The organism is Roseovarius sp. B08 (genome assembly GCF_051417955.1).
Lineage (GTDB): Bacteria > Pseudomonadota > Alphaproteobacteria > Rhodobacterales > Rhodobacteraceae > Roseovarius.
Genome location: NZ_JBPRLW010000001.1, coordinates 2,249,394 through 2,304,894, shown reverse-complemented (window position 1 = coordinate 2,304,894; position 55,501 = coordinate 2,249,394). Strand labels below are relative to the sequence as shown.

Annotated in this window: 57 protein-coding genes and 1 tRNA gene (2 of these 58 only partly in view); 35 read left to right on the top strand and 23 right to left on the bottom strand. The window is 61.6% G+C overall.

The genetic code is table 11. The annotated features are described in order from the left end of the window. Positions 1-2,345: the 5' portion of a DNA gyrase subunit A gene (gene gyrA, locus ACSQ76_RS11635; RefSeq protein WP_437158194.1), read on the bottom strand. It extends 385 nt beyond the left edge of the window; only the first 2,345 of its 2,730 coding nucleotides appear in the window; its start codon is at positions 2,343-2,345; its stop codon lies off the left edge, out of view. 232 nt (positions 2,346-2,577) lie between these two features. Between gyrA and ACSQ76_RS11630 the strand changes: the two genes are divergently transcribed. Both ACSQ76_RS11630 and ACSQ76_RS11625 read left to right on the top strand, forming a co-directional pair. After that, positions 2,578-2,859: an usg protein gene (locus ACSQ76_RS11630; RefSeq protein WP_306129869.1), complete on the top strand. Its 282-nt coding sequence runs from the start codon at positions 2,578-2,580 to the stop codon at positions 2,857-2,859. A gap of 164 nt (positions 2,860-3,023) precedes the next feature. After that, the gene (locus tag ACSQ76_RS11625; RefSeq protein WP_437156694.1) at positions 3,024-3,485 is read left to right on the top strand and encodes a BrnA antitoxin family protein; all 462 of its coding nucleotides are present in this window, start codon (positions 3,024-3,026) and stop codon (positions 3,483-3,485) included. Between the two features lie 36 nt (positions 3,486-3,521). On the opposite strand, the gene ACSQ76_RS11620 is transcribed toward ACSQ76_RS11625, so the two are convergent. From ACSQ76_RS11620 to hemB, 3 genes are all read right to left on the bottom strand, one after another. Beyond that, entirely contained in the window at positions 3,522-3,977 is a 456-nt protein-coding gene (locus tag ACSQ76_RS11620; protein ID WP_437156693.1) for a hypothetical protein, read from the bottom strand. A gap of 92 nt (positions 3,978-4,069) precedes the next feature. Then, positions 4,070-4,630, bottom strand: coding sequence for a YSC84-related protein (locus ACSQ76_RS11615; RefSeq protein ID WP_306129866.1), 561 nt, complete (start codon positions 4,628-4,630; stop codon positions 4,070-4,072). 136 nt (positions 4,631-4,766) lie between these two features. After that, positions 4,767-5,765 (bottom strand): porphobilinogen synthase, encoded by a 999-nt coding sequence (gene hemB / locus ACSQ76_RS11610; protein ID WP_437156692.1) that lies wholly within the window; start codon positions 5,763-5,765, stop codon positions 4,767-4,769. A 140-nt stretch (positions 5,766-5,905) separates the two neighbouring features. Here hemB and ACSQ76_RS11605 point away from each other — a divergent pair, with 140 nt between their 5' ends. Both ACSQ76_RS11605 and mfd read left to right on the top strand, forming a co-directional pair. After that, on the top strand, positions 5,906-6,433 hold the full coding sequence (locus ACSQ76_RS11605) for a component of SufBCD complex (protein ID WP_437158193.1): 528 nt from the start codon (positions 5,906-5,908) through the stop codon (positions 6,431-6,433). A 10-nt stretch (positions 6,434-6,443) separates the two neighbouring features. Next, positions 6,444-9,890, top strand: a complete 3,447-nt coding sequence (mfd, locus tag ACSQ76_RS11600) for a transcription-repair coupling factor (protein WP_437156691.1) — start codon at positions 6,444-6,446, stop codon at positions 9,888-9,890. An 11-nt stretch (positions 9,891-9,901) separates the two neighbouring features. On the opposite strand, the gene ACSQ76_RS11595 is transcribed toward mfd, so the two are convergent. The 4 genes from ACSQ76_RS11595 to ACSQ76_RS11580 all read right to left on the bottom strand — a co-directional run bounded on the left by ACSQ76_RS11595 (position 9,902) and on the right by ACSQ76_RS11580 (position 13,307). Next, positions 9,902-11,077, bottom strand: coding sequence for a DUF2254 domain-containing protein (locus ACSQ76_RS11595; RefSeq protein ID WP_437156690.1), 1,176 nt, complete (start codon positions 11,075-11,077; stop codon positions 9,902-9,904). Between the two features lie 214 nt (positions 11,078-11,291). Continuing rightward, a complete protein-coding gene (locus ACSQ76_RS11590; RefSeq protein WP_437156689.1) occupies positions 11,292-12,266 on the bottom strand; it encodes a quinone oxidoreductase family protein in 975 nt (324 codons plus the stop codon). Between the two features lie 117 nt (positions 12,267-12,383). Further along, positions 12,384-12,647, bottom strand: coding sequence for a hypothetical protein (locus tag ACSQ76_RS11585; RefSeq protein WP_437156688.1), 264 nt, complete (start codon positions 12,645-12,647; stop codon positions 12,384-12,386). Between the two features lie 6 nt (positions 12,648-12,653). Beyond that, positions 12,654-13,307, bottom strand: a complete 654-nt coding sequence (locus ACSQ76_RS11580) for an alpha/beta hydrolase (RefSeq protein ID WP_306129860.1) — start codon at positions 13,305-13,307, stop codon at positions 12,654-12,656. Between the two features lie 181 nt (positions 13,308-13,488). On the opposite strand from ACSQ76_RS11580, the gene ACSQ76_RS11575 reads away from it, so the two are divergent. The 15 genes from ACSQ76_RS11575 to ACSQ76_RS11505 all read left to right on the top strand — a co-directional run bounded on the left by ACSQ76_RS11575 (position 13,489) and on the right by ACSQ76_RS11505 (position 23,460). After that, positions 13,489-13,950 (top strand): Rrf2 family transcriptional regulator, encoded by a 462-nt coding sequence (locus tag ACSQ76_RS11575; RefSeq protein ID WP_306129859.1) that lies wholly within the window; start codon positions 13,489-13,491, stop codon positions 13,948-13,950. Between the two features lie 127 nt (positions 13,951-14,077). Then, a complete protein-coding gene (locus tag ACSQ76_RS11570; protein ID WP_437156687.1) occupies positions 14,078-15,139 on the top strand; it encodes a cysteine desulfurase family protein in 1,062 nt (353 codons plus the stop codon). Beyond that, on the top strand, positions 15,123-16,643 hold the full coding sequence (gene sufB / locus ACSQ76_RS11565) for a Fe-S cluster assembly protein SufB (protein ID WP_306129455.1): 1,521 nt from the start codon (positions 15,123-15,125) through the stop codon (positions 16,641-16,643). Before ACSQ76_RS11570 ends, sufB begins: the two co-directional genes overlap by 17 nt. Then, on the top strand, positions 16,640-16,957 hold the full coding sequence (locus tag ACSQ76_RS11560; protein ID WP_437156686.1) for a hypothetical protein: 318 nt from the start codon (positions 16,640-16,642) through the stop codon (positions 16,955-16,957). The genes sufB and ACSQ76_RS11560 overlap by 4 nt, the downstream gene beginning before the upstream one ends. 80 nt (positions 16,958-17,037) lie before the next feature. Continuing rightward, positions 17,038-17,373 (top strand): hypothetical protein, encoded by a 336-nt coding sequence (locus ACSQ76_RS11555; RefSeq protein ID WP_437156685.1) that lies wholly within the window; start codon positions 17,038-17,040, stop codon positions 17,371-17,373. Continuing rightward, on the top strand, positions 17,370-17,684 hold the full coding sequence (locus ACSQ76_RS11550) for a heavy metal-binding domain-containing protein (protein ID WP_437156684.1): 315 nt from the start codon (positions 17,370-17,372) through the stop codon (positions 17,682-17,684). Before ACSQ76_RS11555 ends, ACSQ76_RS11550 begins: the two co-directional genes overlap by 4 nt. Continuing rightward, positions 17,684-17,959, top strand: a complete 276-nt coding sequence (locus ACSQ76_RS11545) for a hypothetical protein (protein ID WP_437156683.1) — start codon at positions 17,684-17,686, stop codon at positions 17,957-17,959. The genes ACSQ76_RS11550 and ACSQ76_RS11545 overlap by 1 nt, the downstream gene beginning before the upstream one ends. After that, positions 17,956-18,558, top strand: a complete 603-nt coding sequence (locus ACSQ76_RS11540; protein ID WP_437156682.1) for a hypothetical protein — start codon at positions 17,956-17,958, stop codon at positions 18,556-18,558. Before ACSQ76_RS11545 ends, ACSQ76_RS11540 begins: the two co-directional genes overlap by 4 nt. Positions 18,559-18,588: 30 nt before the next feature. Continuing rightward, a complete protein-coding gene (gene sufC / locus ACSQ76_RS11535) occupies positions 18,589-19,344 on the top strand; it encodes a Fe-S cluster assembly ATPase SufC (protein ID WP_306129451.1) in 756 nt (251 codons plus the stop codon). Further along, the gene (sufD, locus tag ACSQ76_RS11530) at positions 19,345-20,631 is read left to right on the top strand and encodes a Fe-S cluster assembly protein SufD (RefSeq protein WP_437156681.1); all 1,287 of its coding nucleotides are present in this window, start codon (positions 19,345-19,347) and stop codon (positions 20,629-20,631) included. After that, positions 20,631-21,116 (top strand): YIP1 family protein, encoded by a 486-nt coding sequence (locus ACSQ76_RS11525; protein ID WP_306129449.1) that lies wholly within the window; start codon positions 20,631-20,633, stop codon positions 21,114-21,116. The genes sufD and ACSQ76_RS11525 overlap by 1 nt, the downstream gene beginning before the upstream one ends. Beyond that, positions 21,113-21,724 (top strand): YIP1 family protein, encoded by a 612-nt coding sequence (locus ACSQ76_RS11520; RefSeq protein WP_437156680.1) that lies wholly within the window; start codon positions 21,113-21,115, stop codon positions 21,722-21,724. The genes ACSQ76_RS11525 and ACSQ76_RS11520 overlap by 4 nt, the downstream gene beginning before the upstream one ends. A 1-nt stretch (position 21,725) precedes the next feature. Continuing rightward, positions 21,726-22,946 carry a cysteine desulfurase gene (locus ACSQ76_RS11515; RefSeq protein WP_437156679.1) on the top strand — a complete coding sequence of 407 codons (1,221 nt, stop codon included), beginning with the start codon at positions 21,726-21,728 and terminating at the stop codon, positions 22,944-22,946. A gap of 65 nt (positions 22,947-23,011) precedes the next feature. Next, entirely contained in the window at positions 23,012-23,302 is a 291-nt protein-coding gene (locus ACSQ76_RS11510; RefSeq protein ID WP_437156678.1) for a hypothetical protein, read from the top strand. 81 nt (positions 23,303-23,383) lie between these two features. Continuing rightward, positions 23,384-23,460, top strand: a tRNA-Arg gene (locus ACSQ76_RS11505). 66 nt (positions 23,461-23,526) lie between these two features. On the opposite strand, the gene ACSQ76_RS11500 is transcribed toward ACSQ76_RS11505, so the two are convergent. After that, entirely contained in the window at positions 23,527-24,315 is a 789-nt protein-coding gene (locus ACSQ76_RS11500) for a GMC family oxidoreductase (protein ID WP_437156677.1), read from the bottom strand. Further along, positions 24,233-24,823 (bottom strand): hypothetical protein, encoded by a 591-nt coding sequence (locus ACSQ76_RS11495; RefSeq protein WP_437156676.1) that lies wholly within the window; start codon positions 24,821-24,823, stop codon positions 24,233-24,235. Before ACSQ76_RS11495 ends, ACSQ76_RS11500 begins: the two co-directional genes overlap by 83 nt. Before the next feature lie 29 nt (positions 24,824-24,852). Here ACSQ76_RS11495 and ACSQ76_RS11490 point away from each other — a divergent pair, with 29 nt between their 5' ends. Both ACSQ76_RS11490 and ACSQ76_RS11485 read left to right on the top strand, forming a co-directional pair. Then, on the top strand, positions 24,853-26,508 hold the full coding sequence (locus ACSQ76_RS11490) for a hypothetical protein (RefSeq protein WP_437156675.1): 1,656 nt from the start codon (positions 24,853-24,855) through the stop codon (positions 26,506-26,508). A gap of 698 nt (positions 26,509-27,206) precedes the next feature. Beyond that, positions 27,207-27,878, top strand: a complete 672-nt coding sequence (locus ACSQ76_RS11485; protein ID WP_437156674.1) for a hypothetical protein — start codon at positions 27,207-27,209, stop codon at positions 27,876-27,878. A gap of 1,103 nt (positions 27,879-28,981) precedes the next feature. Here the strand turns inward: ACSQ76_RS11485 and ACSQ76_RS11480 are convergent. Next, positions 28,982-30,106 (bottom strand): oligosaccharide flippase family protein, encoded by a 1,125-nt coding sequence (locus ACSQ76_RS11480; RefSeq protein WP_437156673.1) that lies wholly within the window; start codon positions 30,104-30,106, stop codon positions 28,982-28,984. Beyond that, positions 30,052-30,474 carry an oligosaccharide flippase family protein gene (locus ACSQ76_RS11475; RefSeq protein WP_437156672.1) on the bottom strand — a complete coding sequence of 141 codons (423 nt, stop codon included), beginning with the start codon at positions 30,472-30,474 and terminating at the stop codon, positions 30,052-30,054. The genes ACSQ76_RS11480 and ACSQ76_RS11475 overlap by 55 nt, the downstream gene beginning before the upstream one ends. 286 nt (positions 30,475-30,760) lie before the next feature. On the opposite strand from ACSQ76_RS11475, the gene ACSQ76_RS11470 reads away from it, so the two are divergent. From ACSQ76_RS11470 to ACSQ76_RS11430, 9 genes are all read left to right on the top strand, one after another. Beyond that, a complete protein-coding gene (locus ACSQ76_RS11470; RefSeq protein ID WP_437156671.1) occupies positions 30,761-31,951 on the top strand; it encodes a polysaccharide biosynthesis/export family protein in 1,191 nt (396 codons plus the stop codon). Then, positions 31,948-32,889: a GumC family protein gene (locus tag ACSQ76_RS11465; RefSeq protein ID WP_437156670.1), complete on the top strand. Its 942-nt coding sequence runs from the start codon at positions 31,948-31,950 to the stop codon at positions 32,887-32,889. Before ACSQ76_RS11470 ends, ACSQ76_RS11465 begins: the two co-directional genes overlap by 4 nt. After that, complete coding sequence (locus ACSQ76_RS11460) at positions 32,858-34,162, top strand: GumC family protein (RefSeq protein ID WP_437158192.1); 1,305 nt, start codon at positions 32,858-32,860, stop codon at positions 34,160-34,162. The genes ACSQ76_RS11465 and ACSQ76_RS11460 overlap by 32 nt, the downstream gene beginning before the upstream one ends. 13 nt (positions 34,163-34,175) lie before the next feature. Then, on the top strand, positions 34,176-35,279 hold the full coding sequence (locus tag ACSQ76_RS11455) for a glycosyltransferase (protein WP_437156669.1): 1,104 nt from the start codon (positions 34,176-34,178) through the stop codon (positions 35,277-35,279). Positions 35,280-35,370: 91 nt separating this feature from the next. Then, entirely contained in the window at positions 35,371-36,810 is a 1,440-nt protein-coding gene (locus tag ACSQ76_RS11450; RefSeq protein WP_437156668.1) for a hypothetical protein, read from the top strand. 350 nt (positions 36,811-37,160) lie between these two features. Continuing rightward, complete coding sequence (locus ACSQ76_RS11445; RefSeq protein WP_371931322.1) at positions 37,161-37,778, top strand: sugar transferase; 618 nt, start codon at positions 37,161-37,163, stop codon at positions 37,776-37,778. A gap of 282 nt (positions 37,779-38,060) precedes the next feature. Beyond that, positions 38,061-38,939, top strand: a complete 879-nt coding sequence (locus ACSQ76_RS11440; protein WP_437156667.1) for a glycosyltransferase family 2 protein — start codon at positions 38,061-38,063, stop codon at positions 38,937-38,939. Between the two features lie 107 nt (positions 38,940-39,046). Continuing rightward, positions 39,047-40,219, top strand: coding sequence for a glycosyltransferase (locus ACSQ76_RS11435; RefSeq protein ID WP_437156666.1), 1,173 nt, complete (start codon positions 39,047-39,049; stop codon positions 40,217-40,219). A 342-nt stretch (positions 40,220-40,561) separates the two neighbouring features. Then, positions 40,562-42,142, top strand: a complete 1,581-nt coding sequence (locus ACSQ76_RS11430) for a glucosamine inositolphosphorylceramide transferase family protein (RefSeq protein WP_437158191.1) — start codon at positions 40,562-40,564, stop codon at positions 42,140-42,142. Positions 42,143-42,181: 39 nt separating this feature from the next. On the opposite strand, the gene ACSQ76_RS11425 is transcribed toward ACSQ76_RS11430, so the two are convergent. From ACSQ76_RS11425 to ACSQ76_RS11400, 6 genes are all read right to left on the bottom strand, one after another. Next, positions 42,182-42,604, bottom strand: coding sequence for a DCC1-like thiol-disulfide oxidoreductase family protein (locus ACSQ76_RS11425; RefSeq protein ID WP_306129434.1), 423 nt, complete (start codon positions 42,602-42,604; stop codon positions 42,182-42,184). After that, positions 42,592-44,052: a hypothetical protein gene (locus ACSQ76_RS11420; protein ID WP_437156665.1), complete on the bottom strand. Its 1,461-nt coding sequence runs from the start codon at positions 44,050-44,052 to the stop codon at positions 42,592-42,594. Before ACSQ76_RS11420 ends, ACSQ76_RS11425 begins: the two co-directional genes overlap by 13 nt. A gap of 219 nt (positions 44,053-44,271) precedes the next feature. Then, positions 44,272-44,922, bottom strand: coding sequence for a YdcF family protein (locus ACSQ76_RS11415; protein WP_437156664.1), 651 nt, complete (start codon positions 44,920-44,922; stop codon positions 44,272-44,274). A 63-nt stretch (positions 44,923-44,985) separates the two neighbouring features. After that, a complete protein-coding gene (locus ACSQ76_RS11410; RefSeq protein ID WP_437158190.1) occupies positions 44,986-45,999 on the bottom strand; it encodes an Ldh family oxidoreductase in 1,014 nt (337 codons plus the stop codon). Between the two features lie 29 nt (positions 46,000-46,028). Next, positions 46,029-47,099 (bottom strand): hypothetical protein, encoded by a 1,071-nt coding sequence (locus tag ACSQ76_RS11405; RefSeq protein WP_437156663.1) that lies wholly within the window; start codon positions 47,097-47,099, stop codon positions 46,029-46,031. A gap of 35 nt (positions 47,100-47,134) precedes the next feature. After that, positions 47,135-47,878 (bottom strand): RraA family protein, encoded by a 744-nt coding sequence (locus ACSQ76_RS11400; RefSeq protein WP_437156662.1) that lies wholly within the window; start codon positions 47,876-47,878, stop codon positions 47,135-47,137. Positions 47,879-48,024: 146 nt separating this feature from the next. Here ACSQ76_RS11400 and ACSQ76_RS11395 point away from each other — a divergent pair, with 146 nt between their 5' ends. Then, positions 48,025-49,215 (top strand): carboxylate--amine ligase, encoded by a 1,191-nt coding sequence (locus tag ACSQ76_RS11395; RefSeq protein ID WP_437156661.1) that lies wholly within the window; start codon positions 48,025-48,027, stop codon positions 49,213-49,215. A 106-nt stretch (positions 49,216-49,321) separates the two neighbouring features. Here ACSQ76_RS11395 and ACSQ76_RS11390 read toward each other — a convergent pair whose 3' ends face one another. Beyond that, positions 49,322-49,501: a hypothetical protein gene (locus tag ACSQ76_RS11390; RefSeq protein ID WP_437156660.1), complete on the bottom strand. Its 180-nt coding sequence runs from the start codon at positions 49,499-49,501 to the stop codon at positions 49,322-49,324. Positions 49,502-49,628: 127 nt separating this feature from the next. Here ACSQ76_RS11390 and ACSQ76_RS11385 point away from each other — a divergent pair, with 127 nt between their 5' ends. Together ACSQ76_RS11385 and ACSQ76_RS11380 are read left to right on the top strand one after the other, a co-directional pair. After that, positions 49,629-50,084: a type II toxin-antitoxin system RatA family toxin gene (locus ACSQ76_RS11385; protein WP_437156659.1), complete on the top strand. Its 456-nt coding sequence runs from the start codon at positions 49,629-49,631 to the stop codon at positions 50,082-50,084. After that, positions 50,071-51,369 (top strand): MmgE/PrpD family protein, encoded by a 1,299-nt coding sequence (locus ACSQ76_RS11380; protein ID WP_437156658.1) that lies wholly within the window; start codon positions 50,071-50,073, stop codon positions 51,367-51,369. The genes ACSQ76_RS11385 and ACSQ76_RS11380 overlap by 14 nt, the downstream gene beginning before the upstream one ends. A gap of 10 nt (positions 51,370-51,379) precedes the next feature. Here the strand turns inward: ACSQ76_RS11380 and ACSQ76_RS11375 are convergent, their stop codons facing one another. The 4 genes from ACSQ76_RS11375 to ACSQ76_RS11360 form a co-directional block, all read right to left on the bottom strand. Beyond that, entirely contained in the window at positions 51,380-51,811 is a 432-nt protein-coding gene (locus ACSQ76_RS11375) for a GFA family protein (protein ID WP_437156657.1), read from the bottom strand. A gap of 67 nt (positions 51,812-51,878) precedes the next feature. Beyond that, on the bottom strand, positions 51,879-52,346 hold the full coding sequence (locus ACSQ76_RS11370) for a CinA family protein (protein WP_437156656.1): 468 nt from the start codon (positions 52,344-52,346) through the stop codon (positions 51,879-51,881). Continuing rightward, a complete protein-coding gene (locus ACSQ76_RS11365) occupies positions 52,343-52,840 on the bottom strand; it encodes a phosphatidylglycerophosphatase A family protein (RefSeq protein WP_306129423.1) in 498 nt (165 codons plus the stop codon). Before ACSQ76_RS11365 ends, ACSQ76_RS11370 begins: the two co-directional genes overlap by 4 nt. Beyond that, positions 52,837-53,970 (bottom strand): bifunctional 2-C-methyl-D-erythritol 4-phosphate cytidylyltransferase/2-C-methyl-D-erythritol 2,4-cyclodiphosphate synthase, encoded by a 1,134-nt coding sequence (locus ACSQ76_RS11360; protein WP_437156655.1) that lies wholly within the window; start codon positions 53,968-53,970, stop codon positions 52,837-52,839. The genes ACSQ76_RS11365 and ACSQ76_RS11360 overlap by 4 nt, the downstream gene beginning before the upstream one ends. A gap of 167 nt (positions 53,971-54,137) precedes the next feature. Between ACSQ76_RS11360 and dusB the strand changes: the two genes are divergently transcribed. Then, the gene (dusB, locus tag ACSQ76_RS11355) at positions 54,138-55,130 is read left to right on the top strand and encodes a tRNA dihydrouridine synthase DusB (RefSeq protein ID WP_437156654.1); all 993 of its coding nucleotides are present in this window, start codon (positions 54,138-54,140) and stop codon (positions 55,128-55,130) included. Continuing rightward, positions 55,127-55,501, top strand: partial view of a two-component system sensor histidine kinase NtrB gene (locus ACSQ76_RS11350; RefSeq protein WP_437156653.1) — the start only. It continues 705 nt past the right edge of the window; only the first 375 of its 1,080 coding nucleotides appear in the window; the start codon lies at positions 55,127-55,129; its stop codon lies off the right edge, out of view. The genes dusB and ACSQ76_RS11350 overlap by 4 nt, the downstream gene beginning before the upstream one ends.

The following is a 55,501-nucleotide window of genomic DNA, read 5'->3' as shown; positions in this document are numbered from 1 at the left end:
TCCTCGAACCGTTCGGGGGGCAGGGGGGCGTCGGCATTGCCCTCGTCCTCGCCCGCACCCTCGTCATCCGCACCCGCCATCTGTCGACGCATCTTGAGATACGCGGCCCGCTCGTCCGGGCTGGCCTCGAAATGGCGGATGATCGACATCGAGACAAGCTGGTCGCCGTTCTGAAGCCTGATCCCCCGCACGCCGGTGGAATCGCGCCCCTTGAAGACGCGTACATCGGTGGTCCGGAACCGGATCGCCCGGCCCGAGTCGGTAACGAGCATCACGTCGTCGTCCTCGGAACAGATGCGCACGTTGACCAGCCGCGTGTCTTCGTCCGGCAGCTTCATCGCGATCTTGCCGTTCGATTTGACGTTGGTGAAGTCGCTCAACGCGTTGCGCCGCACGTCCCCGGCCGAGGTGGCAAAGAAAATCTGAAGGTTGTCCCACTCCTCCTCCGGCACATCGACCGGCATGATTGCCGCGATGCTGACACCCGTGGGAATGGGAAGGATATTGACGATCGCCTTGCCCTTCGATGTGCGTCCGCCCAAAGGCAGGCGCCAGGTCTTGAGCTTGTAGACCATCCCGTCGGTAGTGAAGAACAAAAGCTGGGTATGCGTGTTGGCCACGAACAGCGTGGTCACCACATCCTCTTCCTTGGTCTGCATGCCCGACAGACCCTTGCCGCCGCGCTTTTGCGCACGGAAATCGGCAAGTGCTGTGCGCTTGATATAGCCGCCGGATGTGACCGTCACGACCATGTCTTCGCGCTCGATCAGATCCTCGTCTTCCATGTCCCCGGACCAGTCGACGATCTCTGTTCGGCGGGGGACGGCAAATTGGTCCTTAACCTCCTGCAATTCGTCAGAGATGATCTGCATGATGCGCTCGCGACTGGCGAGGATGGCGAGATATTCCTTGATCTTGCCGGCCAGCTCCTGCAGCTCGTCCGTGACCTCTTTCACGCCCAGTTGCGTCAGGCGTTGCAGGCGCAGCTCCAGGATCGCGCGGGCCTGGGTTTCGGAAAGGTTGTAGGTGCCGTCGTCGTTGGCCTTGTGCGTCGGGTCGTCGATCAGCGCGATGTATTCAAGGATATCGCCCGCGGGCCAGCGCCGGGTCATCAGCTTTTCGCGCGCCTCGGCGGCGTCGGCGGAGGCGCGGATGGTCGCCACGACCTCATCGACGTTGCTGACCGCGACGGCGAGTCCGCACAGGACATGGCTGCGTTCGCGGGCCTTGCGCAGGTCATAGGCGGTGCGCCGCGCCACCACGTCCTCGCGGAACGAGATGAAGGCGCTGAGGAAGCCGTAGAGGGTCAACTGCTCGGGCCGTCCGCCATTCAGCGCCAGCATGTTGCAGCCGAAATGGGTCTGCATCGGGGTAAAGCGGAACAGCTGGTTCAGGACCACCTCGGCGGTCGCGTCGCGCTTCAGCTCGACCACCACGCGCACGCCGTGCCGGTCGGATTCGTCCTGCACGTGGGTGATGCCCTCGATGCGTTTCTCGCGCACGGTCTCGGCGATCTTTTCGATCATCGCCGACTTGTTCACCTGATAGGGAATCTCTTCGATAATAATGGCATAGCGGTCTTTCCTGACCTCCTCGATCCGGGTCTTGGCCCGCACGATCACGCTGCCGCGGCCCTCGATATAGGCCTTGCGCGCGCCCGAGCGGCCCAGCATGATGCCGCCCGTGGGAAAATCCGGTCCGGGTATGTACTCGATCAGTTGTTCGGAACTCAAATCGGGGTTTTCGATCAGGGCCAGCGTGGCGTCTATGACCTCGCCCAGGTTGTGCGGCGGGATGTTGGTGGCCATGCCGACGGCGATGCCGCCTGCGCCGTTGACCAGCATGTTGGGAAACCGCGCGGGAAGGACCGTGGGCTCGCTGTCCTTGCCGTCGTAGTTGTCCTGGAAATCGACGGTTTCCTTTTCGATATCCGCCAGCAGCGCGCCCGCCGGCTTGTCCATGCGGACCTCGGTGTAGCGCATGGCGGCGGGGTTGTCGCCGTCCATCGAACCGAAGTTGCCTTGACCGTCAAGTAGCGGTAAAGACATGGAAAAATCCTGCGCCATGCGCACAAGCGCGTCGTAGATCGCGCTGTCGCCGTGGGGGTGGTATTTACCCATGACATCGCCCACCGGGCGGGCGGATTTGCGGTAGGCCTTGTCATGCGAGTTGCCGGATTCGTGCATGGCGTAAAGGATGCGCCGGTGCACGGGTTTCAGGCCGTCGCGCAGGTCGGGAATGGCGCGGCTGACGATCACCGACATGGCGTAGTCCAGATAGGACGTCTTCATCTCGTCGATGATCGAGACCGACGGACCGTCATAGGCAGGGCGCTCGGGCGGCATTTCGTCTTCGTTTTCAGGGGTTTCCGGCGTGTCGTTCACGTGCTGTCCCGTCCTGTCGCAATTGTTCTATATCTTGTTGCGGAAACTATACCAGAGGCAGGATATGGGGTGCAATGCCTCGCGCCCCACACCTTTGGCAGCCAGCCGGGCAGGGTGATAACATACTGTTTTTATTGAAAACTAATAATTTCGTGCCACACTCTGAATCATAACAAAAAAGAGTGGTGCCGACATGGAAAACACGACGGAGCTATCTGAAACCGAGCTGATGCTGAAAGGCTATGGCCTGACGACCGCGGAATTCTACTATCACATGCCGGATTATGCGCATGTTATCAATACCTTCGTCTGGCAGGACTACGATATCGCGCCTGATCATCCCAAGCTTTTCAAGTTCATCGAGTTCTGGCAGGACGAGATCGAAGGGCCGCTGCATTCGGTGCAGTTCATCCACCGGAAAATGATCAGTCCCGGCGAGTGGCGGCAGGTCACAGGCGAATTCTATCTGAACTGAGCACGGTCGGTTAACCGATCGGTGCAACCGGCCGAAATCCCGGGGGTGACACGCGTGCACCCCGCGTGCACCCCCGTGCACCGCGCGGTGCCGGCAAACCGCGTTAACTTTCGGGCGGCAGGATGAGCGCATTCCGACCGTCATCCGATCGAAAGGACGCCCCGATGCGCCGCAGGCCGCCCGAGCAGAAATCCCGTGCCGCGTTGATGGACGAACTGCGGCAAATGCAGGAATCGCTGACCGAGCATTGGCTGGACCGATCCCTGCCCGAGGAGTGGCAGGGGCTGGAAAGCCGCGAGCCGATCCCGCGCCCCAAGACGCGGGTCACCATCCGGCTGGACAGCGACATGGTGAAATGGTTCCGCCGGCTTGGCCCCGGCTATGGCGCACGCATGAACCGGGTGCTGCGGCTTTACTGGCTGGCCCTGATCGAGGGGCGGGTCTATGCGCATTGGGACGAGAACGGCGCCGGGCCGCAATTTGCCGAGTACCTGGACCGGCAGATGGAGATCCTGCAGGAACAGCGCGCCCGACGCATGGGCGAGGGGGCGGAGAACCGCGACGAGGAAGACGACGACAATCCCCGGGCCGGGATCAGGTTCGATTTCGGCGACGGCGCGGACTGACACGCCGCGCCAGCGCCGGGACCGCCTGCGACCGGCTCAGTAGGGCGGGCAGCTGGAGGGCGGCGGGGGCATGTCGGGCAGGGCGCAGCCGCAATGGGATTTCAGCAGGGTGAAGCGTTTGCTGCGCAAGCCCATGCGCTGGAGCTGGCGATGCACGTGGCCCAGCCGGGGGCGCGCGCCGGTCGAGAGTTCGCGGTCCATCACCATCCGGCCTTCGAAATGTTTCTGGAAGGCCGTGTCGCCGGCACCGTCCGGAAGATGCCCCAGGGCCACGGCCTGTCGCTTGCTGCAATCGACCAGCACGTAGGTGGGTTCATAGCCTTGAGCGTCGGGATCGATCTGCGAGAACAGGACGGTGCTGCCGTTGGCGTGTTCGAGGGTGGCACGCTGCCCGTTCGAGACCTCGCAGACCGGCATGGGCAGGACGCAGGCGGTGGCATGGGCGGCAGAGCAGAGGGTGAAAAGGGCGGCAACTGCGGCGGTACGGGACATCGGGGGACCTCATTGCAAAAGGGCGCGTGAGGGGGTCACGCGCCCTTGTATGTCGGTTGACGTGCCCGAGGGGTTCAAACCCCGCGGGTCCCTCAGGGAATGATGCGCGTATACTTGGTGCCTTCCAGCGACGCGCCCACCAGCGCGCCGGCCTGGCCGAAGATCACCGCAAGCACCGGGGTGCTGGCCGTGGTCGTGTCGGCGCGCAGGTTCTCGCCCTTGTCCGAGAACACGTATTCGATATCCGCGCCCGCGACCCAGCCCGACGCGCGGCGGAACCCGGCCAGCGAGTCCTGGGTCATGAAGAACAGCACGTGGGCGAATTGCTGCGCCCCGATCTGGAGCCCGACGCTGCCCTTGGTGGCGGAATAGTAGTCGACCGTGGCACCACCCACGCGCAGGGCGCCGCGGCCGTAGCCGCCGCCGACGATGAAGCCGCCCTCGGTGATCAGCGGCATGACAAGCTGACCCACCGACTTGGCCGCGATGTCGCGGGTCTGGGGGTAGGTGGTGAAAAGGTAATTGAGCGTCGCGTTGACGCGGGCGTCGATCTTTTGCGAGCCTACGCTGCCCACCCCGTTGGCACATGCAGCCAGAAAGGGGGATGCGGCCAGGGCGCCGAGCGTGAAGCTTCGCCGGGAAAGGTTTTTCATGATACTGCCTGTTCGTTGCCTGATCCGTTGCCGGTCTTTTGATTTTGCCGGTCTATGGCCACACTATAGGGGGAAGGCAAGCGGTGTCACCACAGTTTGTGGTGTCCGGACGGATAAGCGGGAAGTTGCGCGGGTCTCAGCCCTGCAACATCCGCGCCACGGCGGGGGCGAAATAGGTCAGGATGCCGTCGCAACCGGCCCGTTTGAACGCCATCAGGCTTTCGACCATCGCGCGGTCGTGGTCGATCCACCCGTTCTGCGCGGCGGCCTGGATCATCGCGTACTCGCCCGACACCTGGTAGGCGTAGGTGGGCGCGCCGAATGCGTCCTTCACCCGGCGGCAGATATCCAGATAGGGCATGCCGGGCTTGACCATGACCATGTCGGCGCCCTCGGTCAGGTCGCGGGCGACGCAGCGCAGCGCCTCGTCGGAATTGGCCGGGTCCATCTGGTAGGTCTTCTTGTCGCCCTTGAGCGCGCCGGAGGCGCCGACCGCGTCGCGGAAGGGGCCGTAGAAGGCGCTGGCGTACTTGGCGGCATAGCTGAGCAGGAGGGTGTTCTTGTGGCCTTCGGCCTCGAGCGCGGCGCGCAGCGCGCCGATGCGGCCGTCCATCATGTCCGAGGGGCCGATGATGTCGACGCCCGCCTCGGCCTGGCTGAGGGCCTGTTTCACCAGTGCCTCGATGGTTTCGTCGTTGAGGATCTCGCCGTCGACAACAAAGCCGTCATGGCCGGTGTCGGAATAGGGGTCGAGCGCCACGTCGGTCATGATCGCGATGTCGGGCACCGCGTCCTTGATCGCGCGGGTGGCGCGGTTGGAAAGGTTTTCGGGGTTCCACGCCTCGGCGCAATCCGAGGTGCGGTTCTCGGCCGACGTGAAGGGGAAGAGGCAGATCGCGGGGATGCCAAGGGCGTGCGCCTCGCGGGCGGCCTCGACCACGCGGTCGACGCTGCGGCGCATGACGCCGGGCATGGAGGGCACGGGCTCTTCCTGGCCTGTCCCGTCGCGCACGAAGACCGGCCAGATGAGATCGGCCGGGGTCAGCGTGTTCTGCGCCACGAGCGACCGGATCGCCGGGGTGGCGCGGGTGCGGCGCAGGCGCGTGACGGGGAAGGGACCGTGGGTGGGACGCATTCTTGCCATCCTATTTCTTGACCGCCCTCTGAGTGGCATGGAAATTGTGCCATCTCAAGGGTAGGAATTGGCGCAGAGCGGCGCTATGAGGTGCCCGGGTGGAGCGCGGGCAAGCGCAGGGGCAGTACGAGGCACGGGCATTGGACCTGATCGAGACGATTTTCGAGCTGATCGACATGCGCAGCTTCAGCAACCTGTGGTTCTGGATCGTGCTGGCCGTGCTGTGGTCGTCGACCAGCCACTGGGTGCTGGGCGTGCCGTGGGACATGGTGCAGCGGGCCAGGAGGGGAGATGAGCAAGGTGTGGAGGACCTGCACGACATGGTGCGGATCAACTGCAACCGCATCCTGTACATCGCGCAGGAAACCGGGCTTTTGCTGGCCGGGTTCGGGTGCTTCGTGCTGACCACGCTGTGTCTTCTGGGGTTCGTCTATGGCAACGAGTTCAGCCAGGCGCTGTTCCTGCTGGGCTTTCCGATGACGCTGGTGGCGCTTCTGGCGACCTTTACGGCGCATCGCATCATCCGCGACGGGCTGACGGGCGAGGCGCTTTACAAGCGGATGCATCATCACCGGATCGTGACGCAGATGGTCGGCGTGCTGTCGATCCTGGTGACCGCGATGTGGGGCATGCTGGTCAACATGTCGACCAGCGTGCTGGGCATCTGAGGGGCTGCGCATGGCAGGTGGCACACGCATCGCGGTTGGTGGCGCGCCCGAGGGCTTTGACGCGCGGCTGATCCTGGACGAGGCCGCGCGCGCGGACGGTCCGGTGATCCATGTCGCGCGGGACGACAAGCGGATGGCGGCGATGGAGGAGGCGCTGCGCTTTTTCGCGCCCGAGATGCCGGTGATCCGCTTTCCCGGCTGGGATTGCCTGCCCTATGACCGGGTGTCGCCCAATGCCGACATTTCCGCCACGCGGATGGCGACGCTGGCCGGGCTGGTGCATGGCGGGCCGTCGCGGTTCATCCTGCTGACCACGCTGAATGCGGCGACGCAGCGCGTGCCCGCGCGCGACGTGCTGCGCGAGGCGGCGTTCTCGGCGCAGGTGGATTACCAGATCGACGAGGAAGCGTTGAAATCCTTCCTCGTGCGGATGGGCTTTACCCAGGCGCCCACGGTGATGGAGCCGGGCGATTATGCGGTGCGCGGGGGGATCATCGACATCTATCCGCCGGGCGAGAGCGGCCCGGTGCGGCTGGACCTCTTTGGCGATGTGCTGGACGGCGTGCGGCGGTTCGATCCGGCGACGCAGCGCACCACCGAAAAGCTGGACCGGATCGAGCTGGCGCCAGTCAGCGAGGTGATCCTGGACGATGCCGCGATTACGCGGTTCCGGCAGAATTACCGCATCGAGTTCGGCGCGGCGGGCAGTGACGACCCGCTTTACGAGGCCGTGAGCGCGGGGCGCAAGCAGGCCGGGATGGAGCATTGGCTGCCGCTCTTTCACGAGAGGCTGGAGACGCTGTTCGACTATATCCCCGGCGCACCCGTCAGTCTGGATGACCAGGTCGAGGCGGCGCGCGAGGCGCGGTGGGTGTCCATCGCCGACCAGTACGAGGCCCGCAAGCACGCCATGACCCAAAAGGGCCGCGAGGACAGCGTCTACAAGCCCATCGCGCCCGATCTTCTGTATCTGGATAACGATGCCTGGGGGGCCGCGTTGGGGGACCGTCGCGTGCTGGCCCTGTCGCCGCTGCCACAGGCGCCGGGGCCGGGGGTGATCGACGCGGGCGGGCGGATCGGACGCAATTTCGCACCCGAGCGTCAACAGGAAAAGATCAACCTTTTCAGCGTCCTGAAGGACCATGTTGACGCGCGCATGGCCGAGGGGCCGGTGCTGGTCGCGTCCTATTCCGAGGGTGCGCGGGAGCGGCTGGAAGGTCTGCTGGAAGACGAGGGCCTGCTGGGCGCGGTGACGGTGAAAAACGCCGGGGCCATTGGCAAGCGCGGGCTGCATCTGGCGGTCTGGGGGCTGGAGCACGGGTTTACCGCGCCCGGCCTGACGGTGATCGCCGAGCAGGATATCCTAGGCGACCGGCTGATCCGGTCCCCCAAGAAACGCCGGCGGGCCGAGAATTTCCTGACCGAGGCGCAGAGCCTGTCGCCCGGCGACCTGGTGGTGCATGTCGATCACGGGATCGGGCGCTACAAGGGGCTGGAAGTGGTCACGGCGGCGGGCGCGGCCCATGAATGCCTGCTGCTGGAATATGCCGAACAATCAAAACTTTACCTGCCGGTCGAGAACATCGAACTGCTGAGCCGCTATGGCCATGAAGAGGGCCTGCTGGACCGGCTGGGCGGCGGCGCGTGGCAGGCCAAGAAGGCCAAGCTGAAGGAACGCATCCGCGAGATGGCCGACCGCCTGATCCGGATTGCCGCCGAACGCGCGCTGCGCAAGGCGCCGGTGCTGGAGCCCGAGCACCACGCGTGGGAGGCGTTTTCGGCCCGGTTCCCGTATCAGGAGACGGACGACCAGCTGCGCGCGATCGAGGACGTGGTGGCGGACCTTGACAGCGGCACGCCGATGGACCGGCTGATCTGCGGCGACGTGGGCTTTGGCAAGACCGAAGTGGCGATGCGGGCCGCGTTCATCGCGGCCATGTCCGGCATGCAGGTGGCGGTGATCGCGCCGACGACCCTGCTGGCGCGGCAGCACTACCAGAGCTTTGCCGAGCGGTTCCGGGGTTTCCCCGTGACGGTGGCGCCCTTGTCGCGCTTCGTGCCCGCGAGCCAGGCCACCAGGACCCGCGCGGGGCTGGCGGACGGCACGGTGGATATCGTGGTGGGCACGCATGCCCTGCTGGCCAAGAACATCCGGTTCAAGAACCTTGGCCTGCTGGTGATCGACGAGGAACAGCGGTTCGGCGTGACGCACAAGGAACGGCTGAAATCCCTGCGCTCGGAAGTGCATGTGCTGACCCTGACAGCGACGCCGATCCCCCGGACACTTCAACTTTCGCTCTCAGGTGTCCGGGATCTCAGCATAATCGGCACGCCGCCCATCGACCGGCTGTCGATCCGCACTTACGTGAGCGAGTTCGACACGGTGACGATCCGCGAGGCACTGCTGCGCGAGCATTACCGGGGCGGACAGAGCTTCTACGTGGTGCCGCGGATCAGCGACATTGCCGAGATCGAGGCGTTCCTGCGCGAACAGGTGCCCGAGGTCAGTTTCGTGGTGGCGCATGGGCAGATGGCGGCGAAGGAACTGGATGAGCGCATGAACGCGTTCTACGACGGCAAGTACGACGTGCTGCTCGCCACGACGATTGTCGAGTCGGGGCTGGATATTCCGACGGCCAACACGATGGTGGTGCACCGCGCCGACATGTTCGGGCTCTCGCAGCTTTACCAGATCCGGGGGCGCGTGGGGCGCGCGAAGACGCGGGCCTATGCCTATCTGACGACCAAGCCCCGGATGCGCCTGACGCCTGCGGCCGAAAAGCGGTTGCGGGTGCTGGGCAGTCTGGATCAACTGGGCGCGGGGTTCACGCTGGCGTCTCAGGATCTGGACATTCGCGGGGCGGGGAACCTCTTGGGCGAGGAACAGTCGGGCCAGATGCGCGACGTGGGGTACGAGTTGTACCAGTCGATGCTGGAAGAGGCGATTGCCAAGATCAAGTCGGGCCAGTTGGAGGGGCTGTCAGAGGCGGACGAGCAATGGGCGCCGCAGATCAATCTGGGGGTGCCGGTGCTGATCCCCGAGGAGTATGTGCCGGACCTGGACGTGCGCTTGGGATTGTACCGTCGTCTCAGTGGCTTGACGACCAAAGTTGAACTGGAAGGCTTTGCCGCCGAGTTGATCGACCGGTTCGGCAAACTGCCCCGCGAGGTGAACACGCTGATGCTGGTGGTGCGGATCAAGGCGATGTGTAAGCGCGCCGGGATCGCGAAGCTGGATGGCGGGCCGCGCGGCGCGACGATCCAGTTCCACAACGACAAGTTCTCCAACCCGCAGGGGCTGGTGGAATTCATCAAGGATCAGAAGGGGCTGGCCAAGGTCAAGGACAACAAGATCGTGGTCAGGCGCAGCTGGAAGTCCGACGCCGACAAGATCAAGGGGGCCTTTGCCATTGCCCGCGATCTGGCGGAGAAGGTGAAGGAAGGCAAGACGGGCTGAGCGCGCGGCGCTTACTCGGACCGCTCCAGTTCGGCGACCAGCTTGTGGTAGTGCGCCTTGGTCAGCTCGTCGGTGTCGGTGTAGGGTTTCGAGGCCAGAAAACTGCGCCGGAAGAGCATGTCATACGTGATGCGCGGCCCGAGGGCGTGCTTGCCTGCACCGGTCTTGCCCAGCCCCTCGCCGTGGTGTTGCGCGGCGTCGAGGGCATTCTTCATCCAGTTGAGGCAATTGATCGCGGTGAAGGGATCGTTGACGCCGGGGGAGAGGGCCCGCGCCAGAACCTCGACCAGTTCGTCGACCAGAAACAGCACGTTCTGATGCTCGGTCTTGCTGGTGCCGAGCGCGTAGCAGTCGCGCAATTCCGCGATGTCCTCATCCGACAGCGCCGCGCGTGACCAGACCGACATGACCGGGGTGAATGTGCTGACGAAATCGCCCGGCTGCTGGTCGATCCGCAGGGTCCGGTCGTCTCGGTCGGTCAGCTTTTCGACCTGCTGGTAGTTCAGCGTGCGGATATAGCCGGCGGCGTTCAGGGTGATGAGGTGGTCCGGGTCGCGGTCGGGGCAGGGGACCGCGCCGCGCGGGCCTCGCGCGTCCTCGACGTCGATGACGGCCTTGATCTCGGTCTCCAGTCGCAGGCCCAGCTCGGCGGTGATGTTGCTCACGTTGATCGTTTCGGGGACGTGATGCACGAAATAGATCATGGTGAAGACCGCGATCAGACAGCCGAGCATCGCCAGCAGCATCGAGTATTGCGGCACGAAGGCCTCGATCCCGCCGCTTTCAGAGGGGTCCTGCACGGAGCGCAGGATCAAGAGGGCATAGACGAAGGTGGCGATCAGGATGCCGAGGCTGATCTGGTTGCCCCGGTTGCGCATGAAGTTCCCGATGAGGCGCGGGCCGTAATTCCCGGCGGCAAAGGACACCGCGACCATGGTCATGGAAAACATGACCCCGGTGACCCCGATCACCGAGGTGGCGATGGTCGACAGCGTGCTGCGCGCGCCGTCGACCTGCGTGTCGATCAGGCTTTCGGGAAGCTGATAGGGCAGAATCTCGGCGTTGCGATCGAGCCATTCCGACGCATAGGCCAGAAGGATCGCGAACAACACCAAGTTTGCCGGAATGAACCAGTAGCTGGCGCGTATGTCCTGCGCCAGTTTGAGCAAGAGCGCCCGTTTGTTCATTCAGTTCTTTCCCAGAGTGCAGACCCCGGGACCTGCGTCAGGCGAGGCCGATGAAGGACAGGATGGCAACGACGATGACGATAAGGCCGACGATATAGATGATGTTGTTCATGGGTCTTCTACTCCGGTTTGCCGGGCGGGCACGATTGTCGTGCCCGCTGTGGCGTGCAGACCGTCAACTGCGCCGCGCCGGAAAAAGTTCCCGGGCAGGTGATCAAAGCGTCAGGATGGTCGACCCGGTGGTTTCGCGGGCCTCGAGCGCGCGGTGCGCCTCGGCGATATCCTCGAGCTTCCAGGTCTGGCCGATATTGACCTTCACGTCGCCTGACTGGACCTTGGAGAAGAGGTGCCTGGCCATCTCCTGGCAGCGTTCGTGATCGGCCAGGAACGTGAACAGCGTCGTGCGTGTGAGCTTCAGCGAGCCTTTCTGCGCCAGGGTCAGCAGGCTGACCGGCTCGACCGGGCCGGAGGCGTTGCCGAAGGACATCATCATGCCCAGGGGCTTCAGGCAGTCGAGCGAGCGGTCGAACGTGTCCTTGCCGACGCCGTCCATCACCGCGTCGACGCCCTTGTCGTCTGTCAGTTTCCTGACCTCGGTGACGAAATCCTCGGTCCGGTAGTTGATGCAGGCGGTGGCGCCGTTCTCGACCGCCATCTTGCATTTCTCGTCCGTCCCGGCGGTGCCGATCAGTGTGATCCCCTCGGACCGTGCCCACTGGCAGGCCAGAAGGCCCACGCCACCGGCGGCGGCGTGAAACAGCACCGTGTCGCCCTTTTGCAGCGGCCAGACCCGGTGAAAGAGATATTCCACCGTCATGCCCTGAAGCATGATCGAGGCGGCATCCTCGAACGGGATGTCGTCGGGCAGGGGGCAGACCTGTGCTGCGGGCATGACGCGGGCCTCGCAATAGGCGCCGGGCGGGGTGGCGGCGTAGGCGGCGTGCTGGCCCACCTGCAGATGCGTGACACCTTCGCCCACGGCCTCGACGATGCCCGCGGCCTCCATCCCCAGGGCATGGGGCAACTCCAGCGGGTAAAGGCCGGTGCGCTGGTAGACGTCGATGAAGTTCAGCCCGCAGGCCACATGGGCGATGCGCACCTCGCCGGGGCCCGGCTCTCCCACGTCACGGTCGACGAGCTTGAGGTTGTCCGGCCCGCCGAACTCTTCGATGATGATGGTGCGTGCCATGTCTGGTCTCTCCCTGCTTTGTGTCTTCCGACGTGGCCTTTCCGGCCTGCGCCGCACGTGTCTTGACGGGCAACTGGGCCGGTCGGCCCGGAACGCCCGTGCGCATTGCAATCGCGGTCAGGTTTCCGGCGCGTCCTTGGCCGCGCCGTCGCCGGCCGATTGCTTTTCCTGAAACTTCTTGACCCTGTTCAGCAGATGCGCGCGCGCCGCCATGTTGGCGCGGCGCACCCGCATCGAGGTCAGGAAGGCTTCCTCGGCGGACTGGGACGTGGCGCCGAGGATGCCGACGATCTCGGAGACGACGGAATCGTCGCCCGAGGCGTCCACGTATTTGATGACCTTGAGCGCCAGTTCGTCGGCCAGATCCTCGGTCACGCCCATGGGCCGTTACCTCGTGGTCTCGGTCAGGCGGCGTTTGACGTAATCGGACACCGTGCCGATCATCGTCTCCATGTGCGGCTCCTCGAAGAAGTGGCCCGAGCCTTCGATCTGTTCGTGGGTGATGGTGATGCCCTGCTGTTCATGCAACTTGGATACCAGCGCGTCGGTATCGGCGGGTGGCGCCACGCGGTCGGCGCTGCCGTTGATGATCAGGCCCGAGGACGGGCAGGGCGCCAGGAACGAGAAGTCGTACATGTTGGCCGGCGGCGAGACCGAGACGAAGCCGGTGATCTCGGGACGGCGCATAAGGAGCTGCATCCCGATCCACGCGCCGAAGGAAAAGCCCGCGACCCAGCAATGTTTCGAGTTGGCGTTCATCGACTGCAGGTAATCCAGCGCCGAGGCGGCATCGGAAAGCTCGCCCACGCCCTGGTCATACTCGCCCTGGCTGCGGCCCACGCCGCGGAAATTGAAGCGCAGGACGGTGAAGCCCATCTTGTGGAACGCGTAGTGCAGGTTGTAGACCACCTTGTTGTTCATCGTGCCCCCGAACTGCGGATGCGGGTGCAGGATGATGGCAATCGGCGCGTCGCGCTCTCGTTGCGGGTGGTAGCGGCCTTCCAGGCGGCCCTCGGGGCCGGGAAAGATGACCTCGGGCATGCGTGTCCCCTTGCATTTCGGTGCGGCTCAATTCTTGACGGAATTGATCAAGCACCTTAGAACTATTCTAAACGACCGAATGGATTCTGCGGCTTCACGCGAGATAGGGGTTGATCGGGCAAGGTCAATCATTTCCCCGCCAGCCAAGCCCCTGAATCGACCGCTATTCCGGGGGAGAGCGATGAAACTCAGCACCAAGGGACGTTATGCGATGGTGGCGCTCGTCGATATCGCGCTTCAGCAAAAGGACGGGCTGGTCACGCTCAGCGACATCTCGAACCGGCAGAGCATCTCGCTGCCCTACCTGGAACAACTGTTCGTCAAGCTGCGACGGGCCGAACTGGTGACGTCGGTGCGCGGCCCGGGCGGCGGCTACAAGCTGGCGCGGCCGGCGTCCGAGATCCGGGCGGTGGATATCCTGGCCGCGGTGGACGAGACGATCGATGCGATGCACAAGGGGGCGGGCGCGTCGGGAGCCACCAGCGGGTCGCGGGCGCAGAGCATGACCAACCGGTTGTGGGAAGGGCTGAGCGCGCAGGTCTACGTGTTCCTGCACCAGACCCGGCTGAGCGACGTGGTGGGCAACTCGCTGGCGCCATGCCCTGCCGTGCCGTCGCTTTTTGCCGTGGTGGACGAGGAATGAGGGCGCCTGCGGCGACAGGTCTTGCGCCGCCTGCGGCGCCGCGGTGGGCGGGGGCGCTGCCCCCAACGTCGAAACGGTGTTTCGACGACCCCCGGGATATTTATGGCCAGAAGAAGAGGGGGACGGTTTGAACCGGGTCTACCTCGATTACAACGCGACGGCGCCCCTTCGGGCCGAGGCGCGGGAGGCGATGGTTGCGGCGATGGATGTCGTGGGCAATCCGTCGTCGGTGCATGGCGAGGGGCGCAGCGCCAAGGCGCTGGTGGAGCGGGCGCGGGCTCAGGTGGCGGCCGCCGTGGGGTGCAAGCCGCAGGAGGTGGTGTTCACCTCCGGCGCGACCGAGGCGGCGCGGGTTCTGGCGGGTTTTGATACCGTGGAGGTGCAGCCGACCGCGCATGACGCGCTCTGGGCGCATCACGCGCCGGGCGAGAGTGGGCCAATGGTGCGCGCCATGGGGCTGGCCAATTCCGAGACCGGGGTGGTGACGCAGCCCGAGACCGGCGAGAACCTGCTGCTTCTGGATATCACGCAGGCGGTGGGCCGCCTGCCGTTTTCGTTCGCCTGGTCGGGTGCGGATCTGGGCGTGATGTCGGCACACAAGCTGGGCGGGCCGAAGGGCGTGGGCGCGCTGATCGTTCGGCAGGGGGTGGATATTCCGGCGCTCAGCCCTGGCGGCGGTCAGGAGATGGGGCGCCGGTCGGGCACCGAGAACATCATCGGCATCGCCGGATTCGGCGCCGCGGCGGAGGCCGCGCAGCGGGATCTGGAGGCCGGAACCTGGGACGAGGTGAAAAAACTTAGAAGGATTCTAGAAAACGCTATTGAGGAATCCTCGCCAGTGACTATTTTTGTCGGGAAATCCGAAGAAAGGCTGCCGAACACATCCTGCTTCATCACGCCCGGCTGGAAGGGTGAAACGCAGGTTATGGCGATGGATCTCGCGGGGTTCGCGATATCGGCCGGTTCGGCCTGTTCCAGCGGCAAGGTCAAGGCAAGCCGCGTGCTGGCGGCGATGGGGTTCGACGAGGTGGAGGCGCAGAGCGCCGTCCGGGTCTCGCTGGGCCCCGCGAACACGGAAGACGAGGTGCTGGCCTTTGCGCGAGCCTGGGCGAAACAGCATGACAAGTTCCGCGCCCGCGCGGCGTTGAAGAGAAAAACCGAGGAGGTGGCCCATGGCGGCACTGGATGAAACCCAAGTCAAGGAAGGCGTCGACAAGGAAACGGTCGACGCGGTGCGCGACATCAGCACGTACAAGTACGGCTGGAATACCGATATCGAGATGGAGTACGCGCCCAAGGGGCTGACGCCGGAGATCGTCAAGCTGATCTCGGAGAAGAATGGCGAGCCCGAGTGGATGACCGAGTGGCGTCTGCAGGCCTACGCGCGCTGGCTGCAGAAGGAAGAGCCGGACTGGGCGATGGTCGACTACCCCGAGATCGACTTTCAGAACCAGTATTACTATGCCCGGCCCAAAAGCATGGAGGTCAAACCCAAGTCGTTGGACGAGGTCGATCCCAAGCTGCTGGAAACCTACGAGAAACTGGGCATTCCGCTGAAGGAGCAGATGATTCTGGCCGGCGTCGAGGGCGCCGAGGAGGCGCCTGCCGAGGGCCGCAAGGTGGCCGTGGACGCGGTGTTCGATAGCGTTAGCGTCGGGACGACCTTTCAGGCGGAGCTGAAGAAGGCGGGCGTGATCTTCTGCTCGATCTCCGAGGCGATCCGCGAGCATCCCGAGCTGGTGAAGAAATACCTCGGCTCGGTCGTGCCGGTGAACGACAACTTCTACGCGACGCTCAACTCGGCCGTCTTTTCGGACGGCTCGTTCGTCTACGTGCCGCCGGGCGTGCGCTGCCCGATGGAGCTGAGCACCTATTTCCGCATCAACGCCGAGAATACCGGCCAGTTCGAGCGGACGCTGATCATCGCCGACAAGGGCTCTTATGTCAGTTATCTCGAAGGCTGCACCGCGCCGCAGCGCGACACTTCGCAGCTGCACGCCGCCGTGGTGGAAATCATCGTCGAGGAAGATGCCGAGGTGAAGTATTCCACGGTGCAGAACTGGTTCCCGGGCGACGAAGAGGGCAAGGGCGGCATTTACAACTTCGTCACCAAGCGCGCCGATTGCCGGGGCGACCGGGCCAAGGTGATGTGGACGCAGGTGGAAACCGGCTCGGCCGTGACCTGGAAATACCCCAGCTGCATCCTGCGCGGCAATGAAAGCCAGGGCGAGTTCTATTCCATCGCCATCACCAACAACTGGCAGCAGGCCGATACCGGCACGAAGATGATCCATCTTGGCAAGAACACCAAGTCCCGGATCGTGTCGAAAGGCATCAGCGCGGGGCACGCGCAGAACACCTATCGCGGGCTTGTCTCGATGCATCCCAAGGCCAAGGACAGCCGCAACTACACCCAGTGCGACAGTCTGCTGATCGGTTCGGAATGCGGGGCGCATACGGTGCCTTACATCGAGGTCAAGAACAACTCGTCCCGGGTGGAGCACGAGGCGACCACGTCGAAGGTCGATGACGACCAGCTGTTCTATTGCCGCCAGCGCGGCATGGACGAGGAAGAGGCCGTGGCGCTGGTGGTGAACGGGTTCTGCAAGGACGTGCTTCAGGCCCTGCCGATGGAGTTCGCCATGGAAGCGCAGCAGTTGGTGGCGATTTCGCTGGAAGGCAGCGTGGGATGACCGAAGGGTGCCGGACACCCGAGGCGCCCCGGAGCCGGCTGCCGAGGCTTGGCCATTCGGGGCGCCTGCGGTCCGGCACCCGGACCTTTACCATGCTGCTGCTTGGCCATTTCCTGGTCTTCGTTCTGGCGATGAGCCATGACGAGATCGCGCTGCAGGCGGTCGAAAGCGGCTGGATCCGGCCCGGTCAGGCAGAACTGGCCGAACTTGGCATGGGGCTGGTCCTGTTCATGATCTGGGGGTGGCTGAGCGTGCGCGTGGCAGGACTTTTGCAGGAGGCGCGCGCGGCCTCGGACGGCAAGGCGGAACGATAGAATGATCGACACGACCACGCAAAACATCGAAGGGCTGCAGCTTGTGGCGATTGCGCTGGAAAGGTCCGTGGGGTGATAAGATGAATGGTGGCGGAGAAACAGGCTTTAATGCGGCGCTGAATGACAGCAAGGCCGCCAGCTTCTTTGATGGAGGGCGCGAAGGCGTTCTGGCCTTTGCTGCGGTCGGGCTAATTTGCATTATGCTTGTCAGCCAGTTTGCGCCGGCGGAATACAATCCGATTGTTCTGACCTTGGCTGTCTTGGCTGTTTCCACCGTCAGCATGATCGTTGTGGCACGTTTCTTTGCTCGTCGGCAGACTAAAGCGCGAGAGGTCGAGGCGGATGCGTACCGTGCCATGATTGAAAACGACCGTCAGCGTCAAATCGCGGAAATGAAAGGTGAGGTCGAGCAATGATCATCACGACGACGAACACCATCGAAGGGCGCAAGATCATCGATTACCGCGGTATCGTGGTGGGCGAGGCGATCATGGGGGCCAATGTCTTTCGCGATTTCTTCGCACAGGTGACGGATATCGTCGGCGGCCGCTCCGGCGCCTACGAGACCAAGTTGCAGGATGCCCGCGACACCGCCATGCACGAGCTGGAGGAGCGGGCGAAGGCGTTGGGGGCGACCGCTGTGGTCGGCGTCGATCTGGACTATGAAGTAGTTGCGGATTCCATGCTGATGGTTTCGGCCAGCGGGACGGCGGTGGTGCTGGACTGATGCGCTTTGGGCAACATATCACGACGAGGATCGCGCGCCTGAAGGAGGGGCTTGTCGCACAGCTGGAGATGCTTGCCCTGTTCATCGGCTTGGTGATCCTCGCGTCGTGGATCAGGGATGTTGCGATCTGGATGGGAGCGACGCCGCGCGGTGCCGATATTACCGCGTTCTGCATTTGGGTGTTTGTCTTCTGGATGGCAGTGATCTGGTGGATGTACATCGGATACACGGCTGACATGAAACGTGCTGCGGCGGGGTCCGGCAAACAGTCATGACCCCGACCGCCACCATATCGCGGCCCGAGCTGACGCTGCCGGAGGCCGAGGCGGAGGTGCTGCGCGCGGCCTACGCGGGTGCCGACGTGATCCTGGAATACGGGTCGGGCGGGTCGACCGTGATGGCGGGCGAGATGCCGGGCAAGCGGGTCTTCTCGGTGGAGAGCGACAAGGACTGGGCGCTGATGATGCGTCGCTGGTTCGACGAGAACGCGCCCGCCAAAGGCACCGAGGTGGACGTGATCTGGTCCGACATAGGCCCGACGAAGGAGTGGGGCTATCCGACCGACGCGGAGCAGTACATGCGCTACCCGCGCTACCCGCTGGAGGTCTGGGACCTGCCCGAGTTCCGCCAGCCCGACGTGGTGCTGGTGGATGGGCGGTTCCGGACGGGCTGCGTCCTGGCGACGGCGCTTCGCACCGAGCGGCCCGTGCAGCTGTTTATCGACGACTACAAGCGGCGCAAGCAGTACCACGTGGTCGAGAAATTCATTGGCGCCCCAAGGATGACGGGGCGCATGGCGGGGTTCGAGGTTCAGCCGCTGACCCTGCCGCGGAACGAGCTGTTGAACGTGATCGAGATGATGCTGCGCCCCTGAGGGGGCAGCGACAGGAAAAAGGAGAGAAAGATGTTGGAGATCAAAGGCCTGAAGGTCGATCTTGAAGACGAGGAAAAGACCATCCTGAAAGGCGTCGACCTGACCGTCGAGGCGGGCAAGGTGCACGCGATCATGGGGCCGAACGGCTCTGGCAAGTCGACGCTGAGCTATGTTCTGTCGGGTCGTGAGGGCTATAAAGTGACCGGCGGCACGGCCACGCTGGAAGGCGAGGACATCCTGGACATGGAGCCCGAAGAGCGTGCCGCGGCGGGGCTGTTCCTGGCGTTCCAGTACCCGGTCGAGATCCCCGGCGTGGGCAACATGACCTTCATGCGCACCGCACTGAATTCGCAGCGCAAGGCGCGGGGCGAAGAAGAGATGAGTGCGGCCGACTTCCTGAAGCTGGTGCGCGAGAAGGCCGCCACGCTGGAGATGAGCAACGATATGCTGAAGCGGCCCGTGAACGTGGGCTTCTCGGGCGGTGAGAAGAAGCGCAACGAGATCCTGCAAATGGCTGTTCTTGAACCGAAAATGTGCATCCTGGACGAGACGGATTCCGGCCTCGACGTGGACGCGATGAAGCTGGTGTCGCAGGGCGTGAACGCGCTGCGCGACGCGGGCCGCGGGTTCCTGGTGATCACGCACTACCAGCGCCTCTTGGACCACATCAAACCCGACGTGGTGCACATCATGTCCGAAGGCCGCATCGTGAAGACCGGCGGGCCGGAACTGGCGCTCGAGGTCGAGAAGAACGGGTATGCCGATATCAAGGCGGAGGTGGCGTAAATGGCCTTGCCCCAAGCGAAACAGGACGCCACCGAGGCGCGCCTTGCCGCGCTGAGCCTGCCCGACGCGGCTGGCTGGTCCAAGGCGGCACGTCAGGACGCGCTGGCACGGCTGCGGGCCGCGGGCCTGCCGCAACGGCGCGACGAGTATTGGAAGTTCACCCGGCCCGACACGCTGGTCGAGGCGGAGGCGCCCAAGGCCGCCGTGTTCGAGAGCGACGAGACCGAGATGTTCGACGATGTCGACCGCCTTAAGATCGTGTTCCGGGACGGTGTGTTCGATGCCGAGGCCAGCGATGACCTGAGCCTTGAAGGCGTGAAGATCGACCGTCTGGCCGAGGCGGGCCAGGCCGATATTCACTGGGCCAAGGACCTGTACGGCGCGCTGGAAACCAATGGCCAGACGCCCGTGGCGCGGCCTTTGGCGACGCTGAACACCGCCGCCGCGAGCGATGGCGTGCTGATCCATGTGACCGGCAAGGCCAGCAAACCGATCAACCTGATTTATCACCACGAATCAGAGACTTCGGACGCGATCCTTCACCACGTCATCAAGCTGGACGCGGGCGCGGATCTGACCGTTCTGGAAAACGGGCCCGCCGCCGCGCGGTTCAACAAGGTGATGGAAGTCGACGTGGCCGACACCGCCGCGTTCCACCACGTGCGCACCCAAGGCCGCGACCACGAGCGCCGCGCGGTGACGCATATCTTCGCGCGGCTGGGCCGGGAAAGCGCCTTCAAGTCCTTTACCATGACTGCCAACGGCGTGCTGACACGCAACGAGTGCGTGATCGAGCTGACCGGCGACGATGCCATCGCGCATGTCGCGGGCGCCTGCGTCGGCGACGGTGATTTTCACCATGACGACACCGTCTTCATCACCCATGACGCCGAGAATTGCGAAAGCCGGCAGGTGTTCAAGAAGGTCCTGCGCAACGGCGCGGTGGGCGTTTTCCAGGGCAAGATCCTGGTGAAGGAAGGCGCGCAGAAGACTGATGGCTACCAGATCAGCCAGTCGCTGCTGCTGGATGGCGACAGCGAGTTCCTGGCGAAGCCGGAGCTGGAGATCTATGCCGACGATGTGGCCTGCTCGCACGGCTCGACCTCGGGCGCGATCGACGAGGAGGCGCTATTTTACCTGCGCGCGCGCGGCGTGCCCAGGTCCATCGCGACCGACCTTCTGACGCTGGCCTTCCTGGCCGAGGCGGTGGAAGAGATCGAGGACGAGGGCCTGCGCGACGGGATCGTCGCGCGCCTTGAAGGCTGGCTGGTGCGGCGGCGCGGCTGATGCCGGTCACCACCGATATCGTGGCCGCCTATCGCGGCCCGCGAACGGTGTTCCGTCGCCTGCTGGCGATGGGCGCGAACGAAGGGCGTGCGCTGGCCATCCTGATGGCGGGCTGCGCGCTCTTCTTCATTTCCGAGTGGCCGCGCCTTGCGCGCGAGGCGCACCTGACCGGGCAGGAGCTGAACCCGATGCTGGGCGGGGCGCTCTTGGGATGGATCTTCATCGCGCCGCTGATCTTCTACGGCATCGGCACGCTCACCCAGCTTGTGGTGCGGATCATGGGCGGCCGCGCCTCGGGCTATGCCACGCGGCTGGCGCTGTTCTGGGCTTGGCTGGTGGCCAGTCCGATCAAGCTGCTGCATGGCCTTGTCGCGGGTTTCATCGGCCCCGGTCCGGGCTTGACGGCGGTGGGCGCGATATGGCTTGTGGCGTTCCTGTGGGTCTGGGTCTCGGACCTGCGCGAAGCGGGATGGGGACAATCATGACCGAAACAGCACTCAAGCCCCTGTTCGTGACCACCGTGCGAGATCCGCGCAGCGGGGCGGCGCGGATCCTGGGGATGAACCTGCCCGTGCAGGCGCTCTGGATCGCGGTGTCGCTGATCTCCGTCGTGACCTCGGGCGTCGTGGCCGCACTGGTCCAGGCCGCGCCCATCCCAGAGGGTGAGCTTGGCGATCTTCTCAGGACGTCGCCGGTCTACAGTTCGCCGCTGATCTTTGCGGTCATGCAATGGGGCAGGGCGGTTCTGTCGGTCTTCATGCTGTACTGGGTCGGTCGCGGTCTGGGCGGGCGCGGCAGCTTGCCCGAGGTTCTGGCGGTCATCACCCTGCTGCAGGCGGTCAGCTTCGTGCTGGTGGCGGGCTTTGTCCTTCTGGGCCTCGTCATCCCGATCCTGTCGTCACTGGGTCTGCTGGTCTTTATCGTCTGGTGGATGTGGGCGGTGTCCAACATGCTTGACGTGGCGCATGGATTCGGCAGCCCCCTCAAGGCGTTCGGCGTGATGTTGATTGCGATCTTCGGCGTATTGGTGGGGCTGTCCATCATCACGGGCATCATCGGCGGCCTTTTCGCCACAACGACAGGAGCAGTCTGAGATGTACGATATCGACGCGATCCGCCGCGACTTTCCCATTCTGTCGCGCGAGGTGAACGGCAAGCCGCTGGTCTATCTCGACAACGGTGCCAGCGCGCAGAAACCGCAGGTGGTGATCGATGCGATCACCACGGTCTACAGCCACGAATATGCCAACGTGCATCGCGGGTTGCATTACCTGTCGAACCTGGCGACAGAGAAATACGAGGCCGTGCGCGGCACCATCGCGCGCTTTCTTGGCGTGGCGAACGAAAACCAGATCGTGCTCAATTCCGGTACCACCGAGGGGATCAACATGGTCGCCCATGGCTGGGCCATGCCCCTGATGGAGGCGGGCGACGAGATCGTCCTGTCGGTGATGGAGCATCATGCCAACATCGTGCCCTGGCATTTCCTGCGCGAACGGCAGGGCGTGGCGCTGAAATGGGTGGACACTGACAGCACCGGCGCGCTGGACCCGCAAAAGGTGATCGACGCGATCGGCCCGAAAACCAAACTGGTGGCGATCACGCACCTGTCGAACGTGCTGGGCACCAAGGTCGACGTCAAGACGATCATAGATGCCGCCCATGCCAAGGGCGTGCCCGTGCTGGTGGATGGCAGCCAGGCGGCGGTGCACATGCCGCTGAACCTGGATGAGCTGGGCGTGGATTTCTATGCCATCACCGGTCACAAGCTGTATGGTCCGTCGGGGTCGGGCGCGATTTTCGTGCACAAGGACCGGTTGGCCGAGATGCGGCCCTTCATGGGCGGTGGCGACATGATCCGCGAGGTCAGCAAGGACGAGGTGAGCTATGCCGCCGCGCCGATGAAGTTCGAGGCCGGCACGCCCGGGATCGTGCAGACCATCGGACTGGGCGTCGCGCTGGAGTACATGATGGGGCTGGGGATGGAAAACATCGCCGCCCACGAGGACCGGCTGCGCGACTATGCCGTGGGCAAGCTCGGCGGCCTCAATTGGCTTCAGATTCAGGGACAGACGCCGGACAAGGCGGCGATCTTCTCGTTCACGCTGGACGGCGCGGCGCACGCGCATGACATCTCGACCATCCTCGACAAGAAGGGTGTGGCGGTGCGCGCGGGGCATCACTGCGCCGGGCCGCTGATGGATCATATCGGGCTGACGGCGACCTGCCGCGCCTCGTTCGGCCTTTACAATACCGAGGCCGAGGTCGACGCGCTGGTCGACGCGCTGGAACTGGCGCACGAGCTTTTCGCTTGACCGAAAAAGATTGAACGGATCATCCTAGCGTACCGACCCATGGCCGGAACACCAAGGAGATCATCATGTTCACGCTTCGCACAACCGCCTTTGCCGCCCTCATGGGAGCCACCCTGTCGGCCTGCACCGAGACCCCCACGACCCAGAGCCGGGCCGCGATCACGCCCGACCCGATCATGACCAAGTATGACAGCGACGGGGGCGGCGGTGGCTGTCCCGGTGGCGGAGGGCAAACCAGCGCCGCCGGTGGTGGTGAGTGCCTGCCCGACTACGATCCGCAGACGCCCCGTATTCCGGGCCAGCCCCAGTCCGGCGGCGGCACCGGTGGCGGCGGGCAGCAGGGCGGACGCCCCTGACATCGCACGGCGGCCTGCGCTGGCCGAGCTCGGTTTTTCATCGTTGCGACGGGGAAACGAACCGGGTATAGCACGGCGCAGGCACCTGTAGCTCAGCTGGATAGAGCGCTGCCCTCCGAAGGCAGAGGCCAAAGGTTCGAATCCTTTCAGGTGCGCCACTTACCATTACGTTTAATACTCTGCGTCGCGTTCAAAGCGCGTCAGATGGTATCAAGGCCGCTGATTCACGTCGCTGAGCGATGCCTCAGATGATCCGCGAGGCGAAGGGCGAGGGCGACAATCATCAAGGTCGGGTTCGCATGGCCGCTTGTCGGAAAAACCGACGCGCCTGCCACGTAGAGGCCTTTTATTCCATGCACCTTGCAGTTCCGATCGACGACGCCGTTTCCGGGATCATCGGACATCCGCGTGGTGCCCGCCGTATGCCCCATATCGATGATCGACGCCTTTTCGAAGTCGTTTTGCCTGACCCAGCCCTCGAGAACCGGTACAGGCAAACCGGCCTTCTCGAACTCGAGACACATGAGTTCCGCAAAACGCATGATGGTTCGTCGTTCCAGTTCGCCTAGCTTCCATCGCACCTCTGGATAGGGCACACCGAAACGATCGACATGGCTGGACAGGGTGACCCGGTTTTCCGGATCAGGCGCCTGTTCGCAGATCACTTCTATCGGGAGCCTCACCAGCTTGTGCGGGACACCGCCCGTCATAAATTCTTCCACTGCCATGTTCGGCCTGAAGCGAATGACCTGATCGACAATGAACCGGGACAGCCCCTGCGGAAACCTTGGGTTCTGGATCGCGAGGCGCCCCATGCCCCGGACGATCAGGCCGGGGGATTTGGCGACGGTCATCCCATCCGAGAGATAGCTTTCGCTTCGCCGTTTAAGGATCCGTTTCAGGGCATCCCACGGATTGTCGGGCGCGCGTTCACCCGGCATGTAAGCTGCGCAATTCAGCAGGCCTTCGGCTTGCTGCACGCTCTCGCTTGGGGCGATGCCACGCATGTACATGTTGACGGCACCATGGGTCTTCAGCCGAAAAAACCGAACAGCTGCGCACGCCGGTCGCCATTTTGCCTGTGGCGTCCGTGAGGTTCTCGAGGGCGGTCGCATCGGTCATGATCCGGCACCCACGGGCCGGCGCATTCACGAATTCTGTCCCGACATGCATCACTTCCATCGGCCTGATCGTCGAGCGTGAGAACTGCCAGAAGAACGAGCCGAGCACGGCAGGATCGGAGCGTGGTTCGGGCGGTCTTCGTTTCATCAACGTCCAAAGACGGTCATCATAGCAGTTTGCGCCCAGGTTGAGGCTGGCGGCCGCGCGGTCCAGATGGGGGCCGAGGTCATGATGATCGATCGGCCAACCGCTGCCGGGCACCCAGTCCCGTCTTGCATAGTCGATCCCGCCAAAGGCTGCGGACTTGCCGGCCCAGGCAACGGTGCGCCGGATGGTAGCTTTGAGTCGCGCCGACAGTGCCGGGCATGCTATCGTGAAGCCGATTATATCAAGTTTCATTCCGGCACCTGCCGGGGTCCTTTATCAGATTGGTGAGCCCGATGAATGTTTTGCGACCATTGCTTTTGACATCCGTGATGATCGCGGGAGCCCAAGGCCGTGCCGAGGAAAATCCGCCGGAGTTCCGGCTCGGGGTACAGGCCCATTTCGAGCAGGGCTGGTCGACGCAGTTGATCGAGCGCGCGGCAGAGCTTGGCGCAGTCTCGGTGCGCGACGAAATCAGTTGGCGCGAGAGTGAGACCACGAAGGGCATCTACGATTTTTCGATCGCCGACCAGTACATGCAGCCTTTGATCGAGGCGGGGATCAAGCCTTTCATCGTGTTTACCGGAAGAAACCCGCTCTATGATGACGGGCAAACACCCTATTCCGATGAAGGTATTGCCGGCGTGGCAAACTTCATCAGTGCGATTTACACCCACTATGGTGCGGAGAACATTGCAATCGAGATAGGGAACGAAGTGAATTCGGATGACTTCGTGACTGGTCCGTTCGCCGAAGACAAGCCTGGGAACCTTGCCGCGGTCGTACGGGCCGTTGACGAAAAACTGGCCCGAGACAATCCCGGCGCCGAGATTGTCTGCGCGGGATTGAATACGATCGCGATGGAGTTCTATCGGGATTTCTTCCGGGCAGGGGGCTTGCTGGCCTGCGATGGCATCTCGTTTCACCCCTATCGCGATTATCCTGATACGCTGCGCGTCGAGATCGATCGCCTCAAGCAGCTGATGCAGCTTTTTGGGGGGGAAAAGCCGCTTTATGCGACGGAATTCGGTATCTGGCTGGAAGATCCGGAAGAGGCGCCGGACTACATGAGCAAGATGGTGATCGAACTTGCATCCGCAGGCGTACGTGAGGCGCACTGGTATGCGCTGACGGACGAGCCGTGGTGGCCGAATATGGGGTTGCTGGAAGAGGACGGTAAAACCGAAAAGCCTGCGGCGGACGCGTTTCGCTTCCTGCAGGAGAACCTGTTGCCGTTGGGCCGACCGGTCTCACGCAGTGATCTTCCGTCTGTCCGGGTTTTCGAGTTCGGTTCAGACGGCAAGGCCTACGCGGTTTGGGGGGCGGGCGGCAGGCTGAAGGTCGACGAGGCGGCGGAGTTCTACGACACGCGCGGACGGCGCATCGACAGGGTGGACGTGTTGTCGGACACTCCGGTCTACGTGATCGGGGAAGGCATCGACGTAACGGTGGAGTCCGCAGGGCTGGTGGCCGACAGTCTATATCAGTTCAATCAGCCGCCCTGGAGTTACCTGGTCCTTCGCGCCGGCAGGTCGCTGAGACCGTTGGAGATCATTGACTGGAACTGGACCAGCTACCGCGGTTCGCCCGAGCTGTCACCGCTGGCCGTGCGCGACACCGGTATCACCACAGCGCGTTTTCACGACAAGCCATACCATGCCATAGAGCGGTTCACCGCAAACGAGGCGGGCGCGTATCTCGTCGAGGGGTGGTGGAGGACATCAGAGGATTCCGAGCCGTCTCGCCTTATCATCCGGCACAATCGGAACATTCTGCTGGAGGTGCCGGAGTTGCAGGCGGATCCCTATGAACTCGATCAGTTCGAACTGGTTCTGGAAGCGGGCGATGTCGTCGATTTCGAACTGGCCCCCGCAGGACCGTCCGGCGACAGCTCGGTGCGGCGGCGGATCCAGGTTTTTCAGTTGCCGGCAGAAGAGTGAAGCAGATGGGCATGGCAACCTCGCGCCATTCTCTGTTGTCTCGGAAAATTGATGTTTCCCAACCCTTCTCCTTTTCGAATTCTTCGACAAGTTCAAGGCACTCATGATGCTCGAGCGATTGCGAGCCGGAAGTTCATTTACGCGCTGATGGTAGTCGAGGCTAGGTCCAACTGAGGCCCAACCCAAATGGTTCTTGAATCCGCCTGGGGGCAGCGGCCCCACGCCGCCCACGGCGGACAGCCGCCCGCCGTGGTCTTCTTCAATCAGATCAAAATCGACCAGCAGGGGCAGAGAGTAGCTTAAAACATGCCCAGAACTGTATAAGGGAAGGGGTGTAGCTTATTTTATGTGACCACTTTGTTCGCATCTTGGCGTTCAGGTTTTCGGCTTATCCACTCATTGCGCAGTTCGGCTTTTACATGGCTGATTGAAGCTGCCAGATGGTTCCTAAAATGGCGTTTCGGTTAAGAATGGTTGGAGCGTAACACGACCGGTAAAAACCCTTGACTTTGCAGCATCGTGTGTTGATCATTAACTATTCGCAAAGGTGAAAAGCGTTGTTTTCACTACTCAAATATCAATCGAGTTGTCATGTCGCGCGTTGGATAGAGATCTATTGGTAATATCTTGTTGATTGATACGACATAAAGCGAGATTGATAAGTAATCCTGAATATTGATGTTTTTTAAAGGTGAGAGATGATGTTCAACTATGATCCGGGAATGCAAGCGGGTGAGATCGCCTCGCAGGGCTATGCTCATTTGAAAGGTGTGTTGACTGACGACTTTCGGAGTTATCTTCAAACCTTTCTTGCCGCCGCGATGACAGAAGCTTCGAATGAAAGCGATGACTGGAAGATCAAAGGCAAGAAAAGACAGTTTGTATTCGATTTTCCTTCGGACGAAGCGGCGGAGGAATTCCGCAAAGGGATGGCCCGGCTTACCGGCATCGCTGAGGATGATTTCACCGTTTCCGAGCGGCATCTGAAGGTCTATGACGATGCTGCAAACCCCTATCCGGCGCCGCACAAAGATCGTTCGGCATCTTACTTTTCGATCGGCTTGCCGGTCCGCATTCCGGAGGGATCCACTGTTTGTGTCTTCCCGAGCCTTGACCCTGGGCCGAACACCGAACCGAAAGCGGTGTTTCTCGAAGAAGGTGATTCTGAGAAGATCCGAGCGCTTTACGACAGTCCGGAGGCCCGGATGCTGAACGAAAGCTTGGGCGATGTAGTCGTTTTCCTTGGTTCCAGCCTATACCACGAAAGAGTAAAGGCTGCTGGAACGGCGGTGCTGTACATCAAGGTTAACGGCGATCGCTCTGATCCTTTGGGAGAGAACATTTACGCGAGTATGGCAGTAACCGAGTAAAGTACTCGCATCGCTCATGGAAATGCCTAGTTCGACTGTATGGTAGGGTCAGATCCCAGCCCGCAGCTGTGTCTAGCGATGACCGGACACATCAGAGAGCAAGCGTTCTGATCAGGCGAGCACGTCGCCCTACATGCAAATAGACGCATCCATAGTAAGGATCGCCAGTGGCGTTCGATAAAGACGTTCTCGGAAGCCGGCGATGTCGTCGATTTCGAACTGGCCCAAGCGACGATACTCGGGTCATATCGTCAAGGCAGAATGTGTCGCATGCGGCGTCGCGCTTCTGTACAATCAACCTTTAGATGTGTTTCGATAGGTTTGCTGGACGTGGCAACGATGTTCCGGTTCATTTTCGGTACTGTCGAGAAATACACGTTCCAAGCGATGCGCGTTGGGTACGAACAAGCGCCGACTCCATAGCTTTTCGAAGGCAGATACGTTGCCTGTGTCGGCATTTTGAAGGGCGGTAACCCATCAAGAACGGCTAAGGAAGCTTGAATTCTCTTGAAAATTGTTGATTCGGTCTGGGTCTTACAGGTTAGTGTAAGCCCTCGTTCTTTGCTTTTGTCGTACGGCGCGAGGCAGACGATTTCGACGGATTACTTCTGAATAGGGATAGAAGCGCAACCTTAAGGTTAAATTGTTTCCTGTATGGAAACAGTGGCGGCAGGCTTCTGGTATTGTTTCCTTAATGGGAAATTCTGTTACTTAGCAACCACTTAGAGGGCAAGGGCGAGAATGATCAATACCCAGGTCATGGCGCATCCGACGACAACCGAAATTCTGAGAGTGCGCTTTCCGAACGGAACACACTGCCGCGCGGATCGATCCAAGACCTGATCCTCTGAAGCCCAATCTTTTGGCTGTGTGTGGTCCTGTGGGTGCATGACGTGTTGTAACTCGCTCAGGCAACAAAATAACTACTTTTCGTCTTGCCGTCCATTTACCGCAAGATTTGGCCGACGGCGTGCATCACAAGACATGTCGCATTGTGAATCTCATTCCTAAGTCATCTCGGGAACGGGAACTGCACGATGCTGTCCGTTCTTGACGGTGCGCCTGGCCCTAAGGATATAGTGCTCAATTATAGGTTGCAATGCTCAGGCCTTGTTATTGGCGCCGCGGTCTTTGCTGAACTGACTGACCAGCATTCGCCTGATGGTTCCGTCGAGCAAAAGGATCACGGGGATGTACAGGGCAATCATGGTCAGACCCAGGATGGTGAACCGCAGCAGGGCAGGGAGCTGATGCGCAATTTCCAACCGTACAGCGAAGATATACCCGGCGATCGCCAGTATCAGCGCTGGCAGGATCCGCCAGCATCCTTTCAGAATCTGGGTCCAGTGGATATTCGCAAAACGTTTCATAAAATACGCGTTGAAGGTGAAAATGATCAGCGCCGCAACAAGCTCGGAAATCGCGATCGCCACGATGCCATAGCTTGCTGCGATCAGGATGCAGGACACGGTGATGATCGAGAAGACAAAGATTATGCGGGGGAGGAGATCAGTCCTTCCGGCCAGCGACAGGATCGGAATCGACGCGTGGTTGGGCAGTCGGACGAGGCCGGTCAAAGCCAATATTTGAACCACAGGTCCCGAGGCAGCCCATTCGTCGCCCAACAGTCCGACGATCAGATCCTGTCCGAGGATTGCCACGACAACGAACACCGGCGTGGCACAGTACAGCTGAACGCGGAAGAAGATTTGCGAGAGTTCGTCGAACTTCCCGGTCCGGCTGCTTTCGTCACCCTCGCGCGCCTTTCGGAACAGCGACCACGCGAGCACTCGGACGGGCTCGCTGAATATCTCTTCAAAGCCGTTGATGATGCGTTGTGCAGCCCTGAACAGCCCGACGGCCGTCGGCCCGACGAACCCGCCGATGATGAATGTAGAGGCGTAGACGCGCAAATTATAGAGCACCTTGGTCAGGATGATGTGCTTGGAAAAGCTTGCCATTTCCCTGACGAGGGAGAGGCCTGTCGGAAGCCGCGGTCGTACCCTGGCACTTATGCCCGTTGACAGCGCCCACACAATTCCGTTGGCCACACGGCCCAGGGCGAGGGCCAGGATGCCGTAACCTGCAAAGAGGCCCCAGATCGCCACGACGAGGCCTGTGATTTCGCCCAGCACGGCGCAGACCGCGGCGGATTCCAGCCTGTCCTGCCAGTTCAGCAATCCAGCGTAGGCGGTTGCCGTGGCGGAAAATACAACGCGGATCGACATGAACACGCCGAGCAGGACCAGGTCGGGGTATCGAAAAGCGGACCGGCAATGATCGCGATCGCGACGCCCGCTGCGGAGGCGAAGCATCCGCTGGCGACGGCGATGAAAACCGCGCTGCCGTGTTCTTCCTCTGCGGTTTCGCTCTGCATGATGTATTCGGCCCAGCCCGCCATGGCCAGCTGCTCGAGGATCACCACGCAGGCTGCGACAAGTGCAAACAGCCCGAACGCGGCCGGGTCAACCCATCGCGCGACGACGAGAAATACCACGAACTGAATGGCTTGGATAATGACGCGAGATACAAGAGTCCAAGTTCCGCCCCTGAATGCCGAAGCTGATGTGGCGCTTGTCTGGCTCGGCCTGCTCATGAGAAATTGCCTGTCATGTTTCCCGAATCTAAATTCTTGTTTTAATTTAATAGTGTGCAGCTATTAACACTGTTAACGTCCGAAGGTCTTACGAAAGTATCGGTGCAGGTGCAAAAGCCCAAAGTTAGCTGATGCAAGCCACTGGCATAGACAGATCAAGTTGCTATCATCAGTTTCTTTATGGTGGATTTAATGATTCGAAATGTGCTTTAAATTGGGACGCCCTGTATTTGCCAGTTCTTCAGGACCCGGAGTCCAGTGCCTGGTATGGCTTGTTGCACTCGCAATGCTTGTTCTGACGACAGGTGTATCGGCGGCGACACCTGAAGACTATCTGATAAATGTTGGCGACGAACTCGAGCTTGACGTGCTCGACGATGCCGATCCACCGGAGCGTTTCATCGTAGGCCGCAACGGGGCTGTGCAGCTTCCTTTCATCGGCAGTTTGGTCGTGTCATCCAAGACCGTTGGGGAAGCACGCCTGCAGATCAAGGAAGCGTACATCGAACGAGAGATCTTCGTGAACCCCTCGATCGAATTGTCCATCGCAGCGTTCCGGCCGATCTCTGTTCTGGGCGACGTGCGTGAACCCGGCAACTACGACTACCAACCGTTCATGACTGCCGAACAGGGCGTCGGCCTGGCCGGCGGGCCGACGATCGCGGCCAACAATGAGGAAGCGCGCGTGCTGGAGCGTCGCAACCTCGAAGGGGCGCTGAACAATCACGAATTCGATCTGGCGCTGGCGGCGGCGCAGTATGCGCGTGTGCAGGCGCAATTGCAGGGGCAGGACAGCGCCTCATGGTCGAACCTGCCCGAGGACGCCAGGGCCGACATCAACCGCGAATTGTTCGATGAGCACAAGATCAAGGAGGATCAGATCATCGCCCTGTCCGCGGAGGATGTCTCGAAGAGGCGGAAACTGCTTACGGATGCGGCGGAGGAGGCGCGCAATCGTATTGCATTGCTGGAACAGCGCGAAGTCATTCAGGGGCAAATCCTGCAGGTCACGGAAGCGGACCTGGCCCGTGTCAAGGACATGGCCGAACGCGGATTGGTCAAGACTTCGAGCGTCAACGCGAGCGAACTGGGATTTGCCCAGGCGCAGAGCGACCTGCTGAGGCTGAAGGAGCAGAAATCGGATGCCCGCGGACAGCTTGCGGATATCGAGTCCGAACTGTCGCAATTTGACTCTGATCTGAAGAAGCAGCATCTGAATGAATCGCAGATGTTCTGGAGTGATATCAAGAAGCTGAAGGCAAGCAGGGCGTCTATCGAAGACCGGATTCGTCTGCTGGACCAATGGATGAGCGCGGCATCGGGCCTGGATACCGAATACCTGCTGGAGTACCAGGTGCGCCGGCGCGAAAACGGCCAGTTCGTGAACGAGGTCCTGGAACCCTATGACGAGCTGTTGCCGGGCGACCTGCTCGTGGTCGTCGTCAAATCGCCGGATACGCTCGAGACCGAGGGATGAAACCGACACCCCATACGCGCAGCTGGCGGGATACTGCCTTAGAGGCAGGCACGAGCAGGCTTCAGCAGCCTTTTCAGTCGATCGATCTGATGGGGATGTACTCGGTTCTGGAGCGGAACCTGCGACTGATCCTGGCGATCGTGGTTTCGTTTACTGTTCTCGGCTACATTTACCTGCAATCGCTACCACCTGAATACTCTGCGCGTGCGTCGATCATCCTCGATACCCGAGAGGAGCAGATAACCCCTGCGCAAGAGGTGATTTCGAACCTCAACGTGACCAGTGCGGTGCTGGCTGGGGAAATCATAACCATACGCTCGAATGTCTTGATCGGTCGGGTCGTGGACAGGTTGGACCTGACCAACCATCCCGAATTCGATCCCCGTTTGCCGCGTTGGCCGGGTCTCTGGCCGTTCACCAAGCGTTTGGTCACGGGAAGCGAGCCCAGTCATGAGGTTGCCCAGAGGCTTCCCGACAGCGTGCTTCGGTCATGGGTCGTGGACGCGCTGCGCCAACGGATCGCCGTAGAGCAGGTGGGTGTGTCTTACGTGATCGCCATCAGGGTAGACAGCGTGGACCCGGAACTTGCGGCGGAAATCGCGAACGCAACGACGGAAGAGTATATCGAGAGTCTGCTCGATACGAAGGCCGTGGCCACACAGCGCGTCAATTCCTGGCTTGCTGAAAGGCTGAACGAATTGAGCGTGCAGGTGGAGGGAAGCCGACGACGCGGTCGTGGATTTCAAGGCCGAGATGATAGATGCAGCCGGGGGCAGCGAAGAGAGCATCAATCAACTGCTTGCAGAGCTGAACATCAGGTTGGTCGCGAGTACCACGGAAAGAGCGGATTCGGAAATTCGCCTGCGCCAGGTCGAAAATCTATTGGAGGAAGGTGGCTTGGACGCAGTGGGCCATGTCCTGACCTCACCGTTGCTTGAAACTCTCCAGCAGGACCTGGCGGAGTTCGCGGCCACCCGGGCGCAATTGCAAAGCTCGCTGGGGCCGCGGCATCCGGACATGATCCGGATATCGGCGCAGATATCCGACATCGACAGAAGCATCGAGGGCGAGCTGCGCCGCCGGGTGGAGGAACTGCGCAGCAACGTGCGTATCACCGGAAACAGGGAAACCGCGCTGAGAGATCAGATCCAGATCGTATCGGAGCAGGCCGACAAGCTGTCGAAGGACTCTGTCCGGCTTGGACAACTGGAGCGGAGCGCGGCGGCAACGAGGCTTGTTTACGAGAACTTCCTCACACGTTTCAAAGAAACCAAGGCTCAGGCTGATTTCCAGACGCCCGAGGCCCGTGTGATTGGTACGGCGGTCACGCCTGTCGTCCCGTCCGGGCCGAAGAAGACGCTCTTTTTGCTGAGCACGATGATAATGGGGCTGGCCGCCGCGATCGGGTTCGTCTTCCTGCGCAATCTGGTTCGCTCGCCTGTTTCGAACTCCTCGGAACTCAGGGCGCTGACGAACCTACCGAACCTGGCGGTTCTGCCCTATGTCCGCAGCGCGTTCAATGACAAGAATGCATGGCTGAGACACGAACTCGTTGCGGAGCAGGGGTCGCCCTACCTCGAGCGGGTCAAGGCCATTCGCACGGAACTCTTCAATGTCGATCACGGAGACCAGCCCAAGGCCATCATGATTACCTCATCGGTACCGGATGAAGGCAAGACATCGCTGAGCTGCACCCTTGCGAAAGTGCTCATCCAGCCGAGGAAATCCGTTCTTCTTATCGATGCTGACCTGCGCCGTCCGGATATTCGCCAAGTTCTGGACATGCCGAAAGACGGCAGTTGTCTGGTTGATTTCCTCGAGGGCAAGATAAAGCAGCAAAATCTGATCCAGAGGTCCGAGCTACTTGGGATCGATGTCATTTCACCTTGCCGAAGCACGGACAAAGCCTCCGATCTGCTGTCTTCTCCGGCCTTGTCGGGGCTGATTACGCGCGTGTCGCAAAAGTACGACACGATCGTCATCAACGCGACCCCGATCCTCCATCTTTCCGATACGCTGCTTCTGGCCGGTTTGTCCGATGCCACTCTGTTGGCGGTGAAGTGTGACAGCACGTCCTCCAAAGTCGTCACAGAGTCGCTGCATCGCCTTGAGAAAGCGAAGGATGCCAATGTGGTCGGGACGGTTTTGACGATGGTGCGTCGTTCCCATTCAAAGGGAACGGAACTCGACATGTTCAATTACGAGTACTAGGGCGCATTGAACGGTGAAGGTCGCGATCGTCCATTACTGGCTGGTTGGCATGCGCGGAGGCGAGCGGGTCCTCGAGGAACTCGTCCGCCTTTATCCGCAAGCCGATTTGTTTACCCATGTGGCGGACCGCGAGAAGTTGTCCGATCTTCTGGCGAACCAGAGAATCGTGGAAACGTTCGTTTCCCGACTGCCGTGGGCCAAACGCCACTATCAGAAGTACCTCGGCTTCATGCCGCGGGCCCTGGAAGAACTGGACCTGTCCGGGTACGACCTGGTCATTTCTTCGGAAAGCGGGCCCGCCAAGGGCGTCATCGTACCCCCGGGAACACCGCATATCTGTTACATTCACTCGCCGATGCGGTACATCTGGGATCACTACCAACTGCACAAGTGGCAGCTGGGGCGGTTGGGCCGCATGTATTATTCCCGTCTTTGCCATCAACTGCGCATCTGGGACGTAACGACAGCGGCGCGGGTCGATCATTTCGTCGCCAATTCGACGTTCGTCGGCGCGCGCGTCAAGCGCTACTATCGCCGAGACGCCAGCGTGGTGCACCCGCCGGTCGATCTCGAACAATTCGGGCTGCCCGACGCAGACACGGAGCGCAAGGCCTACCTGTTCGTGTCACAACTGGTGCCCTACAAGCGTGCGGACCTCGTGATCGAGGCGTTCCGGGGCTTGGACCAACAGCTGATTGTCGTTGGCGATGGAAGCCAGCGCGCGCAACTTGAAAAGAACCTGCCCGCAAACGTGACGCTGCTTGGAAGCGTGCCCGCTTCGGACCTGCGCAACCTCTATCAGACGTCGCGCGCCCTCGTCTTTCCGGCGGAAGAGGATTTCGGGATCGTCCCGGTGGAGGCGATGGCCTGTGGAACTCCGATACTGGCCTATGGGCGTGGCGGGGCCCTGGACAGCGTCGTGGATGGCAAGACCGGCCTGTTCTTCGACGCGCAGACGCCGGAAGCCATTCGCGACGTCATTCAAAGGTTCGAGGATCAAACCGAGATGTTTGACCCTTCGGTGATCCGTGCGCATGCTGAAACTTTCGGAGGAGACCGTTTTCGACGCGAATTCGCTGAGATCGTCGATGGAGTGCTGGCAGCAGGCGCCGCGTGACCTGGCAAGTCCTGCCTGGTTCACGCAACGCTCGGCCAAGACAACGATGCCGTTTGCGAGCCCCACTTCATGACCTAGCCGGGACGCCACAATGACTTTTGCCCCATTCGCTGCCATTTTCATAATAGCTTGGTTGTGGGTGGTTCTGCGCAACCTGGAGAAGGGGATCACCTTTGTGATCGCCGTCCTGCCTTTCGGGATGTTCGCGGCGATTAGCCTGGCCGGGCTGTCTCTACTTCTTGCGAACTTTCTGGCGATGCTGACCATAGCTGCATTGGTCGTGCGTCGGATGGCATCCCGGACCTCGGGTACGACGGTGATGTTGCCGCCTGAGAGCAGGTACCTGGTCTTTTTCGCCGGGTACGCGCTGTTTTCGGCGTTTATCCTTGTGCGCCTGTTCGAGGGTGACTTCCTAGTCTTCCCGCTGAACCTCAACGCCGGGACAACTCAGGTCAGCATCTCCTATCCGTCCGCCATGTGGCTATTGCGACCGAGCGGTTCCAACCTTTCGCAGTCGTTCTATATCCTGTTGTCCTGCGGCTTTTTCCTTGCTGCGATCAGTGCGGCGAAACGCTGGGGCAGCCATGTCATAGAGTTTGGGCTCGTCTGCGCGGCGTGGATCAACATCATCCTGGGCATCCTGGATTTCCTGGCTCTGGATGACTTGCTGGCGATTATCCGGACAGCCGATTATAGCCTTGCCAATCAGCAGCAAATGGGGGGCTTTGCGCGGGTCATCGGCGGGTTCTCCGAGCCGGCGAGTTTCGCTGCGGCGTCGTCCACTCTTACAGCCTATTTCACGATGTCCGCATTGATAGGCCGGAAGTCGCGCGATGTCGTTTTGGCCACTGGCAATATGGTGTGCACAGTGCTCGCGTTCTCCTCGACCGGCACAGTGGCGTTGCTAGGGGCTGGCGTGCTGATCCTTCTGCACGCCCGCGGTTTTCTGACAAACACATTGTCCCGGACGTTTGCGCATGCGCTCGTGATCCTGGCCGCGGCCGTTGTTTTCGCGACATGCCTGTTCGTGCTTCTGACGCCCGCCACGGATCTGATCTCGGACATGATCCAACGACTGATCCTCGAAAAGCGCAACTCGATGTCTGGCATAGAGCGCCGCGCGTGGGCCTACACTGCTTTCGTCGCCTTCTGGGAAACATGGGGGCTCGGGGCAGGGGCAGGTTCGCTCAGGGGGAACGGGTTGTTATCCGTCCTGATGGGGAGTGTTGGACTGCCGGGCGTGATCGCTTTCGCGGGGTTTCTGTACTATGCGGTTCTAAAGCCGATCGGACACCAGGACGCAGAAATCCAGCGGATGTTTTACGCAAGCAGGGTCAGCAGTCTCACCTTGCTTTGCTCGATGCTTCTGTCGGCCACTACGGCAGATCCGACGCTGTTGCTGATGTCCGTGGCCGCACTGGCGGCCGTCTCGCGCGACGCATCTGTGCGTGTCTCCAACAATCTGGGCCGTGACGAAGAAACGGCCCATCAACCAGGCATGCCGCTGCAAGGCACAGATATGCGGAGTTAGAGCGATCAAGGAATGACCGTCGATCTGAAAAAAGACGTATTTTCAACACATTCTACGAAAAAAATAGCGAAAAAAACCTTTAACCTCTGGCGGTTATGCCTTCCTTCTGCCGCAATTTCTTAATTTTCGGTAAAGATTTGAGGCAAAAAGGGCAGTATGATCTATAATTGATCGTGTCCCGATTCTCTAATCGGTCCAATTCGTTTTGTCTTTCGTACGGTAACCATCATGCTAGTCCCATTTAAGTCAGTGTCTGTATTATGAGCTCAAGAGATCAAGTTCATGGGGAAACAGATCTAAGGGCACTTCACCAAGGATATGTCGGCTCCCAGTTCCTCGCCCCGAATAAGATCAGAAGTGACCGTGTTCTGCGGTCGCTATTCGACAAGTGTTTCGCATTGCTGGCGCTCTTGTTCTTTGCACCGTTCATCGTGCTTATATCGCTGGTCATCCTGCTGAAAGAGGGCGGACCCGTATTTTATGAACACAAGCGCGTGGGTAAGAACGGGAAACAGTTCAAATGCTTGAAGTTCAGAACGATGGTCGTGGACGCGGATGAGCAATTGCGAAAGCTGCTCGAAAGCGATCCCGAGGCACGTGCGCAATGGGCCGCAAACCAGAAGCTGGACGACGACCCTCGGGTGAGCTGCATCGGAGAGTTCTTCCGCAAAACGAGCCTGGATGAACTACCCCAGTTCTGGAACGTGCTGAGAGGGGAAATGTCCATCGTTGGTCCGCGCCCCATCGTCGAGGACGAGCTGGTCCACTATGGCAGTCATTCCTACGAGTATCTTTCCGTCCGTCCGGGCATCACAGGTCTTTGGCAGGTAAGCGGTCGCAGCAATACCACCTACGAGGAGCGGGTCGCTATGGACGTCGAGTACGTACGTCACCGCACATTCTGGGGGGACGTGCGGATCATTCTAAAAACCGTGAAGGTCATTCTCACGGTGGATGGAGCGAAATAGACGTTCAAAAGCTTTGAAATCTATACCGCAACAGTTCCGATAACCGCGACCCAGAAAGTGCCGCAACCGAGAACGACGGCCAGCCTGAGTGTGTTGCCGGAAATCGATTCCACAATACCACGGCACGCCGAACGGCCTGCAAAAACATAGGTTTTCATTATTGTCTGCTCGTTTCTTATTGCTCTTTTCCAAATGGTGGCGGACAGTTCGTAGCGTGTCAATATATGCGTTGGATCGTTGGTATTTTTTGTGGTCTAGTGCGATGAGAAAGCGTCTTGCGATATGCGGTTGATAGTCGCAATCCCGTCTACGAACCGGTGTTCGATCCTGACGCCAACGGTAAAGGATCTGGAACGGCAGACCCGCAAACCGGACCTGACCCTGCTTATCGTGGCCGACGAAGGGGACGTTTGTACCGACGCCGTTTATGACTTGCCGTTTCAGGTCGCCGTCATCCAGACCGAGAGGGGGCTTACGACCCAGCGGAACGCGGCTCTGGCCATGCTGCGAGAAGACGATATCGTGCTCTTTCTGGATGATGACTTCATTCTCGCACCCGACTACCTCGCCAATCTGGAACGGCTCTTCAAAAACAATCCAGAGGTCGCCATGTGCACCGGTCACGTCCTGGCGGACGGAATTCATGGACCGGGGCTGAGCCATGACTATGGCCGTACGCTTGTTTCGGAACCTGCTGATGCTGACGATTTTGCCCTGACACCCGTGTATAACTGCTACGGTTGCAACATGGCGCTCAGGGCCAGGCCTGTCGTGCAGAACAATCTGCGGTTCGATCAACGGCTGAAAGCCTATTGCTGGCTCGAGGACGTAGACTTTTCCCGCCAGGTCGCCAGCTATGGAAAGATCGTCACGTCCCGTTTGCTGAGGGGGGTGCATCTCGGTACGAAGACCGGTCGAGGCAGCGGTCAACGGTTTGGCTATTCCCAGATCGCAAATCCTCTGTACCTCGCCAGGAAAGGGACCATGTCCAGGACTCGCGCCTTGAACATCATGTCCCGAAACCTGATCAGCAATGTCGTGAAATCGTTGAGACCCGAGCCGGAGGTCGATCGCAGGGGGCGGCTCATCGGTAATTTTCGCGCCTTCAAGGACTTGGCGCGCGGGCGCCTGAGTCCTGAACAGATACTCTCGTTCGAGTGATGCAGGTGCAACTCGACCGTGTCGTCATCCTGAGCGATTTTTCCACTGTCCAGGGAGGGGCGTCGAAGCTGGCGCTGCTTCACGCGCGGTCTCTGGCGGACCGGACGGTGCCGGTGACGTTCTTTTCGGGAGATTCCCATTGTCTGTCCGAAAAAGGCGTGGACGCGGTTGCGGCAGGGGGCAGCAGGTTGTTGGAGCAGGGTAAGGTCAAGGCCGCGCTTGGCGGGCTTTGGAACGCGAATTCACTTCGGTTGCTGTCGAACTGGGTGGATGCATATGACAGCCCGGGTACCGTCTACCATGTTCACGGCTATCACCAAACGCTCTCACCTTCGGTTCTCGCCGCCCTGCGGCCTGTCGCCTCGCGAACGGTCATGCATGCACATGATTACTTTCTGGCGTGTCCCAACGGCGCTTTCTTCGATTTCAGATCGGGAGAAACCTGCAACCGCCGGGCGTTGTCCTCGGGGTGCGTGCTGAGGAATTGCGATAAGCGCAGCTATGCTCAGAAGCTCTGGCGTGTGGCGCGCCAGTCGCTGCAGAACCGCGCCCGGAGGCGGCTGTCGGCCGGTGTCACTACGATCCTGATCCACGAAGGAATGGAGGCCCGCCTGTTTCCCGATGGGGCGGAAGGGCCGGTGCGCACTATTCCAAACCCGGTCGATCCGCTGTTGCACGCACCGCTCGCGGCGGAACGCAACCGGGATATTCTCTACGTAGGAGACATCCATGCCTACAAGGGCGTGTTCCTTCTGGCGGAGGCAGGCCGGCAGGCAGGTGTGCCTGTGACCTTCGTCGGCGAAGGACGGGACAGGGCAAGGCTTCTCGATGAATACCCCGAGCATGTCTACAGCGGTTGGCAGGATAGGGCAGGGCTGCAGGAAGCCATGAAGAAAGCGCGGCTGCTGATCGCGCCCACGCTCGGTCCCGAGCCATTCGGCCTGGCACCGGTAGAGGCGCTTTTGTCCGGTGTGCCCGTGATCATCTCGGACAGCATGCTGCTCAGCCAGGATATCAACAGGCTTGGCATGGGCCGAAGTTTCAGGGCTGGCAGCCAAGAGGCGCTGGCGGCCGTTCTGCGGGAACTGAGCGGCAATGATCGCGCCGTCGCTGACATGTCGCAGGCCGCGAGAACCAGTGGCCGACACTTGTCGCTGAGCGCGGAGCAGTGGTGCGATGCGCTGTGCGACCTCTACAGTAAACTGCTGAAAGATACCGTGGGAGGTCAGGCAAGAGCGCGCCTGACGCCAAGAGAGAGGGCAAATGCCACGCGGCCCTAGCCGGGAAAGTTTCGGTTCCGCCAAATCGCATACTCGGCCCGAAACCATTTGCTGAGCGTGTATGGACCAGGCTCCTTCAAAACCTGGTCCGGGGACGTGCCTTGGACTTGCTGCCGGGCACTTTCGCTTGACACTGACGTGGTACAGAGGGTCGAATTCGCATGTGCCGCTTCTGGTTTTCGTCAAGCTTGGGTTTGCATGGCAGTGGGATAGGTTTCTTTCCAAAGTTTGGTTTAACGTGTTTTTTTACGGGTGATAGTCCAATGTTTCTTCGGCACTGCGTGGCCCTGATTTCCGTCCGGTTTGCGTTTGATCCACGCGTCTCATGGTGCGCCCTTGACCATGCGTGACGCTGGCAAGCAAGCGTCGAAGCCGCTGAGGTTGGCTCTGGTTTACACGCCCGGCATAGCCTTGACCGATGCGCAGGCCATGCTGATTGACCGCCTGAGTGCCTCGGGAGAGTTCCGGCTCGTCGGAAAGCTTGCGGGTCAAAAGCCGACTGCGATGCAGCGGCCGCCTTTTCCGCTTCGCTGGGTGCTGGCGGCAGAGCGATATATCATGCGCCGCCGTATTGCAGCCTACGACACCGCGGCAGCGACCGATCGGCTGGCGGAGCTGTCCGAGATCAGTCACGATTCTGCCCGGCCCGCCTATGACGTGGCTCTCGCCCTGAGCGACAGCACGCTTGCTCAAGAGCAATTGCAACAGGCGCGCGTCGGCGAGGTTTCTGTCACCTACGAGGGATCGGCGACGCCTGACTGGATCGGGACGTGCCGCACGGTCTTCACGGCGCCCAACGTCAGGGTGGACATCGTTCTTCGAGCGGCGGGCAAGAGCAGTGGGCGAACCCTGCGGCGCGCAGCTTACAATCCGAAGCCGGGGGCCGTTCTGACCGGGGCATTCGTCGCAGAGAAGACCGTTCTTTTGCTTTTACGGACATTGAAGGACCTGCAATCCAACCCAGATCTCAGCCAGGACGCGGCGGAACCACTGCCACCGGGCGCCCCGTCGGGTTATGCTGATCTTCTGCCCTATTTGGCCAGTTTTCTTTCGACTGCCTGCGAGAGGCTGGCCCGGCGCCTGCCCGGAAAGCTGGCGCGCCCGAATCCGACTTGGAGGATCATGAGCGGCGCCTCCGATCCGACGGATATCACGCTGCGTGACGCCTGGGATCTTCCGAATAACGCGTATTTCATGGCGGACCCCTTTCTGTTCGAACACGATGGCGAGACATGGATCTTCTACGAGGCCATGGGCCCGAACGACAGCAACGGTTGGATCGAAGCGGCGCGATTGGGGGAAGGAACATTGTCACCTTCGGTGGTGGCGCTGAAACGCCCTTACCATCTGTCGTATCCTTACGTGTTTCGAGACGGCAACGACATTTTCATGCTTCCTGAAACACAGCAGCAAATGCGATTGGAAGTCTGGAAAGCCAAGACGTTTCCCACGGAATGGGAACTGCACGCGACTGCGTTCGAGGGCGAGTATCTTGCCGATAGCAGCTTGTTCCGGGCAGAGGATGGACAGTGCTGGCTCCTGACCAATCTTTCAGACCATTATGCCTTTCAGGATCATTCCAGCGAACTTTACCTCTTTGCGGTGGACGGTCCTGATCTCACGACCATCGTTCCGCATCCGCAAAATCCTGTGGTGATCGGCTCTGATGTCGCGCGGAACGCGGGGTCCGTGATCCGCACGGAGGCGCGCATTTTCCGCCCATCCCAGAACAACAGCTTCGGCGTGTACGGGTACGGGCTGAATATCATGGAGATCACGCGACTCGATCCCGTCGCATACGAAGAAAGGCTGGTGCGGACGTTTACGCCCAAGGACAAGCCGGGCAGCATCGGTCTGCATCACCTCCACATGCTGCGGGACCGGTATGTGATCGACTGGTGCACGACCACTCCTGACAGATAGACGCTTCCAGTGAAGAAGGGGGCCGCATGGCCTGCCGCGTCAACTCGACCGCATCTTCTTGCGGCCAAGCAGCCTGAGCGTGGTGTTCCGGCCGGCACGAAGCACGGGGTACAGCAGCCCGGCGCGGGTCTTTGAGCGGAATACCCAGGCATTGAATCGATTGAATGCACCTTCCGGCGAACTTAGCAGGGACAACGCATGAATGCAGTCTTGCCCGTGGTACAGCTTGCCTGACATCTTCAGCACCATGCCTTCGTCAAGATCCATGTCATGGGTTTTGACTTCGTCGACTTCGGGCCCGCCGTCCCGCGCGTTGACAAGGCGCAACGGACCGACGGCGTCACGGATGCGAACAAGCTCTACATAGCGACTGCAAAACGGGCACTCACCGTCATACAGCAGCCAGTTATCCGCTTTGTCCGGCGGTGAGCCGGTCCCGGGATCCGCGCCTAGTGAAGACAATAGGATAAATCTCCTTTAAAGACCGGGCGGAAATACAGGGCTTTTTGCAAGAAGATCGACGGAGCCACATCGAGATCGGGGTCGGCTTCGTTGCTTTCGCCGCGTTTGAAAGTCCTCTGCTCGCCGTTACGGATATAGGTAATCTCCAGATCCGGATCTTCAACGTTTGCGACGCTTCGGCGAAGTTCGAAGTAATTCACATATACGTCGAACTCCTGCCCGACATAGCCGTAGCGCGCCGGATGTGTCTTCAGCTCTTCGATTTGCTCGTTGTTCGAAGCAACGATTTCCACAAGGTCGTCCTGGATATGGAACAGGGGCACCCTTGGCATGAACAGGTGATTGTTCGTGCCGCCTTCGGTCCTCATGTTGCTGTACATGGCGACGCTGGTTGTTGTCTTTAACCCTATGTAGGGTGACAGGGAATTTATCACCACCAGTACGAAGAAGACCCATAGAAAACCTGGTTTCGAGGTCCACATCGGCGTAACGCCGGTCCCGGCGAACAAGCCGTGCCGGATATGCTCACGTATGGTGGCATAGAGCAGGGCCGTCGCGACGCCAAGCGTCCAGATAAGCCAGACCCAACTGGGTTTGATGACCAGGGCGCAGGCCAGGAGAAATCCGCTCACACATGCAAAGCCAAGAGACGGCGACACCCACGGCACGAGTTTGTTGCGCAAGCCGTCCGCCCAGCCCGCCACCTCGCGGAGTACCTTCAGCAGGGCCGGGGCAGCGACGAGAATGTACAGGGAAATCATGAAGGCGGAGAACGGCCAGTGACCCATCAAGCCAAGCAAAACGTGGAATGGGACACCGAAATAGAACGCAAGAAGTCGCGTCCTGCGGATCGCCAGCATCAGCGGAAGAAGAGTTTCCGCGACCATGAAGAACCAGAAGTAGAATTCGACGCTCGCTATCGAAAGAAGGGGCGACAGGATCAGACGCCTGTCATGCACCTCCTCGATCATTCCCTTGAGGCAGCTTATGTCGAGGTTGAAAAAGCCGGTGTTCAGCTTTGAAACGATGATGGAAAAATAAATGAAAGCGAAGGCGGCCCCGCACACCGGAGCGAATTTGTCGAACCAGGCGTTCGCCAAATCTTGATCGAACGGAACGTGTCGACGCTTGAAATACACGACCATCCAGATCAGGGCCGCCAGCATGGTGACTGACAGGAACGTGTCGGTGAGAATGTGATTCACGACATAGGGCCACTGCGAAACGAAATAGGCGATACTGGCGACGATCATGGCGCCGAAGAGCCAGACCCGGCCGGGAAACATGAAAACCAGGATTGCGAGCGCAGCGAAAATGTAGCCGAGGATCATGCGTTCCTCGAACCAAACGCTATGGAAGAACACCAATTGGACCAGGCTTTGCGCGGCCCATGCATGTGAAAAAATGGTCAAGCTGTTCAGCTTGGGTAAGGAGCGCTCGGAATTCATTTGTCGATCATTATAAAATATCAGCAGAGCCGAAACTAACTATTGGCTAGGGATGATTGCAAAAGAGAAGCCGTTCCCGCAAGCTTTTTGATGCTCGATCGGACAGAATCTGACGTGGGACACGGGGATTCATCATTACTTGTCGGTCAAAACATGCTGAATTGGGCCGATCAGCTCACGACAGCGGCCCCGGCTCGGGTTTCTGCACGCGCTCGCGATCTATTCGATGATCCACAGAATCTCTTTCTCTGCCCAGCCCACCGTACTCAGGATCGAGAAAACCAGGCCGCGTACCGCGTTGGCGGGCCATTTTATGCCTTCGCCCATCAGGTTGTCCCAGTCCACAGGCTCGGTTTCCCCGTCAGCTGACACCATTACGAGGTCTGACATTCCCGCCCAGCGAAAGCTGGTCCAGGCGCGCGGGATGTGAAAGCGGTCGGTGACGACAGCAAGCTGGCCGCTTGCCGCATCTCCAAGTAACTGGTGGGAGAACAAGGCGTTCTGAAGCGTGGATCCCGAACGGCCCTCGACGATGATCTTGTCGGACGGCACGCCCAGATCGACGGCAAAGTCCCTCATATCCTCGGCCATGCTGGGGCTTTCAGGATGAATGATGCCGCCGGACAGGACGAGTTTCGGGTCGTGGCCCGCCTCGCGCTGCGTGAAATACAGCTCAACCCCGGCCCGTGTGCGCATACCGGTTCGCCCCTCCCGGTCGTCTCTCACAGGACCGGAAGACAGGACCACGATGGCACTGACCGGGCCCTGTACCGGATCCTGCCGGTAGGTTTCCACATACACCCGCATGGCGCCGACCAAGAGGAGGTAGGCGACGACCACGAACAATAGCAGCTTTCCGAGACGGCGCATCGGGTCACTCTCTGCAGACTTGAAGCAGGCCAACCCTTGCAGCGATGCCGGTTCCTGCAGGTGTCACCATGGTGGTTGCATGTCCAGGTTCGCGGCCAGCTCTTCAAGTCTTCTGGCGGTCTCTGGCTCGATCTCGATCCCCTCACGCGAATTTCTATCGAATGCGTCCCAGCGGGCTTCGCCGGGCAAGCGAACTGAACCGTCCGGGTTGGAAGACGCAATCATCGAGGCCATGGTGTCGAATCGATCATAATACACGTCCACGGGCATCCAGTGCTTGATGTCGAACGCCAGGACGAAATGCCCGCTGTTTCCGGCCTGCGGTGCGTCTGCATAGAGCGAGCCGACCTGTTTCGACATCGCAGAGCCGCTCAGGACGCCGGCAAGAACCTCCACGCAAAGCGACAGGCCGAAACCTTTGGCGCCGGCTGCCGGCAGCAACGTGCCCTTCAGGGCGAGGGCCGGGTCGGTCACCGGGTTACCTGCATCGTCAATCACGAGCCCCGTGGGCAAGTCCAGGCCTTGCCTGCGGTGCGCGCGCAGCGTCGACCCGGCAAGTCCGGCGGTCGACATGTCCACCAGGAGGGCGCGCCCGTTGCGGCGGGGCGCTCCGAAGGCGATCGGGTTGGTGCCCAGCACCGGCGTCACACCGCCATGCGCGGCCACCTTGGCGAAAGAGTTGCTCATGACGAGGGCGATCATGTCGGCCTTGGCGGCTTCGACAAGGAATGCCGCCCCGGTGCCGAAAAAGTTGCTTCCGGACACGCTTACGCCGCCGAGGCCGGCGGCGCTGGCAAGATCGATCGCATGTTCCATCGCGCGCTGCCCGGCTATCTGCCCGAACCCGTCGCCAGCATCCAGAGACCCGACGCCTGACCCCATTTGTTTGAACCGCATGAGGGACGGTGACCGGATCGCGCCCGACCGGACTTTGCTGCAAAGGATGGACAGCCTTTCGCAGCCATGGTTCCTGCGGTCGACGAGGTCGTTCCAGATCAGGTTATCTGCGACGCAACCGGCATCCCTGGGGTCTGCACCGGATCGGACCAGTGCGTCGCGCATGAACTCCGTAAGCATCGCGGGAGAGATTCTGCAGGGCGTGTCTGTCATGTCTGAATCACGCCCATCTTCCGGCGGAACATCGTTTCGAGGATCCGGCTGGCTACGGGCACACCTTCGTCGCGGTTGGCGATAAGGTAATGGTGATGCAATCCCGGTCCGATGTTCACCTCGTGGAAATAGGCGCCATTTTCCTGCATCGGCGCCGTGTGATCGCGCACGATGACGTCCAGCCCCGCAAGGCTGACGTTCAGGTTCCTGACGAGCTGCCCGCCCGCCTCGATGATTTCCGGATTGACAGCGTCACGCACCGAACGATTGTCGCGCGCGGCGTTTTCGTTCACGACATTCTTGACCGCGATCCGCTGCCCCGCACCGGGACGGCCCTTCAGGTCTAGTTTCTGCCGCTGCAGGAAACTGCGGCAATCCACATCCATGTTCAAAGGGTTGAGGGCGACAATTGGTTTTCGGGTCAGCCGATTTCGCGTTTCGCCGTTGATAAGCTGACGCAAGGTGGAGCTTCCGTCGCCTATGACGGTAGGGCGGTCGCGCAGCACGGCATCAAGAAACACGCCATCCAGGTAGAGCAGGCGGAGGCTTGCGCCCTCGAGGATCGGTTCGGCGAGAAGTTTCGAATTGAAACTGGAGGCATGTCTGGCCGCCTGGTTCAACATCTCGTTCGAGCGGATGCCCACGCTGACGCCGTTTCCGCCGCCGGTTCCACGCGCCGGCTTGACCACGATTCCGCCCGGATGACGCGCGAGGAACGAGCGCGCCTTGGCCATTTCGCCCAAGGAAAAGACACAGTGATCCGGTACCGGATGCCCCAGCTTCGCAATCAGTTCATAGGTCATGGCCTTGTCCGCCATGACCCGCGTCGTAATCGCGTCGTCCAGCATGAGGTCGGAATGATGCAGGTAGGTACGAAGCGAACCGGCTGTGATCTGCGTCAGCCCATCGGTCTTTTCGAACCTGGCACCAACATCCTGAGCGGCCTCGGCCCAAAGACGATCATAGAATTCATCGCGCAGGCCTCGAAACTTTCGGCGCTTGAGGACCGCGTCCAGATCCCGCAATTTCAGAATGCGGCGCCTGAGCCTCTCGAAATGGTACTGCACGATCTTTGTAGCCTTGTTCGATTGCTACGCTGGCGTCATTCGTTGAATTGGCAACCCTCGGCGTTCAATTGATCATCAACCCAGGCATTCGAGAACCTGCCGCGCTTGACGTCCGCAACATACTGGCTCATCCGGTCTCGGTTTTCTCTCAGCCGTGCGAGCGTATCGGCGGCGGCCCAACTGGGCACGACGACCACGCCACTCCGATCAGCGCTCACGATGTCGCCGGCTTGGACGACAACGCCTCCGAGGCTGATGGGGTAGTTTATCTCGCCCGGGCCGCGGTGAAGCGGGCCAAAAGGCGTGACGCCGATGGCATAGATCGGCAGGCCGCATTCCAGGATGCCGGGCAGGTCGCGAATGAAACCATCGATGACGAAGCCTGCAATTCCGCGGGATTTCGCCTTGTTGGCGATCAGGTCGCCCACAACTGCGGCTGTCTTGCTCTGGCTGGCATCCACGGCGATGATATCTCCCGGCTTGGCGATATCGAGGGCCTTGTGGACCATCAGGTTGTCGCCGGGAAAGACCTTTACGGTGACGACCGTGCCGACAAGGCTGTCTTGGTTCGCCAGGTTCTGAATGTCACTGCCGGTCGTGTACATCCTGTTCAAGGCATCGGAGACATCCGTCGTCTCGAATTCACGGAAGCCTTCGATGATGTCATCGTCGACACGCGGGAAAGATTTCCTGACCATGAAGCCTGGGCCCGGGTTCATCTCGGACGACTTCGGCTTAGCTACGGCACCGTCTCCGGTTTCGAAACAATCCTTTTCCAATTTTCACCAAACTCTCAATAACATACTTGAAGTAGTTCACTAACGTGTCCATCACTGGCACGTTCACCAAGCTTCACCACAATTGCAAATAAAGCAATCAAAATGACAAAAAAAATATCCATTAAAATCTGGCGAGGAGACCACGATTGACCGTACCCAAAGCTGGTGTCCTTTTACTTGGCGGTGGCGAGAACGGCGTTTCTGTCGCGCGGAACCTCTCGGCCCTTGGTATTCACGTCGCGGCGTCCGGCGAACATGGTGCCTGGGTGCTCAACTCCCGTTATTGCGCGAAACGCTATCCAGTGCCCAAGGGGGTTGAATCGGAAAGTTTCTGGAAGGACCTGCTGCAGTCCAACAGCGAACTGGAAGGCTCCGTCATCTTTCCGCTTTGCGACGATTCGATCGGTTTCGTCTGCCGCAACAAGGACTGGCTGGAGCAGCGATACCTTCTGGAGGATTTCGACCCAAAGCTTCGCCTGGCCATGCTGGACAAGAAGGAGACGTTGGAAATCGCAAGGGCCGCGGGGGTGCCGACCCCGAATTTCTGGACCATCAACACCGTCGAAGACCTCGATGCAATTCGGGACAAGATCACCTTTCCCGTGATGGTGAAGCCAATCCACTCGCATCTGTTCACGAGAGTGTTCGGATGCAAACTGTTCATCATCAAAAGCGATTTCAAAGAGGCGCGGGACAAGATCGCACTGGCTCAGTCGCATGGGCTGAACGTCATGCTTGTCGAGATGATACCGGGTCCGGACTCGCTGCTGAGCAGCTACTACACCTATATCGACCAGCACGGCGAAACGTTGTTCGATTACACGAAATGCGTCATCCGGCGCTATCCGATCAATCGCGGCGGCTCCTGCTACCACAAATCCGTCTTTCTGCCCGAAACCGCAGAGATGGGCCGCAAATTTTTCGGCTCCATGCCATGGCACGGCACCGCGAACATAGAATTCAAAAGGGACGAGCGGGATGGTCAGCTCAAGGTCATCGAGTGCAATCCACGTTTCACCGGCGGCCATGTCCTTGTCACGGCATCTGGCATGAAGATTGATGAATTCATTTATGCGCACCTGACTGGCCAGAAAAAGCCAGAGATGTTCCAGTCCAGCGAAGACATAAGGCTGTGGAACCCCTTGCGCGATACGTTTGCCTCGATCGAGCTCTACCGGCGTGGTGAACTCAGCTTGCGGGAATGGTTTGCGAGCGTCAGGGCCGGCCGGAAGATCTATCCGATGTGGAGCGTGAAGGATCCGCGGCCCGAATTGGCACGTCTGAGATACGTTTCAGGGCGGGTGATTTCCAGAAAGCTCTCGCGATCGGACGGATAATGCGACCGCCACCATCCCTTGTCTCGGCGCGCCTCCAAGAAAATTCGTACGAATTTTCTCTACCAAGATTCTTCGTACGAAGAATCTCAGCGGCCCTCGGCGCGCCTCAAGGACGGTAGCGCCCGCTCTTGGGATCGACCGCCATCCACTCCGGCAGCCCGATGAAATGCTCCGCCGCCACGATCAGCAGGCAGATCCCGATGATCGCGAAGACGAATTTCACCCGCCCCGCGCTTGGCGGGTTCTGCGCCCAGCGCGACATGCGAAACAGCCAGCGCGGGTTCATCGGGCAGGGACCCTGCCCAGGCGGGGCATGACTTTTTCGCGCGGCATTCCGTGTTTCCCTTGCATTTCGCGGGCCAGTTTACGACACAGACCTGCACCGCCACAAGCCAACGGACCGATCTGCCCGCATGCCTTCCCATTCCGAAACCCGGACGCTGCCTTATACCGCGCAGCAGATGTACGACCTTGTCGCCGATGTCGGCTCCTACCCGGAATTCCTGCCCTGGACGGCCGCCGCCCGCGTGAACAGCGTCACGCCGCAGGATGATGGCAGCAAGGTGATGGAGGCCGATCTGGTGATCAGTTTCCGCGTCTTCCGCGAACGCTTCAGCAGCCGGGTGGTCCTGTGGCCCGAAAGGAAGCGGATCGAGACCGAGTATCTCGATGGCCCGTTCCACCACATGCGCTCGAACTGGGAGTTCCGCGATCTGGACGGGGGCGGTTGCGAGGTTGCCTTCGACGTGGATTTCAAGTTCAAGAACAGGCTGTTGCAGGGCGCGGCGGAACTGTTCTTCTACGAGGCGATGAAGCGCATCGTGCGCGCCTTCGAGACGCGGGCGGAAAAGCTCTATGGCCGGGGTTGAGATCTCCGAACGGCTGGCCGGGTTCGCCCTTGGCCCGGCGAAGGCGCCGGATGCGATGGAAATTCTGCGCCTGTCGCTGCTCGACTGGGCCGCGGTCGGTATCGCCGGACGGGATGAGCCCGTGGCGGGTATCCTGCGCGCGCAGGCAGAGGACGAAGGCGGCCACCCCCACGCCGGCCTGATCGGCAGCGATCTGCGCGTGCCCGCCCGCATGGCCGCGCTGGTCAACGGCACCATTTCCCACGCGCTCGACTATGACGACACGCATTTTGCCCATATCGGCCACCCGTCCGTGGCCGTCATCCCCGCAGCATTGGCCGTGGGGCAGGCCGTGGGCGCCTCCGGCCCCGCCATGCAGGAGGCCGCGCTGCTCGGTGTCGAGGCCTCGATCCGTGTGGGGATCTGGCTGGGCCGGGCGCATTACCAGGTGGGCTATCACCAGACCGCCACCGCCGGCGCCTTTGGCGCGACACTGGCCGCCGGACGGCTGATGGGGCTGACCGAGGACCAGATGCAGCACGCCATCGGCCTTGTCACCACCCGCGCGTCGGGCATCAAGGCGCAGTTCGGCACCATGGGAAAGCCGATGAACGCGGGCCTTGCCGCCTCGAACGGCGTCGAGGCGGCACAGCTCGCGGCCCGAGGGTTCCTCAGCGCCCCGGGCGCGATGGAGGGGCAGAACGGGTTTGGGCCCACGCATCACGGCGAAGGGCAGGGCGCGGCGTTCGATACGCTGGGGCAGGACTGGCTGTTCGAAAGCGTTCAGCACAAGTTCCACGCCTGCTGCCACGGTCTGCACGCGACGCTGGAAGCGCTGCGCGACCTCGATGCCGGGGCCGAGGCGGTCGAGCGGGTCGAGATCGCCACCCACCCCCGCTGGCTGAGCGTCTGCAACATCGCCTCGCCCGAAAGCGGGCTTCAGTCCAAATTCAGCTACCGGATGGTTGCCGCCATGGCGCTGTCCGGGCACGACACCGCGCGGCTCGAAAGCTTCGACGACGCGCTGAGCAGGGACGGCGATCTCGCCGCTTTGCGCGAACGGGTCACGGTGCAGAGCGACGACAGCCTGACCGAGATGCAGGCGCGCCTGCGTGTCACGCTCAAGGACGGCTCGGTTCAGGAGCTTTTCCACGATCTCGACGCCGATCCGGGCATTGCCACGCGCCAGAAACGCGTGCGCACCAAGGCCGCGGCCCTGCTGGGCGAGGGGCGTGCCGAGGCGATCTGGCAGGCGATCGAGGCCGACGCCCCGCCCGACGAATTCGCCGCCCTTCTGGTCCGATAAGCCGCGCCGCTCAGTCCTTGGGAGAAATCACCGCGCCTTCGGGCAGGTCGACCACGCTGCCATCATATTTGGGCAGGTCGTCGTCGAGCGTCAGCCATGGCAAACGGCGGCTGTAATGCACGTGAAAGGCCGGTCGCACCGCGCCCGGATCCTCCAGCGAGCCCGCATAGACATGCATGTCGCCCGGGTAGTGATCCGCCTCGAAGGCCATCGGCGTGCCGCAGGCGGCGCAGAAATGCCGGTAGGCGCCGGGCGAGCTTTCGCGGGTCGCGGGCGCCGCGCCGGTCCAGCGGAACGCCGCCACCGGCACGCCCAGCCACGCCACCACCGGAGCGCCGCAGTTGCGGCGGCAGTCGTCGCAGTGGCAGTAGCACGCCCATTCGGGCTCGCCCTCGAACTCCCAGCGCGTCGCGCCGCAATGGCAATGGCCGCGTGTCGTCATGTCGGAATTCCTGTCCTGAACTCTCGCTGCAATTTCTAGCCACAGGGCAGGGATCGGGGCAAGATGCTCAGCCCAGCCCCTTGAGCAGCAGCGCCAGTGCATGATCCCGCGCGGCGGCGCGCACCTCGGCCCGGCCCAAGGCACCGAAATCCACCGTTTCCACCTGCGTCACGCGCCCTACGCGGGCCAGCCCGAAGCAGACGCGCCCCTCGGGCTTGTGTTCCGATCCGCCGGGGCCGGCTATGCCGGTGATCGACACCGCCACGTCCGCCTCGGAATGGTCCAGCGCGCCTTCGGCCATTTCGCGCGCGACCGCTTCGGACACCGCGCCGTGTGCCCGCAGCGTGTCGGCCCGCACGCCCAGCAACTGGCGCTTGGCGGCATTGGAATAGGTGACGAAGCCGCGTTCGACCACGGCCGACGAGCCTGCGATATCCGTCAGGGCGGCCGCCACCATGCCCCCGGTGCAGGACTCGGCCGTGGCGACCATGAGCCCCGCCGCCTTGGCGGCGTTCAGGACGTCCTCGGCGCTCATAGCCCCAGCACCCCGTGCGAGAGCCAGGCGAAGAACATGACGCCCAGCGCCGCGATGAACCCCGCGATGAGGTCGTCCAGCATCACCCCCATCGGCCCGGCCTGCCGGTCGGCCCAGCCCACCGGCCCGGGTTTCCAGATGTCGAAGAGGCGGAACAGCAGAAAGGCGGTCACGAACCCCGGCCAGAGCGCCCACAGCGCCGCCCCGGCATGGGTGGCGCCGATCGATACCGGCAGGAAGGCAAGCCATTGCCCGGCCACCTCGTCGATCACGATCTCGCTGGGGTCGTGATTGTCTTTTCCCTTTGTTTCCTGCGCAGTAGCCCACCATCCTAATGCAAACGATACCACGACTCCCAGGCCCAGCAGCACCGGCCCGCCGATGACATGCAAGAGCGCCGCCACCGCAAGTGCGGCCAGCGAGCCCCAGGTCCCCGGCGCCGGGCGCAGATAACCCACGCCGCCGAAGGTCGCGATGATCTGCGCCGCCCTCATGTGCGCACCAGAGTGGCGACGGCCTGCGCCGCGATGCCTTCGCCCCGGCCGGTAAAGCCCAGGCGCTCGGTTGTTGTGGCCTTTACCGACACGCGGTCCACCTCCAGCCCCGTGATCTCGGACACCCGCGCCTGCATCGCTGCGGCGTGCGGGCCGATCTTGGGCGTCTCGCAGATCAGCGTCAGGTCCACGTTGGTGATGCGAAAGCCCTTTTCGGCGGCCAGGCTGGCCGCGTGCGACAGGAACACGTGGCTCTCAGCGCCCTTCCATTGCGGATCGCTGGGCGGAAAATGCCGGCCTATGTCGCCCTCGGCCATCGCGCCATAGATCGCGTCGGCCAGCGTGTGCAGCCCCACATCGGCATCCGAATGCCCTTGCAGGCCCCGGTCATGCGGGACCGCGACGCCGCACAGCATCACGTGGTCGCCGGGGCCGAAACGGTGCACGTCAAAGCCGGTTCCGGTGCGTATGTCCATGGGTCCTCTCAGGATGGTCTCGGCCCGGGCGAAATCCTCGGGCGTGGTGATCTTCAGGTTGCTTTCGCGTCCCGGTAGGATGCGCACCGGAATGCCTGCGGCGCGGGCGACCTCCACATCGTCTGCGGCGCCCTCGGGCGCGGTGGCATGGGCGGCGGCGATCACGTCGCGGGCAAAGCCCTGCGGGGTCTGCGCGCGGTAGAGCCCGGCGCGGGTCTGGGTGCCGGTCACCAGACCGTCCTCGCCCAACCACAGCGCGTCGCTGACCGGCAGGGCCGGGGCCGCCGCCGGGCAGTCGGGCCCGAGTGCCGCGATGACCTCGGCGATCTGGTCCGGGGATACGCAGCACCGCGCCGCGTCGTGGATCAGCACGTGGGTCACGCCCACGCCCTCCAGCGCCGCCAGACCGTTGCAGACTGAGCCCGCCCGCGTGGCAGCACCCTCGGTGACCGTGATCCCGGTCTCGCCACCCAGTTCGCCCGTGTCGTCGGGATGCACCACCACCACGATCCGCTCGACCTCCGGCACCGCGCGGAACGCCGCGAGCGTCCAGTCGATCACCCGTTTGCCGGCCACGTTCTGCCATTGCTTGGGCCGCTCGCCCCCGGCGCGGGTGCCGCGTCCGGCGGCGACGATGATGGCTGCGATGCTCATAAGCTTTGCTTACGCAAGCGGACAGGGGCATGCAATGGCCGCGTCACAGGGGGCTTATGCCTAATTTTTAATCACTCGCAACTTTTTGATTTTAATTTGGGCATGCATAAATTGTGCTTTGTCACGCGTGGCCATAGAACGTCCACATGCTCAATCGTTAGGCACCCATGCTGAACATCGGCCCTCGAAACCTACATCCCCCGGTCCTTCTCGCCCCGCTCGCGGGCATCACCGACCTGCCATTTCGCAGCCTGGTCAGCCGGTTCGGAGCGGGGCTCGTCGTCAGCGAAATGGTCGCGAGCCAGGAAATGGTGCAGTCCAAGCCCGGCGTGCGCGAGAAGGCGGAGCTTGGGTTCGACGCCGCCGACACTTCCGTCCAGCTGGCGGGGCGCGAGGCGCATTGGATGGCCGAGGCCGCCCGCCAGGTCGAGGGCAATGGCGCAAGCCTCATCGACATCAACATGGGCTGTCCCGCCAAGAAGGTCACCAGCGCCAGCGGCTCGGGCGCCAGCGGCTCGGCCCTGATGAAGGATCTCGATCATGCGCTTTCGCTGATCGAAGCGGTGGTCGGCGCGGTCTCGATCCCCTTGACGCTGAAAACCCGTCTGGGCTGGGACGACACCAACCTGAACGCGCCGGAGCTGGCCACGCGCGCGGAAGGGGCAGGGGTGCAGATGATCACCATCCACGGTCGCACGCGCTGTCAGTTCTACAAGGGATATGCCGACTGGGACGCGATCCGCGCGGTGAAGGACGCGGTCAGCATCCCGGTCATCGCCAACGGCGACATCACCGGCACCCCCACCGCCCGCGACGCGCTGATGAAATCCGGCGCGGATGGCGTCATGATCGGGCGCGGCGCGCAGGGCCGTCCGTGGCTGCTGGCGCAGGTGGCGCACGAGTTGCACGGCACGCCCGCGCCGGAAATCCCGCAAGGTGGCGACCTTGCGCGGCTGGTGCAGGACCATTACGACGCCATGCTGTCCTTCTATGGCACCGAGCTTGGCGTCCGCGTCGCCCGCAAGCACCTGGGCTGGTACATGGACGGGCGCGACACGCCCCAGGACTTGCGCAAGCGCATCCTGACCGAGCGTGACCCGGCCAACGTCAACCGCCTGCTCGAGGATGCCATGACCGCCCCGGAAAGGACCGCCGCATGACCGGGATGGACGAAATGGTCTGGACCTCGCTGCCGGTGCCGGGGCTGATCCTCGACGGACAGGACCGCATCGTGCAGATCAACCCCGCCGCCGAAGGCTTCCTGATGACCTCGGCGCGGTCGATCGTCGGTCAGCCGGTATGGGACAAGCTGGCCGTCGACGCCCCCATCGAAGAAGCGCTGGAACGCGCCCGCGAGAAATCCGCGCCGCTGTTCGTCAATGACGTGGACGTGGGCACAGGTGATCGCGCGCCGATGCAGTGCAACCTGCAGATCGCGCCGGTCTCGGGCTGGGACGACCACATGATCCTGCTCATTTCGCCCCGCGAACTGGCGGGCCGCGTGACGCAAAGCCAATCCGTCAAATCAGCC

Excerpts from the sequence above, each read along its gene's own strand:
- ACSQ76_RS11630 (WP_306129869.1), top strand. The coding sequence starts at position 2,578 with ATGGAAAACACGACGGAGCTATCTGAAACCGAGCTGATGCTGAAAGGC.
- ACSQ76_RS11625 (WP_437156694.1), top strand. The coding sequence starts at position 3,024 with ATGCGCCGCAGGCCGCCCGAGCAGAAATCCCGTGCCGCGTTGATGGAC.
- ACSQ76_RS11620 (WP_437156693.1), bottom strand. The coding sequence starts at position 3,977 with ATGTCCCGTACCGCCGCAGTTGCCGCCCTTTTCACCCTCTGCTCTGCC.
- ACSQ76_RS11615 (WP_306129866.1), bottom strand. The coding sequence starts at position 4,630 with ATGAAAAACCTTTCCCGGCGAAGCTTCACGCTCGGCGCCCTGGCCGCA.
- hemB (WP_437156692.1), bottom strand. The coding sequence starts at position 5,765 with ATGCGTCCCACCCACGGTCCCTTCCCCGTCACGCGCCTGCGCCGCACC.
- mfd (WP_437156691.1), top strand. The coding sequence starts at position 6,444 with ATGGCAGGTGGCACACGCATCGCGGTTGGTGGCGCGCCCGAGGGCTTT.
- ACSQ76_RS11595 (WP_437156690.1), bottom strand. The coding sequence starts at position 11,077 with ATGAACAAACGGGCGCTCTTGCTCAAACTGGCGCAGGACATACGCGCC.
- ACSQ76_RS11590 (WP_437156689.1), bottom strand. The coding sequence starts at position 12,266 with ATGGCACGCACCATCATCATCGAAGAGTTCGGCGGGCCGGACAACCTC.
- ACSQ76_RS11585 (WP_437156688.1), bottom strand. The coding sequence starts at position 12,647 with ATGGGCGTGACCGAGGATCTGGCCGACGAACTGGCGCTCAAGGTCATC.
- ACSQ76_RS11580 (WP_306129860.1), bottom strand. The coding sequence starts at position 13,307 with ATGCCCGAGGTCATCTTTCCCGGCCCCGAGGGCCGCCTGGAAGGCCGC.
- ACSQ76_RS11575 (WP_306129859.1), top strand. The coding sequence starts at position 13,489 with ATGAAACTCAGCACCAAGGGACGTTATGCGATGGTGGCGCTCGTCGAT.
- sufB (WP_306129455.1), top strand. The coding sequence starts at position 15,123 with ATGGCGGCACTGGATGAAACCCAAGTCAAGGAAGGCGTCGACAAGGAA.
- ACSQ76_RS11560 (WP_437156686.1), top strand. The coding sequence starts at position 16,640 with ATGACCGAAGGGTGCCGGACACCCGAGGCGCCCCGGAGCCGGCTGCCG.
- ACSQ76_RS11555 (WP_437156685.1), top strand. The coding sequence starts at position 17,038 with ATGAATGGTGGCGGAGAAACAGGCTTTAATGCGGCGCTGAATGACAGC.
- ACSQ76_RS11550 (WP_437156684.1), top strand. The coding sequence starts at position 17,370 with ATGATCATCACGACGACGAACACCATCGAAGGGCGCAAGATCATCGAT.
- ACSQ76_RS11545 (WP_437156683.1), top strand. The coding sequence starts at position 17,684 with ATGCGCTTTGGGCAACATATCACGACGAGGATCGCGCGCCTGAAGGAG.
- ACSQ76_RS11540 (WP_437156682.1), top strand. The coding sequence starts at position 17,956 with ATGACCCCGACCGCCACCATATCGCGGCCCGAGCTGACGCTGCCGGAG.
- sufC (WP_306129451.1), top strand. The coding sequence starts at position 18,589 with ATGTTGGAGATCAAAGGCCTGAAGGTCGATCTTGAAGACGAGGAAAAG.
- sufD (WP_437156681.1), top strand. The coding sequence starts at position 19,345 with ATGGCCTTGCCCCAAGCGAAACAGGACGCCACCGAGGCGCGCCTTGCC.
- ACSQ76_RS11525 (WP_306129449.1), top strand. The coding sequence starts at position 20,631 with ATGCCGGTCACCACCGATATCGTGGCCGCCTATCGCGGCCCGCGAACG.
- ACSQ76_RS11520 (WP_437156680.1), top strand. The coding sequence starts at position 21,113 with ATGACCGAAACAGCACTCAAGCCCCTGTTCGTGACCACCGTGCGAGAT.
- ACSQ76_RS11515 (WP_437156679.1), top strand. The coding sequence starts at position 21,726 with ATGTACGATATCGACGCGATCCGCCGCGACTTTCCCATTCTGTCGCGC.
- ACSQ76_RS11510 (WP_437156678.1), top strand. The coding sequence starts at position 23,012 with ATGTTCACGCTTCGCACAACCGCCTTTGCCGCCCTCATGGGAGCCACC.
- ACSQ76_RS11500 (WP_437156677.1), bottom strand. The coding sequence starts at position 24,315 with ATGTACATGCGTGGCATCGCCCCAAGCGAGAGCGTGCAGCAAGCCGAA.
- ACSQ76_RS11495 (WP_437156676.1), bottom strand. The coding sequence starts at position 24,823 with ATGAAACTTGATATAATCGGCTTCACGATAGCATGCCCGGCACTGTCG.
- ACSQ76_RS11485 (WP_437156674.1), top strand. The coding sequence starts at position 27,207 with ATGATGTTCAACTATGATCCGGGAATGCAAGCGGGTGAGATCGCCTCG.
- ACSQ76_RS11480 (WP_437156673.1), bottom strand. The coding sequence starts at position 30,106 with ATGTCGATCCGCGTTGTATTTTCCGCCACGGCAACCGCCTACGCTGGA.
- ACSQ76_RS11475 (WP_437156672.1), bottom strand. The coding sequence starts at position 30,474 with ATGAGCAGGCCGAGCCAGACAAGCGCCACATCAGCTTCGGCATTCAGG.
- ACSQ76_RS11470 (WP_437156671.1), top strand. The coding sequence starts at position 30,761 with ATGCTTGTTCTGACGACAGGTGTATCGGCGGCGACACCTGAAGACTAT.
- ACSQ76_RS11465 (WP_437156670.1), top strand. The coding sequence starts at position 31,948 with ATGAAACCGACACCCCATACGCGCAGCTGGCGGGATACTGCCTTAGAG.
- ACSQ76_RS11450 (WP_437156668.1), top strand. The coding sequence starts at position 35,371 with ATGACTTTTGCCCCATTCGCTGCCATTTTCATAATAGCTTGGTTGTGG.
- ACSQ76_RS11440 (WP_437156667.1), top strand. The coding sequence starts at position 38,061 with ATGCGGTTGATAGTCGCAATCCCGTCTACGAACCGGTGTTCGATCCTG.
- ACSQ76_RS11430 (WP_437158191.1), top strand. The coding sequence starts at position 40,562 with ATGCGTGACGCTGGCAAGCAAGCGTCGAAGCCGCTGAGGTTGGCTCTG.
- ACSQ76_RS11420 (WP_437156665.1), bottom strand. The coding sequence starts at position 44,052 with ATGAATTCCGAGCGCTCCTTACCCAAGCTGAACAGCTTGACCATTTTT.
- ACSQ76_RS11415 (WP_437156664.1), bottom strand. The coding sequence starts at position 44,922 with ATGCGCCGTCTCGGAAAGCTGCTATTGTTCGTGGTCGTCGCCTACCTC.
- ACSQ76_RS11410 (WP_437158190.1), bottom strand. The coding sequence starts at position 45,999 with ATGCTTACGGAGTTCATGCGCGACGCACTGGTCCGATCCGGTGCAGAC.
- ACSQ76_RS11390 (WP_437156660.1), bottom strand. The coding sequence starts at position 49,501 with ATGAACCCGCGCTGGCTGTTTCGCATGTCGCGCTGGGCGCAGAACCCG.
- ACSQ76_RS11385 (WP_437156659.1), top strand. The coding sequence starts at position 49,629 with ATGCCTTCCCATTCCGAAACCCGGACGCTGCCTTATACCGCGCAGCAG.
- ACSQ76_RS11380 (WP_437156658.1), top strand. The coding sequence starts at position 50,071 with ATGGCCGGGGTTGAGATCTCCGAACGGCTGGCCGGGTTCGCCCTTGGC.
- ACSQ76_RS11375 (WP_437156657.1), bottom strand. The coding sequence starts at position 51,811 with ATGACGACACGCGGCCATTGCCATTGCGGCGCGACGCGCTGGGAGTTC.
- ACSQ76_RS11370 (WP_437156656.1), bottom strand. The coding sequence starts at position 52,346 with ATGAGCGCCGAGGACGTCCTGAACGCCGCCAAGGCGGCGGGGCTCATG.
- ACSQ76_RS11365 (WP_306129423.1), bottom strand. The coding sequence starts at position 52,840 with ATGAGGGCGGCGCAGATCATCGCGACCTTCGGCGGCGTGGGTTATCTG.
- ACSQ76_RS11360 (WP_437156655.1), bottom strand. The coding sequence starts at position 53,970 with ATGAGCATCGCAGCCATCATCGTCGCCGCCGGACGCGGCACCCGCGCC.
- dusB (WP_437156654.1), top strand. The coding sequence starts at position 54,138 with ATGCTGAACATCGGCCCTCGAAACCTACATCCCCCGGTCCTTCTCGCC.